Annotated in this window: 38 protein-coding genes, 1 rRNA gene and 1 other annotated feature; of the genes, 4 read left to right on the forward strand and 35 right to left on the reverse strand. The window is 40.8% G+C overall.

Going from position 1 to position 48,050, the window contains the following annotated elements; genetic code table 11:
* Nucleotides 1-223 precede the first annotated feature (223 nt).
* From EFT72_RS17035 to EFT72_RS17095, 13 genes are all read right to left on the reverse strand, one after another.
* Nucleotides 224-1,861: a redoxin domain-containing protein gene (locus EFT72_RS17035; protein ID WP_124068116.1), complete on the reverse strand. Its 1,638-nt coding sequence runs from the start codon at nucleotides 1,859-1,861 to the stop codon at nucleotides 224-226.
* Nucleotides 1,833-3,665, reverse strand: a complete 1,833-nt coding sequence (locus EFT72_RS17040) for a glycosyltransferase family 39 protein (protein ID WP_164473205.1) — start codon at nucleotides 3,663-3,665, stop codon at nucleotides 1,833-1,835. Before EFT72_RS17040 ends, EFT72_RS17035 begins: the two co-directional genes overlap by 29 nt.
* A 29-nt stretch (nucleotides 3,666-3,694) precedes the next feature.
* Nucleotides 3,695-5,989 (reverse strand): cellulose biosynthesis cyclic di-GMP-binding regulatory protein BcsB, encoded by a 2,295-nt coding sequence (locus EFT72_RS17045; protein ID WP_124068118.1) that lies wholly within the window; start codon nucleotides 5,987-5,989, stop codon nucleotides 3,695-3,697.
* Nucleotides 5,986-7,269, reverse strand: a complete 1,284-nt coding sequence (locus EFT72_RS17050; protein ID WP_124068119.1) for a glycosyltransferase — start codon at nucleotides 7,267-7,269, stop codon at nucleotides 5,986-5,988. The genes EFT72_RS17045 and EFT72_RS17050 overlap by 4 nt, the downstream gene beginning before the upstream one ends.
* Nucleotides 7,270-7,319: 50 nt before the next feature.
* Nucleotides 7,320-8,918 carry a DUF2334 domain-containing protein gene (locus EFT72_RS17055; protein ID WP_164473206.1) on the reverse strand — a complete coding sequence of 533 codons (1,599 nt, stop codon included), beginning with the start codon at nucleotides 8,916-8,918 and terminating at the stop codon, nucleotides 7,320-7,322.
* A complete protein-coding gene (locus tag EFT72_RS17060; RefSeq protein ID WP_124068121.1) occupies nucleotides 8,908-9,771 on the reverse strand; it encodes a GGDEF domain-containing protein in 864 nt (287 codons plus the stop codon). Before EFT72_RS17060 ends, EFT72_RS17055 begins: the two co-directional genes overlap by 11 nt.
* A gap of 63 nt (nucleotides 9,772-9,834) precedes the next feature.
* The gene (locus tag EFT72_RS17065; protein WP_124068122.1) at nucleotides 9,835-11,373 is read right to left on the reverse strand and encodes a hypothetical protein; all 1,539 of its coding nucleotides are present in this window, start codon (nucleotides 11,371-11,373) and stop codon (nucleotides 9,835-9,837) included.
* Nucleotides 11,357-12,325 carry a glycosyltransferase family 2 protein gene (locus EFT72_RS17070; protein ID WP_124068123.1) on the reverse strand — a complete coding sequence of 323 codons (969 nt, stop codon included), beginning with the start codon at nucleotides 12,323-12,325 and terminating at the stop codon, nucleotides 11,357-11,359. Before EFT72_RS17070 ends, EFT72_RS17065 begins: the two co-directional genes overlap by 17 nt.
* Before the next feature lie 173 nt (nucleotides 12,326-12,498).
* Nucleotides 12,499-12,990 (reverse strand): GNAT family N-acetyltransferase, encoded by a 492-nt coding sequence (locus EFT72_RS17075; RefSeq protein ID WP_124068124.1) that lies wholly within the window; start codon nucleotides 12,988-12,990, stop codon nucleotides 12,499-12,501.
* Between the two features lie 49 nt (nucleotides 12,991-13,039).
* The gene (locus tag EFT72_RS17080) at nucleotides 13,040-13,750 is read right to left on the reverse strand and encodes a ComF family protein (protein ID WP_206426675.1); all 711 of its coding nucleotides are present in this window, start codon (nucleotides 13,748-13,750) and stop codon (nucleotides 13,040-13,042) included.
* Nucleotides 13,751-13,815: 65 nt separating this feature from the next.
* Nucleotides 13,816-16,041 (reverse strand): ATP-dependent RecD-like DNA helicase, encoded by a 2,226-nt coding sequence (locus EFT72_RS17085; RefSeq protein ID WP_124068126.1) that lies wholly within the window; start codon nucleotides 16,039-16,041, stop codon nucleotides 13,816-13,818.
* Between the two features lie 105 nt (nucleotides 16,042-16,146).
* Nucleotides 16,147-17,148, reverse strand: a complete 1,002-nt coding sequence (locus EFT72_RS17090) for a rod shape-determining protein (RefSeq protein ID WP_124068127.1) — start codon at nucleotides 17,146-17,148, stop codon at nucleotides 16,147-16,149.
* A 411-nt stretch (nucleotides 17,149-17,559) separates the two neighbouring features.
* Nucleotides 17,560-19,116 (reverse strand): ABC-F family ATP-binding cassette domain-containing protein, encoded by a 1,557-nt coding sequence (locus tag EFT72_RS17095; RefSeq protein WP_124068128.1) that lies wholly within the window; start codon nucleotides 19,114-19,116, stop codon nucleotides 17,560-17,562.
* A 137-nt stretch (nucleotides 19,117-19,253) separates the two neighbouring features.
* On the opposite strand from EFT72_RS17095, the gene EFT72_RS17100 reads away from it, so the two are divergent.
* On the forward strand, nucleotides 19,254-20,117 hold the full coding sequence (locus tag EFT72_RS17100) for a putative ABC transporter permease (protein ID WP_347561899.1): 864 nt from the start codon (nucleotides 19,254-19,256) through the stop codon (nucleotides 20,115-20,117).
* Between the two features lie 181 nt (nucleotides 20,118-20,298).
* A complete protein-coding gene (tnpA, locus tag EFT72_RS17105) occupies nucleotides 20,299-20,772 on the forward strand; it encodes an IS200/IS605 family transposase (protein ID WP_124068129.1) in 474 nt (157 codons plus the stop codon).
* 133 nt (nucleotides 20,773-20,905) lie between these two features.
* Here tnpA (EFT72_RS17105) and tnpA (EFT72_RS17110) read toward each other — a convergent pair whose 3' ends face one another.
* The 8 genes from tnpA (EFT72_RS17110) to EFT72_RS17145 all read right to left on the reverse strand — a co-directional run bounded on the left by tnpA (EFT72_RS17110) (nucleotide 20,906) and on the right by EFT72_RS17145 (nucleotide 30,216).
* A complete protein-coding gene (gene tnpA, locus EFT72_RS17110) occupies nucleotides 20,906-21,367 on the reverse strand; it encodes an IS200/IS605 family transposase (protein ID WP_124065458.1) in 462 nt (153 codons plus the stop codon).
* A 282-nt stretch (nucleotides 21,368-21,649) separates the two neighbouring features.
* Nucleotides 21,650-23,395, reverse strand: coding sequence for a phospho-sugar mutase (locus tag EFT72_RS17115; RefSeq protein ID WP_124068130.1), 1,746 nt, complete (start codon nucleotides 23,393-23,395; stop codon nucleotides 21,650-21,652).
* A 78-nt stretch (nucleotides 23,396-23,473) separates the two neighbouring features.
* Nucleotides 23,474-24,451 carry a spore coat protein CotS gene (locus EFT72_RS17120; RefSeq protein WP_124068131.1) on the reverse strand — a complete coding sequence of 326 codons (978 nt, stop codon included), beginning with the start codon at nucleotides 24,449-24,451 and terminating at the stop codon, nucleotides 23,474-23,476.
* Nucleotides 24,452-24,548: 97 nt separating this feature from the next.
* Nucleotides 24,549-25,754, reverse strand: a complete 1,206-nt coding sequence (locus EFT72_RS17125) for a CCA tRNA nucleotidyltransferase (protein ID WP_347561900.1) — start codon at nucleotides 25,752-25,754, stop codon at nucleotides 24,549-24,551.
* A 29-nt stretch (nucleotides 25,755-25,783) separates the two neighbouring features.
* A complete protein-coding gene (proS, locus tag EFT72_RS17130) occupies nucleotides 25,784-27,217 on the reverse strand; it encodes a proline--tRNA ligase (protein ID WP_124068132.1) in 1,434 nt (477 codons plus the stop codon).
* 48 nt (nucleotides 27,218-27,265) lie between these two features.
* Nucleotides 27,266-27,470: a binding site (T-box leader), on the reverse strand.
* 68 nt (nucleotides 27,471-27,538) lie between these two features.
* On the reverse strand, nucleotides 27,539-28,699 hold the full coding sequence (locus EFT72_RS17135) for an AI-2E family transporter (protein ID WP_243110052.1): 1,161 nt from the start codon (nucleotides 28,697-28,699) through the stop codon (nucleotides 27,539-27,541).
* Nucleotides 28,700-28,775: 76 nt separating this feature from the next.
* A complete protein-coding gene (locus tag EFT72_RS17140) occupies nucleotides 28,776-29,471 on the reverse strand; it encodes an RluA family pseudouridine synthase (RefSeq protein WP_124068133.1) in 696 nt (231 codons plus the stop codon).
* Complete coding sequence (locus EFT72_RS17145; protein WP_124068134.1) at nucleotides 29,461-30,216, reverse strand: nitroreductase family protein; 756 nt, start codon at nucleotides 30,214-30,216, stop codon at nucleotides 29,461-29,463. The genes EFT72_RS17140 and EFT72_RS17145 overlap by 11 nt, the downstream gene beginning before the upstream one ends.
* A gap of 199 nt (nucleotides 30,217-30,415) precedes the next feature.
* Between EFT72_RS17145 and EFT72_RS17150 the strand changes: the two genes are divergently transcribed.
* Entirely contained in the window at nucleotides 30,416-31,063 is a 648-nt protein-coding gene (locus EFT72_RS17150) for a hemolysin III family protein (RefSeq protein ID WP_124068135.1), read from the forward strand.
* Nucleotides 31,064-31,108: 45 nt separating this feature from the next.
* Here the strand turns inward: EFT72_RS17150 and EFT72_RS17155 are convergent, their stop codons facing one another.
* From EFT72_RS17155 to EFT72_RS17215, 13 genes are all read right to left on the reverse strand, one after another.
* The gene (locus EFT72_RS17155; RefSeq protein WP_124068136.1) at nucleotides 31,109-31,372 is read right to left on the reverse strand and encodes a GIY-YIG nuclease family protein; all 264 of its coding nucleotides are present in this window, start codon (nucleotides 31,370-31,372) and stop codon (nucleotides 31,109-31,111) included.
* 275 nt (nucleotides 31,373-31,647) lie between these two features.
* Complete coding sequence (locus EFT72_RS17160; RefSeq protein WP_124068137.1) at nucleotides 31,648-33,219, reverse strand: SPOCS domain-containing protein; 1,572 nt, start codon at nucleotides 33,217-33,219, stop codon at nucleotides 31,648-31,650.
* Nucleotides 33,220-33,298: 79 nt separating this feature from the next.
* Entirely contained in the window at nucleotides 33,299-33,964 is a 666-nt protein-coding gene (gene cysE / locus EFT72_RS17165) for a serine O-acetyltransferase (protein WP_124068138.1), read from the reverse strand.
* Between the two features lie 125 nt (nucleotides 33,965-34,089).
* Nucleotides 34,090-34,494 carry a protease complex subunit PrcB family protein gene (locus EFT72_RS17170; protein ID WP_124068152.1) on the reverse strand — a complete coding sequence of 135 codons (405 nt, stop codon included), beginning with the start codon at nucleotides 34,492-34,494 and terminating at the stop codon, nucleotides 34,090-34,092.
* A gap of 81 nt (nucleotides 34,495-34,575) precedes the next feature.
* Nucleotides 34,576-35,478: an N-carbamoylputrescine amidase gene (gene aguB, locus EFT72_RS17175; RefSeq protein ID WP_124068139.1), complete on the reverse strand. Its 903-nt coding sequence runs from the start codon at nucleotides 35,476-35,478 to the stop codon at nucleotides 34,576-34,578.
* Nucleotides 35,423-36,580 (reverse strand): agmatine deiminase, encoded by a 1,158-nt coding sequence (gene aguA, locus EFT72_RS17180; RefSeq protein WP_124068140.1) that lies wholly within the window; start codon nucleotides 36,578-36,580, stop codon nucleotides 35,423-35,425. Before aguA ends, aguB begins: the two co-directional genes overlap by 56 nt.
* 21 nt (nucleotides 36,581-36,601) lie before the next feature.
* Nucleotides 36,602-37,723, reverse strand: coding sequence for a carboxynorspermidine decarboxylase (nspC, locus tag EFT72_RS17185; RefSeq protein WP_124068141.1), 1,122 nt, complete (start codon nucleotides 37,721-37,723; stop codon nucleotides 36,602-36,604).
* Nucleotides 37,720-39,000: a saccharopine dehydrogenase family protein gene (locus EFT72_RS17190; RefSeq protein WP_124068142.1), complete on the reverse strand. Its 1,281-nt coding sequence runs from the start codon at nucleotides 38,998-39,000 to the stop codon at nucleotides 37,720-37,722. Before EFT72_RS17190 ends, nspC begins: the two co-directional genes overlap by 4 nt.
* Nucleotides 38,997-39,854, reverse strand: coding sequence for a polyamine aminopropyltransferase (gene speE, locus EFT72_RS17195; RefSeq protein WP_124068143.1), 858 nt, complete (start codon nucleotides 39,852-39,854; stop codon nucleotides 38,997-38,999). The genes EFT72_RS17190 and speE overlap by 4 nt, the downstream gene beginning before the upstream one ends.
* A 30-nt stretch (nucleotides 39,855-39,884) precedes the next feature.
* The gene (locus EFT72_RS17200; RefSeq protein WP_124068144.1) at nucleotides 39,885-41,336 is read right to left on the reverse strand and encodes an aminotransferase class I/II-fold pyridoxal phosphate-dependent enzyme; all 1,452 of its coding nucleotides are present in this window, start codon (nucleotides 41,334-41,336) and stop codon (nucleotides 39,885-39,887) included.
* A 546-nt stretch (nucleotides 41,337-41,882) separates the two neighbouring features.
* A complete protein-coding gene (gene spoIIID / locus EFT72_RS17205; protein ID WP_124068145.1) occupies nucleotides 41,883-42,155 on the reverse strand; it encodes a sporulation transcriptional regulator SpoIIID in 273 nt (90 codons plus the stop codon).
* An 85-nt stretch (nucleotides 42,156-42,240) separates the two neighbouring features.
* Complete coding sequence (locus EFT72_RS17210) at nucleotides 42,241-44,145, reverse strand: sialate O-acetylesterase (RefSeq protein WP_124068146.1); 1,905 nt, start codon at nucleotides 44,143-44,145, stop codon at nucleotides 42,241-42,243.
* A 24-nt stretch (nucleotides 44,146-44,169) separates the two neighbouring features.
* The gene (locus EFT72_RS17215) at nucleotides 44,170-46,332 is read right to left on the reverse strand and encodes a glycoside hydrolase family 3 C-terminal domain-containing protein (RefSeq protein ID WP_124068147.1); all 2,163 of its coding nucleotides are present in this window, start codon (nucleotides 46,330-46,332) and stop codon (nucleotides 44,170-44,172) included.
* A gap of 316 nt (nucleotides 46,333-46,648) precedes the next feature.
* Here EFT72_RS17215 and EFT72_RS17220 point away from each other — a divergent pair, with 316 nt between their 5' ends.
* The gene (locus EFT72_RS17220; RefSeq protein ID WP_124068148.1) at nucleotides 46,649-47,719 is read left to right on the forward strand and encodes an HD-GYP domain-containing protein; all 1,071 of its coding nucleotides are present in this window, start codon (nucleotides 46,649-46,651) and stop codon (nucleotides 47,717-47,719) included.
* A 222-nt stretch (nucleotides 47,720-47,941) separates the two neighbouring features.
* On the opposite strand, the gene EFT72_RS17225 is transcribed toward EFT72_RS17220, so the two are convergent.
* Nucleotides 47,942-48,050 (reverse strand): 23S ribosomal RNA (locus EFT72_RS17225); the annotation flags it as partial.

Genomic DNA, 48,050 nt, shown 5'->3' on the forward strand with positions numbered 1-48,050 from the left:
GCTTACATCTCGTAAATTCGTACGACTCGTTTTTGGTTTGCTGGTCAAAAACCAACTGTACACCGGCGAAAAATTGGACGCCGAATTTAATATTGAATCGAACTAGTATTCGAGAATACATGTTTTTCTTGTATGCTTTATTAAGTGAACCCTTTTTGGCTAAAACATATCAAAATCTTTTCTAGTTTTTTCTTGACATATCACCAGAATGCTCTATTCTTTTTTAATTGGTATATTCATAAGCCAGCATTGCCATCACCTGATCAAAAGAAGTAATACCACTTCCGTCTTCCATTCCAAAGGCTCCATAATAAGGGTAAGATTTATTTACAATTCTCATTTTCTCCATTTTTCTAAGGGCTAGTCCCTGCAGCTCCCGATCTCCTGTCGTATGGGCAATCATTGCTACCAGAGCATAAACAGCTGTTGAATCATAATTATACCCATCCACAACGTTTCCTTCTACGGTATAACGGGCTTTTATCCCCTCCTTATTCATCTGCTCCTTTAGCCAATCCAGGGTATCCGTTGGCAGCAAACCAACTTCTGCCAGATGAAGAATTGTAATCATTGCTTCTGCTGTATTTAAATCATCGGTTTCATAAGCATTGGTTTTATAGTTATACCAGCTGTAATACAGAGGAAATTTTTTGCTAATCTTTCCTTCAACAACCAATTTCTTTGCATTTTCATACGGTTTTTTGAGCCTTGCATCCATGATTGCCAAATCTGACATCGTGCATAAGTCTCCATAGCAAAGAGTAAAGCGCTTTGCAAACTGCTTGTACTCACTGTCATAAAAGTCCACATATTGTTCATTCCTTACTCCATATTTACACAGCGAATTGGTGTAACTGTGGATGGCCTCAGCATATCCCCCCCACAAAGAATCTGCCTGCATAAGGGAACTGACAATCCGGAAATCATCTAAAATAGAGTTAACATGAGACGGGTCATCCCCGGTGACCTTCCAGGCTGTCAAACCATCCGACCACATAACCGAGGTAATGTAATGAAACACTTTCTCAAATAACTCTCGATCATTTCTTAAAACCGCGTACTCTAACATGCCCCCCTGGGTTTCACTAAGGATATCACTTTTATTCGTTTTCGCTTTTGAGGTATCATAAACGGTATGTACCCCACCTCTTTCATCCATCATGCTGCTCGTAACAAATTCACAAGTCACTGTTTGGCTTCCCTCCATCGTATCCTTTAAATATCCTTCAAATACAGAAGTCTCCGTTATCTGCCTGGGACTTAAGGCTCTGAGCACCCCCTGCTTATCCAAAAACAATGTGGTGGGTATATTATGAAGACCTAATTTTTTATAGGCATTGAGACCAATGTCATAATAAGTTCCGGTGAGGATTTTTTGCTGCGTCAGATATTGTTGCGCCTTATCCTTTGTTTCTTTTTGATTATCCAGTTTATTGATCAGAATATAGTTGATATCACCATATTCCTTTGCAATGTCCATAAAATCATTCATTAAAGATAGCTCTTCCTTACAATCCGGGCACCAACTGGCCCAGAATGTAATAATTGTCACGTTCCCCACAAAGTCATGAATTGATACCGTTTCCCCGGCCTCATTCTGAAAAGAGATATCCGGTATGGGTTCATTCAGATTACAATTATCGGGAAAAATGCTGGTGATATCATCAAGAGAAGCCACCTCTGCTCCCTGCTCACTGAGTGCACCTGATTCAGTATTTTCTCTGCTTTGTCTCAATAGTTCTTTTTCCATACGAGAATACCTGACCAGCGAAAATACTCCGATAAAAGTGAATACAGCTAATACAAACACTATTGTAATCAATGTCTTCTCTTTATTTGTTTGGGACAGAACTGGTCTCATTCTCTTTCTCCCCTCCCTTCTCCTCCCTATCCGTTTCCACGGAAGAAGGGTTCCTATATTTTTCGGATACCGTCACAATAACATTGCCATTTTTAATGGCAGATTGCATATCAAACGCATTGGTCATACTCTTATAACGATTCTCGATCGCCTTAAGCTCTTCCTCCTCAAATCGCTTCAGTGCTTCTATTTTCTGGCCCTGTATTTTCTCCTTCTCCTGTCTGCTATGATCGGAGGCTTTGACATATACTATGGAATTTTCAAAGATATAACCAATTCCAACCGCTGTCATAATCATGATCACCGGCAGTACATGAAAATGATACCGATTTTGACTTTCCACAAAGATATGCATGCCCGCTGTACCGAGGTACATCAGAATCAATACATATACGTAGGAAGCCTTTCTCTGAAGCAGATAAATAAGCGTCATAAACGAAAACAGAACAAACACCATATAGACAATATGGTTTGCATTCTGGGATCGATATAAAATATCTGCTCTTTGGGGAGACAGTGTATTCTGTTCCTTTAAAAACGCCAGATTCCAGGTTGCGCCGTAATCATCATTTCCCCAAAGCAATTCGTATTTGTTAATGAATAGATTAAAAATAGCCTCTGGATCAGAATTCAGGCGTAACAATGCCTGATTACGACAGGCTATCTGCGCCTGAATCGGCGATCCGGTACGATCTAAATTATCGTATAAAAACTTGGAATCCTCTTCATTCCACCCCCCATTTGCTTCTGTATTCAAACCTACCAGTAAATTATAGCCAAACGATTCACTGAAAGAGGGCACTGTTTGGTTAATGACAAGTTCTATATTCGTCGTAAGGATTCCAGAAAGAATCATGTAAGAAACCAGAATCAGGGCTCCTCTTAACCAGCCCTTTCCCAGAAACCGCACCCAAATGGATAAACTGTTCCTTGGAATCCCCGGTAATTTCATTTTCAGCGGAAGCATACACAGCAAAATGGCTATTAGAAGAATCAAAGCCATTGGCCGGATTGCCGCCGAAATTGCAATCAAAAATCCCAACAGGATATGGAGTAGAATTCCAATGACCGCATGTTTCGTTGTGCTATCGTAGTCCATTGCTAGATGAAGGAACAGAAGAACTGATAAATAAAGGAAGAAAGAGAATGCATACTCAGCTGCCAGCATGTTAATGTACATGATCTGGGAGGGCCAGAACGCAGCCGCGGTTAATGCAATCACCCCAGCCAATCTTCCCCCCAGCCTCCTTCCGATCCTGTATATCAAAAAAACCGTACCCACAGAAAAAAGAATGTTCGCAATTTGTCCATGAAATACGCTGGTACCGAAAAGGACAAAGACTTGTTTTAAAATATAGCAATACCCTATAATATGAGGAAACATTGCGATATAATTGCAATAGCCTTCTCCCTTATCCTGAAGTGTACCATTTTTAAGCATTTCAGCGATCTCATAATAGGTTTTATAATCAGATGCCGGCTCCATAGGGAATTTTAAGATAACCGCATATCGTAGAATGAAAGCAGCGGCCAGCACAAGTATGACATAACAAGCTTCAATCCCTGCCATTAATTTTTCCCGCTCCGACAGCTTACGGGCAATTCCCAACCTGGCTGAAAGCAGCGCCAGAAAATGTACTCCAACCCAGACCAGAAAAAAAACAGAGAGAAGCATTCCTTTCATGGCATAAGGATATTCCTGCTCCCCGCCAACCCAGGATACACCACAGATTAAAATATATCCAATACCAACAACAGATAATGCAACACAAAAACGATAAAACAAGTTTTTTTCTAATTTCATATGTCCCCTCATTCCCTCCCTGTCGCTGTTTACTCATCCACCTTTTTTCGGTACATACGTATCCGCAATAATATTATAATCATTGCGAGAAGCATCAGAAACATTGCTGATGTTGCAATGACAGTAAATATCAGAGATTTTTTATTTTGTACCAGCTTTTCTGCAAGGGTGGGGCCACCTTGAACTACTTTATTCTGTATAAACTGAAAAGCAGTAAGGCCAGTATCTGGATTAAGAATCACACAGTCCTTGGTCAGCTTATCTCGTATCTTGCTGTCTCTTAAGCATTCCTGTACATAAATCAGAGACGGATCATTGCTACCGGTAACAGCCAACAACCCGCGATTTAATGAAAAAGGAGATTTTAACAACTGCATAGCTGCTATATTTCCTGCATATTCCTTAGACAAGATTAACTGTTCATTACTTTCAAACCCATTCCCATCTGAGGTATATTTAAAATCAAGCTTGTCATTGATTTGTGAAATAAGGGGATTTTCTCCAAACGTACCTGTGGTTATTATATTGTAGTCAGCATCATCTTTACTGAATTCACTGACTCGCTTCACCGTAAGACCTCCATAAGGCTTTGTTTCATTCCCGTACATGGCAACAATCTGCCCTAGCAAATTGAGTTCATGGGTCGTTGGCACATCTGTGATCACAAGCATGACATCGTTAAATTTACCATCCTTTCGAAATGGAGATGCTTTTAAGTCGAAAGACAGGGTAATGCCAGAGGAAGGCGGTAAAAATATAGTGGACTCTTTCGAAACATAGGCCCAGGGCATATCACTCTGTCTGGGAGTGCAGATCATATCGGCAATTTCTAAGTCAAATGATAGTTTTATACTAGTAGCCGCTGTTCCAATCATATCGGCTGGAATTTCAAAATTAAGCTCATCTCCAGAAGCATTTTCCTTCCTCAGCCGCTTACTGGCAACTGGAACATCTCCCCAATATACAGTCACCAGGGAACGGGTGAAGTCCAGGTTTTCACTGTATCTAAATTTTAATGCAATCTTTCCACTTTCTGACAGTACAAAATCTTTGGAAACCGGAAGATAAATATAGTTTTCCTGATGAAAAGGACCTACAAAGGAAACTCCACTGCCCATAATATCATTAAGAGTATAATTTCCTGCCATCATAGCATTCTGTGCAGCAGCATTCACGGCAATCTGAGAGCTTCCTTTCTCTACCGAGGCAACGGCTCCGTTCTCCTGCTGACAGCGACTCTCATCCATAAGCATATAAGCAGCTTCTACCAGACTGGAATCCTCTGATGAGGTTATAATTAACAGGGGATTTCCGTGGGAATCATCCGTATAACTTACCGTTGCATTCTGATTGGAATCAGGAGCCTTTAACACCAGCTGTTTGTATTCCTGTGGCAGGTTATCATAACCAGAAATAAGGATCGTCCGAGTGGGATCCGTCTGTTCCAAATCAGAAAGAAGGCACACCTGGATCTCGTTTTTATCTTTTGTGGCAGTGCTTAAATCAGCCATCAAATTCATCGCTGCTGTAACTTCTCCTGTGGCTGCCTTGTCTGAAACAGCAATAGTCAGTCCTTTTCCTGTCGGAGAATAGGTAGACATAAAAGGATATGGAAATTGGGAAATCTTATGTTCCGGGTATTTGCTCTCGTAACCGCAACGGATATAGGAAGTTTCATCAATTCTTAACCAGTTTGCGTCAGAATAATCATCCACGCAGCCCTCTTCATTATAAAGCCTAGCATAGGCTGACATGGTAAACGAATTATATCCAGTTCGTACCTCACTCATGGGGATTTTTACATAAAGAATCTGGGAACTGCCAGTCTTATACTCCAGCTTATAAGACTGAAGAGGAATATTATTAACCGCAAACGTAACGGAGGATGACGTCCCTTCAATCAGTTCACTCACATCATACTGAATCTGAGCATATACATACTTGGTATCCCAGTAATCCTGAACATAAAAATAAAGATCCACAGAAGAATAAATCCCCTTTAAGGTCTTCTGAGGAAAGAATATGTCCTGGGTATGACTCGTCTGTTCATATTCCGGCGCATTCCCCTCTGGTGTTGCCGCTTGTTCCGGATCCACGACAGGCAAAAAATTTATGGAATCCTCCTCAGGGGATTGATTCACGATTGACTCTATATCCGCATGTTCTGTATTTTCCTCTGGAATACTGGCGGATTCACCATCTGTGGCTTCTGTATTCACAGCAGGTCCAAGATTGGCTCCATATATCTTTATATTCAGCCCAGCAATGAGCAGCAAGGTAAGTACCAGACATCTGGCAGCTTTTATCCGTATTTTCATCTTCATCGTCCATCTCCCCTTTTTCCTGATCCTTCCTCAAAACGCTCTGTTTTATCCCATATAACTTCTTTGTGATAAACAAAATCCTGTATGCCCTGAACGACTCCGTTAATCACAACCAGCACCCAAAGCTTGGAATAAGTAAACAGCATAAAGAATGTAAGTACTACATTACTGAGATTAAACTCATTTTTCTCTACGGATAAGGTAATCGTCACATTGAGCACGAAAAGTAAAATCGCCATTTCCCACAGCAACGAGGAAAATCCACCCAGAGTGACATAACAAAATCCCAAAACACCCAGAATAAAAATCAGATCCGAAAAAACAAGAGAGGTAAACATCAATAAGTATACCAGCGCATAATAAATGACATCCAGTCTCATCCTTCCTGCTGCCGGATCAAATGCATATTTAAAATTACTTTTGAGTACATAGAGATTTCCCTTTACCCAGCGCGTCCTTTGTTTAAACCACTGTTTTAACATCTGGGGTTCCTGCTCCCAAGTGACGGCATGGGGTATGAATTTGATATAATACCCCATTCTATATAGGCGAAAGCTGATTTCCGTATCTTCTGCAAGAGCATTTACATCCCAGCCTCCCATCCGGTCGATCAACTCCCGGCGTATTACATAATTGGTCCCGGGTATTGTACACAGCTTGAAAAAGAAGAATCTCCCAGCCTGGCTCATGCACTGGTAAGCCAGTGTTTCGATATTGACAAACCGGGTAAGCAGGGACGCATACTTATTTCTTGTCCGAAATTTTCCAATTACTGCACCTAATTTATCATCAGACATGAGATTTTCCACAAGGATTTTCAGCGCCTGCTGCTCCGGCGTGTTATCCGCATCATATATAGCGATTACAGTCCCTGATGCAACAGACAGGGCTATGTTTAGAGCATTTGATTTCCCTTTTCCCCCCACAACATGATCGGTATTGATAATTATGATTTTTGCGATTGGATTATTATACTGGATATCCTTAAGCACGTTTGCAGAATCATCCGTAGAATTATCATTAATTACAATAATTTCATATTTATCCTTGGGGTAGTCCAACTTAAGCAAAGCGTTCATAGTTTTTTTGATTACAATGCTTTCGTTATGAGCGGGAACCATAATGGTTACCATGGGATATTCAGAAATCGCTATATGTCCGTCTGTACGGTTCATACGCATAATATAGATAAAACCTCCGATGGAAAGCACTATATTAATAAACAATAGGCCCCATATGGCAAAAATAGAATACAATGCAAGAACATCAACAAATGACATATTCCCCTCCCTTTCCTGGGATTTTCCGAAATAAAGAATTTCGTTCCGTCTTACCGTCTGTTTTCTTCGTTGTGAAAGAAATAATTTCTTCTATTATTATATCGAGCCAGGCAGATAAAAATCAAAAAAAGAACAGAGGTTATTCCGACTAATATAATCAGCTTCCTGTTCTGAGATGTCAAGTCCTTTGAAAACCGCTGCAGCATATTACGGTGGTAATCATATTTCTCGTTATAAGTGCTGGGAACAAAGCTTAAATCCATCTTTTTGCCGTTCAGCAGCAGATCGTGATTTTTATACGTCATCAAACGCTTCTCCAGCCAATAACTGTGTTCCATATCCCAAAGACTTTTTAAAGAGACAGAAGAGCAGCGGCAGGCTTCAATCTTTTCCCTGATATCCTTCCTATGATCTTCCATAGAAATCATAACAGCGGTAGAATACGTTGATAAATAACTGGTTTTAAAATCATCAAGAGCTACTGCTGTTCCTACCCATTGATGCCCATCCTCATAAACCAGATTGGTCCGCATATTTGACGGTTTCATATAAGAATCCTCTTCTTCCGATGTAAATATGGTTTTAAAATGTCTCATAATCTCTATGGTATCTTCCTGAACCATCCAATTACGGGGAACCTGAAGAGCCAGTGGATACACTCCGTTTTTATTATATAGTTCCAAAGACTGTCGAAGATATTCCAATACAATATCCTTATCAAAAGAAATCATCTGATTGATCGGTGCGTTTATAATGACTGCACCGCCATTTGCCTGGGCATACCTTAGAACTTCACAAAAATGAGCCATAGCCGGATAATCACCATGTACATACACAGGCATCACGGAAATTACAAAGGGTGTTTTCTTATGAGCCAACAACTTCACCACCTCAAGCAGTTTATCCGGATCCTCATAGGGATAGACCTTATCAATTACAATATACTGAGCAAATTCACTAGGGCTTCCATTAAAAGGCCACTTCCATTGAGCCACCTCTTTTATGAAAGCAGCTCTGATCAGATTGTCAAAAAGATTCGTCACTGGTATATGAGTTATCACTCCATTTGTTGCACAAAAATATCTCGTTTTGCCATTAACTGTCAGGCTTCCATTCTGATAACTGAATGATTTCAAAAATACAAAACACTCTTCTTTAACCAAACCGGTCCGTTCATTTAAACCATCAAAGGTATAACGGATCTCACCAGTGGAACTAGCGGCAGTCTCATAATCACCAGACCTACCAGTATCCTTTAAGTAGGCTTTTAAATATTCATTGCCAACAAATAATATATGTGGAGACCTCTCCTTGTTTCTCTTAATCGGGTCCTCGTACTGCTTTAGGTTCTTAGAAAAATCCTCGGGGTATTTCGTCAAATCATAGCAGATTACGTAGGAAAAACGATTTATGGAAGCCATGCATCTGCCAGCTGGTCCATAGGTCACTTTAAACCCTTGATAGGTTAGTAGTTCCACCATATCATTTACAGCTTCCAACGTATTTTTTTCTGCTCCATCATTATAGATAATCAAGATGTCCCCTTCCGGTATCTGTTCCTGTTCCGATGCCCAGGCAGTTCTTCCCAGCCATATGCCAGATAATAATGCTACTACAGCAGTACCAATCAGAATTCTTTTATACATCATATTGAAGTTCATTTTCTACCCTTTGCTTAAACAAAATCATATTGTCTCCATGCTCAGCCTTGTCATATTCCAAACTAGCTATCTTCACTTCAATCTTAATTGCAGCATTCGTTATTCCTTTAAATGCATCTTTTTCTGAAATACGGCTGTGAAGCCGTCTCATGGCAATTTCACTCCCACTCTTATCACTGGTCAGTATAACTGCCAGACTGCCTTTGTTATCAATTGAATAGGTCTTATCTTCCACCCTGACTGTATCCACTACAATTTGGGACAGTATCTGTATCACCCGTTCGTAATTGCTCCTCGTCAAGATACTTGCCAGTTCTGCTTCATATTTCAGTACAATCACCATAAGGGACAGGGGTACCTTATTTCTCTCTGCATAGGAAACCTGAATATTTAAATCGTGATACAGACTTCGCAGGTTATATAATTTCGTCAGCGGATTTACCATGACCAGTTCTTCTACCTGTTCTCTCAAAATATTATTTTCTAACTCCAGCCTGTAATTTTCAGAAATAAACAGATACATGGCTACAGCTGATAATATGGGAAGAAAAATCCAGACAAAACTCAATAATGGAATCTCTATATCATAAGAGAGAAACAGATAGAGCCGGAACGATGTATAAATCGAAACCTCTACCCCCGCCAGTACAAAGGATAAGCTAAATAGCTTAAAACCTGCAAGCAAAAGTACCACAAAGATGCCAATCAGCATGATCACAGATTCAAAAACCGCGGACTTTGTAGTGTAGCTTACTGTAATTGCTCCTACAAACAAACATATAAACAGTAAAACCAGACCGAAATCCTGAATCAGATAACCAAAAGACTTTCTATTTGCCATGAATCATTTTCCTCTCTTATCACCCCATACAGCCATAAAATCTTTGCTGCATAAAACTATTTTCTAAACAATTTTTATTTTATGAAGCAATTCAGCAAAGATACAGTATGTCATAATATCGAAAGAAAGCCCCACCAAAAACATACGCTTTCCCATCTCTGCATCACCACTTCCAATAATCACCACAACGGATTGAGACAGTAAAACCCCCAGCACCATCAGCAGCATATCCAGGAATATAGTGTTTCTTCTGTCCTCCAAAGGGCGGATGGAATACCCTTTATAAAACAGAAAAAACATCGCCCCCGTCAGTAAAAACAGAAAGCCTATCGTTCGGGGTGCCGATGAAGCCTTAAACGTACTCCACCCTGACCATAACAGGATTTTGGCCTTCTTTGGCAATCCCACAGATTTCTCATAATTTCCACAATTGCTCCTTCGTATATCCATACCAGCCCCAATGGAAACATCGATCATACCTAACAGGCTTCCCGGGTGGCATAAATAGTAAACCGCAATATCCTGTGTCGTAAATTTATCCATAAACCCGTGATAAAGGGAAGCGTCTCCTGCCTTTACCAGAGGCAGATAATCATAAGAGGAAGCATCTGCTAACAACTCATAGGAAGAATCAATTCCAAATTCTCTCAGAGTATCAGCCGGATTGGAAGACTCAAACAAGACCCCTCTCGTCATTGCGTGGAACTTGCTTGTTTCACTAAAATCAGATGGATATGCGTATATACAAAAAATAGCGGACAGACTAAGAAGAAATGCGGTTGCTATACAGCCAATACTCCAAAACCAGTTTCTGCGCACATAGATAAGCCGGATCGCATATCCTGCAAATAGAAAGCCGATCACTGTGCACTGGGACCTGGAACTGATCAGAACAGCTCCTGACAGTAAAAACAAAATCAAACTCCATGCATCCAGATAACCAGAACGTTTTTTTTGGAAGGACATGGAGGCCCCCACACAATATAACATGGTAATGAACCACAATGCCTCCGGATAAAAGGAATTAAAATAAGTTACATATCCTACATCTGAAAAAATAATCAAACCCACTGCGGAGATAAAAAAACCTTCAGAAAACCGTTTGACTCGCTGGCAGACCTGCTTTATGATCAAATACACTGCCGGAAGATACATAATCATATAAATAAAGCCTAAAAATCGGATATCGAAGTAGCTGTCACTGGTAAAAATATGATCCAGATTCTTTGCCAGTTTAATAAAAAATATCTGACTATTAAATGTTTTACCAGGCATATCACCCCTTGATGCAGTGTTTGAATAGGTTCTAATAAAATAATTGTTATATTGATCTTCCGGTTCCTGTTCTATATAATAAATCCCAGCAGATTTCATAATGTCATCGGTGGATCCGTCAGCTGCAACTCCCTGATAATTAGGTATAAAAAGGATTGTACCACCAACCAGAGCCGTTATGATGGTAACTGCCAGAGCCAAAAAATGGGGAGAATATTTCCCTTCCATTTTAACATTCACTTTTCTTAGAAAATCCTTTGCCTTGTTAAAAAAAGTCTTTAATAGAATAATAAGCTTAGATGCCTTCTGCTCATCCTTGTTTTTCATACTCTGTCTCCATAAGATCATTAATCTCAATATTATATCTAGGGCGGTGCTTTACTTCAATATATATCTTTCCGATATATGTCCCAATAAGACCAATAGATAAGAGTTGAACCCCACCAATAAACCAGATGGATAAAATGATGGATGTCCAGCCTGCCACCACTTTTCCTGTTACATAAGAGTACAAAGCATAGATGGCTGCAAAAACACTGCAAAGAACAATCGTCAGTCCAAGGCTGGTAATCATGCGGATTGGCTGTATACTAAAAGAGGTGATTCCCTCAAAAGCCATGGAAAACATCTTGCTTAAGGGATATTTCGATTCTCCTGCAATCCGTGAATTCCTGTCATACGTAACGACAGTGGACCGGTATCCAATCAAAGGAATAATTCCTCTTAGAAACAAGTTTCGTTCCGTATAACCGGAAAATTGTTCCACTGCCCTCTTTGACATGAGCCGGTAATCTGCATGGTTATAAATGATATTAATTTTCATCGCCTGCATCAGTTTGTAAAAGCCAAGAGCTGAAGTCCTCTTAAAAAAGGTATCCGTATCCCGCCTATTCCTTACTCCATATACAATATCATATCCACGTTTATACTTAGCAACCATATCTTCTATTACAGATATGTCGTCTTGTAAATCCGCATCAATGGTTATGATCATATCTGCAGAATCCTTTGCAGTAATAAGCCCTGCCGTTAAAGCATTCTGATGTCCCGTATTTCTGGTAAGCTTTAAGCCGAAGACACAGTCAAACTGTACTCGGAAATCATGGATCACACTCCAGGTCTTATCTGTGCTGCCATCATCCACATAAAGAATGAAACTATTGCTACTTAACTTTCCCGCTTCTGTCAGCCTGTGTAGAATCCGGGTTAGTTCTATATTTGTATATCTCAATGCCTCTTCTTCATTATAACAAGGAACCACAATACAAAGTCTGCTCATCTGCTTCTCCTCTTTATTATGTTTTAGCATCTCCATTATCTGGTGTTCATATTCTAATTACTGCTTAAAACTAACATAATAGTACAATTGCAAAAAGACAAAGTCAATATTATTAGTGGAATTGTTTATAGTTCCCTACTAGAATCAACCTAAGAATCAGAAAAGATGAAATACTACACCATGATCTGATAGTTCTCAATGTCAAGCAGCTTCCCAAACTTTAATCCGACTTCCTTTATGGTACCACAATGCACAAACCCTAGTTGTTCATGAAGGTGGAGGCTGGCCTGATTCCCCCCTGTGATAACAGAAATCACCGTATGGATATCACTTCGGGTCCTTGCTAGTTTAAGAATAGAAGCCCCCAGCTGCCCTGCTATCCCCCTTTGACGATAATGCTGATCAACGTATAAGGATAACTCTGTTGTGCCCGCATAGGCCTCTTTCGGTCGATAAGAAGACAGGCTGGCATATCCAACCGCTTTTCCATCTATTTCTGCTACAAGCAAAGGGTGATTCCCTGTATTATGCTCCTGATACCATCCCATCCTTTCCTCCATACTTTTGGGTTTTAAGTCAAAGGTAGATATACCGTATTCCACTTCATAGTTATAGATCGCAAGGAGCTGCGGCATGTCCTTTTCCTCTGCAGTTCTGATTCTCATCTTGTTCCCTCCTAGAATGTGACATTTTATTTCTGTATCATACAACAATCTATTGTCCTAGTCCAATACAAATTGTTAAGAAGTAAATCTTTTTTATTCCTGCCCGTTTCAAAGCTCTGGTGCAAGCTTCTATGGTACTACCCGTAGTATAAATATCGTCGATTAAAAGTACTGTTTCTACTCCAGTTGTCACGTTTCCCAGAACAAACGCCTCTTCCAGATTTTTCAACCGCTGCGCAGGATTTAAACCTTTTTGTGGTACTGTTTTTTTATTTCTTAAAAGCATACCACTCTCAACCGGAATCGCCACGCTTTCCCCAATCCGACACGCCAAAATATGAGCCTGATTAAATCCCCTTTCTCTTTGCCTTGTGGGATGCACGGGAACCGGAATCAAAACATCTGGTTTTATACGTGAGATCCATTTTTCATAACGAACCGCTATGGCTTCCCCATAAAAATCAAGATATTCTCGTTTATTCTTATATTTTATCTTTGCCATAGACATTTTGGCCGTTTCATCATAATGAATCAATGCTCTGCCAGATTCAAAGGACCGTTTATGCCTCGTACAGTCAAAGCAGTATTCTACGTCAGTGCTTATCACCTTCTTGCCACATTTTTTACAAACCGGGTTTGTTACAAACGATAACTGCTTCAAACAATCTGGGCATATTTTTCTGCCCTTTGGTATGACAATATCATCACAGACTGGACAACGTCTGGGAAATAAAAGATCAATCAGTTGAGAGGATTTCATTTGGATTTAAACTCCTTTGATATTATAGAAAGAACAAGGGCAGACAGAATGCCTGCCCGAAGATTTTAAGACAATTCATTTATTTCACAGATCCGTTCCTTTAAGCCAGAATATCTGCGCTGTTCCATTGCATTATTGACCATTCCCTGGAAGATATCTGGCATTCCCACCAGACAGACACAGGTTTTGGCACGGGTTACTGCCGTATAGATCAAATTTCTTGTCATCAGCATTCTTGGACCAGAGAACACAGGGATTACCACAGCTGGATATTCACTTCCCTGAGACTTGTGTATGGTGATTGCATAAGCAAGCTCCAGCTCCTCCAATTGCTTATAACTGTATTCCACCATGCGTCCTTCATCAAACTCCACGATTACTAGTTCTGCAAAATCATTAATCTCACGGATAACACCCATATCCCCATTATAAATTCCGGTGCCTTTTTCTAACGGGATCCCGTAGCGGTTTTTCACTTCCCACTCGATGTTATAATTGTTTTTGATCTGCATAACCTTATCCCCAGTACGATATACAACCCCTCCCGATTCCTTTTCGATCTTTTTCCCAGAGGGAGGATTTAGGTATTCCTGCAATATAGTATTAAGTCGGTCCACACCGATTGCACCTTTACGCATGGGAGTCATAATCTGAATCTCGTTCGTATCTGCATTCACATAACCTGGCAGCTTGTCCTTCACCAGTGTAATCAAAGCACTAATGATTGAATTGGGGTCATTTCGCTTAATGAAAAGAAAATCATTGCTCTTCTTCCCAAGTGGAACTGTTTCCCCTGCATTAATTTTATGGGCATTGACTACAATGTCACTTTGAGAAGCCTGACGGAAAATCTTTGTCAGCATTACAACATTAAAACATTGAGAATCAATCATATCCCTTAATACATTCCCAGGTCCCACACTTGGCAACTGATTGACGTCACCGACTAATATGAGCCTGGTTCCCGGATTTACCGCTTTTAATAACGACTGCATTAGATGGATGTCAACCATAGACGTCTCATCAATAATCACCGCATCCGCATCCAAAGGGTTCTCTTCATTTCTTTCAAAATGCATGGAGGTAGCTCGATCATCCCCTGGACCTCCAAACAGTTCGAGCAGTCTGTGAATGGTCCTTGCTTCATAACCTGTAGCCTCTGTCATCCGCTTCGCTGCTCTGCCTGTGGGGGCAGCCAGAAGAATTTCCATCTCTTCGCTTTCAAAAAAACGGATAATCGTATTGATGGTGGTGGTTTTCCCCGTTCCTGGTCCTCCAGTAATAATAAGAAGTCCGCTATTTACCGCTTCCACCACAGCCTTAACCTGTTTTTCGTCCAGTTCAATCTGTTCCTCCTTCTGTAACTTCAGCAGCTTTTTCCGGATTTCTTCTTCCGGCATCTGACCCCGGATGTTAAGATCATGGAGCATCTTTGCTGTATTCAATTCCATATAATAATACAGGGAAGAATAAATCGTCCGCTTTTTGTCTGTTTCCCGTATCACCAGACGCTTATCAAGCTGCATATCCATCAAATGTTTTTCTATGTCCAGTCGTTCCACCTTTAAAAGTTCAGAAGCCTGAGAAAGCAGCTCATCCTCTGGCAGGTAAGTATGTCCATTAGCCGTTGCCTGTAAAAGAGTATAGAGAACGCCACTCTTAATTCGAAAATCAGAATCCGTAAAAATACCTACTTTTCTGGCAATCTCATCCGCCATCTTAAACCCCACACCTGAGATGTCATCAGCCATCTGATACGGATTCTCCTTTATAATACTGTAAAGCCTTGGACCATATTCCTGATAGATTTTAACAGCCAGATTCATAGAAATTCCATATTCCTGAAGGAACATCATTGCCTGGCGCATCTCTTTTTTTTGCTCTACCTGGTTGGATATAGACATTGCCAGTTTCTCACTGATTCCCTTGACCTCAGAAAGGCGTTCCGGTTCTTCTTCCATAATACGGAAGGTATCTGCTTTAAAACGACGAACAACTCTGGCCGCTAGAGCAGCTCCCACACCTTTAATCGCTCCAGAGCCTAGGTAACGCTCCATGGCAATGGTATCTTCGGGAGCCTTGATCTCATAGGTTTCCACCGTCATCTGGTCTCCGTAAACTGGGTGCTCTGTCATGAATCCAACGACCTCGATCCGTTCTCCTTCGCTAATATAGTGGAAATTACCTACAAGGGTATACTCTTCTCCTTCTTCAACAAGACTTAAAACCGTATACCCATTCTCTTCGTTCCTGTATTTTATTTTTTCTACAAATCCGCAGACAGTTGCCATGTTACCTCCCGTAAATGCAAAGAGACCGCCGTATGAAAACCCTGCCGGAATCAGATGATTCCGCCAGGGCCCATACGAGCAGTCCTGCCACCAAAACTTGTTTGGTTAAAATTCTCTTTTATTCTCGCCCCCATGGCAAAACTCAATATATTTACCTGTACCAATGGCTACAGCAGTAAGGGGATCTTCTGCAATCATGGTTGTAATTCCTGTCTTCTCCTCAATCAAAGCATCCAAACCGCTTAGCAAGGATCCGCCTCCGGTTAATACAATTCCACGATCAAATATATCAGCTGCCAGTTCCGGTGGAGTTCTCTCCAGCACGCTATGAACTGCATCTACAATCTGCATAGCAGGTTCTTTTAACGCATCCAAAGTCTCATCGGAAGTTACTACAATGGTTTTTGGAAGACCTGTTACCAAGTTTCTCCCCCGCACTTCCATCGTTAGAACTTCTGGTCTTCGGTATGCTGCACCAATGTTAATTTTAATTTCTTCCGCCGTTCTTTCTCCGATCAGAAGATTGTGTTTTTTTCTCATATAACGAACCAGTGCCTCGTCAAAATCATCACCAGCTATCTTAATGGACGTGCTCACAACCGTTCCACCAAGAGAAATTACCGCAATATCAGAAGTACCACCACCGATATCTACGATCATATTTCCACATGCCTTTGAAATGTCGATTCCTGCACCAATGGCTGCAGCAACCGGTTCCTCAATGATCGAAACCTCTCTGGCTCCTGCCTGATAAGTCGCATCCTCAACTGCTTTTTTCTCTACTTCTGTTGCACCACTTGGAATGCAGACACTAATTCTAGGTTTTCTTAATGTCTTTTTCCCTACTGCTTTATTGATAAAATATTTAAGCATCTTTTCCGTAACGGTATAATCCGAGATTACACCCTGGCGGAGAGGTCTTACGGCAACGATGTTGCCAGGAGTTCGCCCAATCATCAATCTGGCTTCCTCGCCAATCGCCTTTATTTTATTGGTATCACGATCAATGGCTACAACGGAAGGTTCCTTTAGTACTACTCCCTTTCCTTTGATATATACCAGTATACTTGCCGTACCTAAATCAATCCCAATATCATTGGACATCATAATTATCTTTCCTCCTGATCGCTGTATCCTGTTCCCAGGGCTTTCTTTATCTTCAAAATTTTGCTAATTTGTAAATGAAGTCGAACTTTCCATCCTATTATATACAATAACCATGTGTTTTGAAAGGGTTTTTTTATTTTTAATGAACTTTATGATTTTTTAATTTGTGGTACACATTTTCTTCACATTTAACACGTATACTAAGAATACGTTATCCGAAAGGATGACGGGCCTTTTGTTTCAAGTAACTTACTTGAAATCACAAAGCTTTTTCATACTCATACCGGACGGCGCAAGTCGTCCGGCCCCCCTAAATAAGACTATTTTAGTGATAAACATACAATCGGGATTTGGTTTCTATTAATTAGAAAACCAAATCCCGATTTTTTGATGTTAATATTTGTTGTTGAATTAGGAAAGCCGGAGCGCCCAGTCCCTGCAGTCTAGCACTCTAGTTGCAAGCCCCTCATAAAACTCCGGTTCATGACAGATCAAAAGGATGCTGCCCCTATATTCCTTCAATGCTCTTTTTAATTCTTCCTTTGCTTCCACATCCAGATGATTGGTCGGCTCGTCCAACAATAAAACATTGGACTCACGATTTAATAATTTACACAAGCGGACCTTTGCCTGTTCTCCACCGCTTAACACCCGGACCTGACTCTCAATGTGATTGGTCGTAAGACCACACCTTGCCAGCGCAGACCGAACCTGATATTGGGTATAGGAAGGAAACTCTTTCCAGATTTCTTCGATACAGGTAGTCGTATTTCCAGGTGTCATCTCCTGTTCAAAATAACCGATGGACAGGTAATCCCCCAGTTCAGATTCACCACCCAAAGAAGGAACCAGACCCAAAATGCTTTTTAACAAAGTAGTCTTTCCAATTCCATTGGCACCTGCTAGTACAACCTTTTCCCCACGCTCCATCATAAAATTAAGAGGTTTTGATAGAGGCTCGTCATATCCAATCACCAAATCTCTGGTTTCAATAATAATCTTTCCAGCCGTTCTAGCCTCCATAAATTGAAACTCCGGTTTGGGCTTATCCTTGGCCAGTTCGATAACGTCCATCTTATCCAGCTTTTTTTGTCTTGACATCGCCATGTTTCGGGTGGATACCCTGGCTTTATTCCTTGCAACAAAATCTTCTAATTCAGCAATCTCCTGCTGCTGGCGTTTATATGCTGCTTCCAACTGTGCCCGTTTCACTGCATAAACTTCCTGGAATTTATCATAATCCCCTACATAGCGATCCAAACATTGATTTTCCATGTGATAGATGATATTGATTACACTATTTAAAAAAGGAATATCATGTGAAATCAGGATAAATGCATTTTCATATTCCTGAAGATAGCGTTTCAGCCATTCAATATGCTGAACATCTAAATAGTTGGTCGGCTCATCCAGTAAAAGGATGTCTGGTTTTTCCAACAACAATTTGCCTAAAAGTACCTTGGTTCTCTGTCCACCACTTAATTCCGTCACATCCTTTAACAGACCAATCTCTGTTAACCCCAAAGCTCTTGCCACCTCTTCCACTTTAGAATCAATGACATAAAAATCATGTGCCATCAAAAGATCTTGGATGGTGCCCAGTTCCTCTAGCATGGTATTCATGGTGTTTTCGTCTGCTTCCCCCATCTTATCGCAGATTTCATTCATCTGCTCTTCCATTTGAAATAAGAAAGAGAACGCACTTTTTAATACGTCCTGAATGGTTACTCCCTTTGTAAGGACGGTATGCTGATCCAAATATCCAACCCGGACCTTTTTTGCCCACTCAACCTTTCCCTCATCTGGCTGTAAATGACCGGTTATCATATTCATGAATGTGGATTTTCCTTCTCCATTCGCTCCAATTAAGCCAATGTGTTCTCCCTTTAATAAACGGAAAGAAACATCCTGGAATATAGCACGGTCTCCAAATCCATGAGTCAAATGTTCTACGTTTAATATACTCATCAAAAAACTCCTTTATCTTTGACTCTGATTCTTTTTATAAATTATAATCCTTCCTCATTTTACCCGACCGGATTGATTCACGCAAGTAAAATTCTTTAAACAGATGATTCCTGTTGCAAAACAGGACAAAACCGTATATGATAAATCCAACAAACCAGATTCCAGAAAGGGGCATTGTCATGTACGAATATACTTGGTATCAATGGCTTCTGTTTTTTTTCCTCTATTGCTTCATCGGCTGGATCATCGAATCTACCTATGTATCCATAAAAAGCCTTCGGATTGTGAATCGAGGCTTTCTCCGCCTTCCACTCCTTCCACTCTATGGAACGGGTGCCATACTCATGCTTATTTTGTCCCTTCCCATTAAAGGTCATGTTATTCTGGTGTTTTTATCCGGTATGATTGGTGCCACTGTACTAGAATATTTAACCGGCTATCTTATGGAGAGGCTTTTTAAAATAAAATACTGGGACTACAGCAACAATCCATGGAATCTAAACGGATATATCTGCCTTTCCACATCCATAGCCTGGGGTGCTCTTACCATTCTTTTAACCGAGGTGGTTCACCGACCACTGGAATATCTAGTTCTCCAGTTAAGCCTTCCGGCAAACGTAACAATTGTGGCAGTTACAGGGCTATTCTTTCTTCTGGATACCATTCACTGCACCAAAGAAGCTTTGGATCTTTCAAAAGTGCTGGAATCTATGACAAAGATAAAAGCAGAACTAGAAGAGCTACAGGTACAGATGAGTCTGTTAAAATCAGAGACCGCTTTAAAAGTAACGGAACTTAGAAATGAAACCATCCTAATGGCCACTTCTGTAAAAGAAGAACGGTTAAAGGCTCTGATGGATTCAAAAGAAAAACTGGTAAAACGGTTATTCTTTTACCGAAAAGGCATTCTTAAACGAAACCCGACCGCTTCCTCCCGTTTATTTGGAGATGCTCTGCGTGAAATAAAGGAATACTCAAAGAAATATAGAAAAAACAAATAGTTAAAAAAACAGAAGGCCAGATCAATGTCTGGTCTTCTGTTTTCTATTGTATGGCAGTCTTTTAATAAACCACCTGCTATGCAGGTGTGACCACAGCAGCTTTAGCTTCAGGTAAAAAACCTCCAGTGATATAATAGTGTTGGTTCGCAGCCACACAAGCACATCAAAGGAGGTTATCCAAATGGATATAAGTAGTTTATCACATTCAAAATGGAATTGTAAGTATCACATAGTTTTTGCGCCAAAATATCGCAGAAAGGTAGCGTACGGAGAATTAAAGCAGGATATAGCAAATGTTCTAAGCATGTTATGTAAACGAAAAGGTGTGGAAATAGTAGAAGCAGAAATATGTCCAGATCATGTTCATATGTTAGTGAGAATACCACCAAATATCAGCGTATCAAGTTTTATGGGATATTTAAAAGGGAAGAGTACGCTTATGATATTTGAGAGACATGCAAATTTGAAATACAAATATGGAAACAGACATTTTTGGTGTCGTGGATATTATGTAGATACAGTGGGAAAGAATGCAAAGAAGATACAAGAATATATTCTAAATCAATTAAAAGAAGATTTAGAATATGATCAAATGACGTTAAAAGAATACATAGACCCGTTCACGGGTGAGCCGGTAAAACAAAGCAAATCATGACCACCCGTCAAACGGGTGGTTTGTCCTGAGGCTATAAGCCTCTGTTACCGGCCAGCGCCTAAAGACGCTGGCTTTCACTTTGTTCAAGCCTTAACGCCCTTGACTCGTCGCAACCCTTAAAAGGGCTTTTGTATTACCGGCTACCCTTAAAAGGGTCCTCATACTCTTTGACGCTTAATTTATCCATTGCAATATCGTGACTTTCTTGTTCCTGGATATACTTTCTTATAGTTGCCTCGTTAAGACCGACTGTGCTCACATAATATCCCTCTGCCCAAAAATGTCGGTTTCCAAACTTATACTTTAAGTTTGCGTGCTGATCAAAGATCATAAGCGCACTTTTTCCTTTGAGATATCCCATAAATTGTGATACACTCAGTTTAGGTGGAATGCTTACAAGCATATGAATATGGTCGGGCATTATATGACCTTCCAATATTTCTACGCCTTTGTATCCACATAGTTGTTTCAGAATATCTCTAATACTTTCCTTGTACTGGTTGTAAATTATTTTTCTCCTGTACTTTGGTGTGAACACTATGTGATACTTGCACATCCATTTGGTATGTGCCAAACTGTTTGCCTTATTGGCCATTAAAATCACCTTTCCTTTCGTTATAAATTGGCTTGAACAACCTTATTATAACGGAAAGGTGATTTTTTTGTGTAACAAACACCGCGCACCCGCATAGCGGGTGGTTTATATTTCGCACGCTTCGCGTGCTCAACAGGGTCACGACCCATAATAAAATGAGCCCTGTTGGGCTCAGTAGATAAATGTTTGTGCGGCTGTGGATTTTTTTCAAAGAGCCTTTAGGCTCCAACGTCGGTAATAACCCCTTATAGGGGTAGAGCAAACCACCCGTTCAACGGGTGGTTATGATTCTTCGATCATATGATCAATTAATGCCATAACTCCTTCGCCTAAGATCCGTGATTTTTCTTCCCCATCGAATCGAGAAGTTCCTTTTACACCGTAGTAGAACTTAATCTTAGGTTCCGTACCCGATGGTCTGATGCAAAGCCAGGCATCGTCATTTAATTCATAATAGAGCACATCTGATACTGGAAGCCCAGTGGGTTTGACTTCCCCTGACTTTATATCTACAATGGTATCCTGTTTATAATCTCTAACTGCAAGAATCTGATAACCACCAATCTCTTTGGGCGTCTTACTGCGCATGGTCTCCATAATCTCTTTTATTTTCGCCTGACCTTCCATGCCTTTTAAACTGATCGCTTTGACTGCATCTTTGTAAAACCCATAGGTTTCATACAAAGCCATCATGGCATCCCATAAAGTCATACCTTTGGTTTTGTAATAAGCGGCAGCTTCACAAAGCGCGGCCGTCGCAGAGATGGCATCTTTATCGCGAGCATACGTTCCAATTAAACAGCCATAGCTTTCTTCCAGCCCAAACAAATATGTTCCATATCCAGTGGTTTCTTCCTTTAAAATCTGTTGTCCAATATATTTAAATCCGGTTAAAACCTCAATCAGTTCCGAACCATAAGATTTAGCAATCGCATCCACTAAATTCGTTGTTACAATGGATTTTACCACCTGACCATCCGCAGGGATCTGGCCTTTTGCTTTCTTCTGATTTAATACATACTCACAAAGCAAAGAGCCCGACATATTGCCAGTTAGTGGGAGGTACTCCCCTGATTTCTTATCTTTTACATAAACGCCAAGACGATCTGCGTCTGGATCTGTCGCCAGTACCAGGTCTGCATCTTTTTCTTTGGCCAGGGCAAGCCCCAGTGAAAATGCCTCTTCTGCTTCCGGATTCGGGTAACTGACCGTTGGAAAATCTCCATCTGGCAATTCCTGCTCCGGAACCACATATACGTGGGTAAATCCGATCTCTTTCAATACTCTTCTAACCGGTCGATTACCGGTACCATGAAGTGGGCTATAGACAATTCTAATCTCATCTTGCATCTGATCAATGGCATCTTGATTGACTACTTGTGCCTTCACCTGCGAAATATATTTCTCATCCATCGCCGCCCCGATGATCTCATAATTTCCTGCTGCCGTCGCCTCTGTTACCGTAGTTGTTTTTACTGTGGATAAATCTGTGATCGCCAACACCTCAGCCGTCACCCCTTTATCATGAGGTGAGGTAAACTGGGCACCATCTTCCCAATATACCTTATACCCGTTATATTCCGGGGGATTGTGACTAGCCGTTACATTAATTCCTGCAATACAGCCCAGTTCCCTAACCGCAAATGAAAGCTCTGGAGTCGGACGCAGTGATTCAAATTGATAGGCTTTGATCCCATTGGCAGCTAAGGTAAGTGCAGCTTCCTTAGCGAACTCAGGAGACATGTGTCTAGAGTCATATGCAATGGCCACGCCTTTGTGAGCGCCGCCTTGTTTTATAATATAATTGGCAAGACCTTGAGTGGCTCTTCTTACCACATAAATATTCATACGATTGATACCAGCACCCATGATTCCTCTTAAACCAGCAGTACCAAATTCCAAATCCTGATAGAAACGTTCTTTTATCTCATTCTCATTGTCTTTCATCTTGCGAAGTTCGTCCTTTGTCGCTTCATCAAAGTATGGATTCGACATCCATTCCTCGTAGATGCTTCTATAGTCTTTCATCAGCATAATGCTCCCTTCTCTCCATTTCAGTTACGGCTATTATAAATCATAACCAAGGAAAAAGAAAGCAGTATTGCGCTATTTAATGCTTGTCAGGAAACGATTCCTCATCGGCTGCTGAATCTCTAAATCTCTCAATTTCTCAATATTCCGGGAAGGAATCCAAGCCTTATTGGCATTATAATAAAAATTAATCTGCTTCCAGTACTTCTCTGGATATAGGAACAGATAATACAAGCAGGTCCTGTCTGCATTTGAAAGTGGAACAACCTTTGAATAGGTCTCAAGCATTGTCATCCCGAGTTTTAAGTTCCAGTCATGTTTTTCCATGGCTTTCCTCATAAAATGATAAAGATCTCCCATCTGCATTCCTCGGTGCATACGGTTGAACTCCACAATTGCTCCTTCATAAACTCCCACGAGAATGTGATGCTGATTTAAGTCCCCATGGCACAAAAAGCCCTCTCCGATCCCCTTTTCTTCACAAAAGCCTGTCAACCCCCGACATGCTTCCATTGCCTGGTCAAAAAATACGTCATAGTTCCCCATGACACATAATTCAAACTCCGACTTTTTCCTTTTATTACGGATAAAGCCTCGGGCCCGGATCAGTTCTCTATTGTGACGTTCCATCTCCTGAGCTGGTTGTTGCACCAGAATGGACCCTAAATCCCACTCATCCTTAAATTCAATACTCTGGAATATTTTATGTAATAAAGCAATCCGTTCAATGGCGCACAGCACCTCTTTGCTATCTTTCAAATTACATTCTCGGTCAGAAAACCAGTCTTTTACAATCCATCTGGTCCCATCCTCAGCACTGGATAGTATTTCACCTTGTTGATTCCTGACATAACGATCTACATTTAAATGTCCAGATTCTTCTAACTGTGAAAATACTTGATCTTCAAATTCCAGGCGCTTAATCGTACCTTTATATTCCCGAAGCAGTTTCAGCCCCCGGTTCGTCTCACACAACCAGGCACCTCGGCCACGTTTCACATCTAGAATTTCAAGCTCATACTGCGAAAGCACCTCTGTGTATTTCTCGTTCACAAACACCCCTCCAACTCTTAGCTCATCAGCTACTTCTAGGGTATGAAGGGGTGGAAAAAAATATGCAAACTACTTATCCCGAACTTAAGACCGTTTCTTATTTTAAATTGATTATTTTCAATAAATATTCTCTATTGTTGTTATCTGGATTTTTTAACACTTCATCAAATAACACCTGCAACACTTCCCCCATCCTGGGTCCTGGTTTTATCCCTGCGGCAATCAAATCCCTTCCAGACACGGCCATATCCTTTAACCGAATGCAGTCCCCGGAACGAATAATTTCTTCTACATACAGCTCTACCTGCTTTAATTGCTTCTGATATCCATCGAACAGATATAGTTTCTGAATGCACAATAGATCATAAAAAAGATTCAGGGGTAGTCCACTCATCACTTTTCGAATGGCAGACTTATCCGCTGGAATTTCCGTTTTCCAGAGACGGACAAGAGTTCCAACTTGATCAATGGTATCATTATCAAGTCTTAACTCCCGAAGGATTGTAACCGCTTCCCGCTCGCTTAGAAAGCGTAAAAATCCACTCCAGCGCATATGTTTTTTATCCGGCAGCCTGTTTAACTTTTCTATCTGCAAAAGCCCTGTCTCCGTATGAAGAAAATGTTCCGTTAGATAAGTAGCAATCCCATTTTCAAATACAAGCCTCACCCGCGCCGGATGATCGGAAAGCAAAAGTTTTGTAAGTTCCACCTGAATTCGCTCTTTGCTAACATTTTTTAGATTTTTAGCAATGACAGCAATCGCGTTTTCTGTCTCTTCTTCGATTTGAAATCCTAATTGGGCGGAAAATCGGATGGCGCGAAGAATCCGTAAGGCATCCTCTGTAAATCGATCCAGAGGATTCCCTACGCACCGGATAATTCCGGATTCTAAATCCTTTATTCCACCAAATTCATCCACCAATTCATCTTTTCCGCTGTATGCCATAGCATTTATCGTAAAATCCCTGCGTTTTAAATCCTCCAAAAGACTTGCTGTAAATTCTACCGTTTTGGGGTGGCGTCCATCCTCATATTCCCCATCGATCCGATACGTGGTTACCTCATACCCTTCATGTCCCATGATAACAGTAACCGTACCATGTTGAATTCCCGTATCAACGGTTTTTGGGAAAATCTCCTTCATATGCTCCGGTTTTGCAGAAGTGGTGATATCCCAGTCCTTTGGCAGCCGTCCAAGAAAGCTGTCCCGAACGCAGCCGCCGACAGCATAGGCTTCAAATCCATGAATATTGAGCTGTTCGATTATCATTCTTACCGGCTCCGGTATCTGAATTTTTATCACGGCTGTTCCTCCTGATTTTAACTCTATTCTTAATAAGCTCTGCCCCAGTAAACCATTTTTTTCGCTGGTTTTCCGCAGCAAATGCAATGATCTGAAAGAGTTTCCTGCTCTAACGGCATACACCTTGAAGTCGCACCTGTTAACTCTTTTATCTTATCCTCGCACTCCTGACTACCACACCACATAGCCTTCACAAATCCTGGTTTTTCTTCCACCGTTTTCACAAATTCATTCCATTCCACTGCTTCATAGGTATGGGCATCTCGGTGGGTACGGGCACGTTCTAGCATATCTTTTTGAATGGTTAAAAGAAGCGCTCCTACCTTTTCATCTAATTCATCCAAAGAAACAACTATCTTTTCGTGAGTGTCTCTACGAACCAAAATGGCTTGGTTTTCTAAAATATCTCTAGGTCCAATCTCAACACGAACTGGGATACCACGCATCTCTGACTCGCTAAATTTCCATCCTGGACTCTTATCCGTATCATCAACCTTTACACTATAGTTAGAAAGAATTTCTTTTAACTCAAAAGCCTTTTCTAAAACCCCTTCCTTCTTCTGCTGAATTGGAACGATAATGACCTGAACCGGCGCGATTTTAGGTGGAAGTACCAATCCGTTATCATCACCGTGAACCATAATAATACCACCAATCAGACGTGTGCTGATTCCCCAGGATGTCTGATGAACGTACTGTAGTTTATTCTCTTTATCGGAGTACTGAATCTCAAATGCTTTTGCAAATCCATCTCCAAAATTATGGCTCGTTCCAGACTGAAGTGCCTTTCCATCATGCATCAACGCTTCGATTGTATACGTAGCTTCCGCTCCTGCAAACTTTTCCTTCTCTGTTTTTTGCCCACGAACAACAGGCATTGCAAGAACCTCTTCACAAAAATCTGCATAAAGGTTTAAAATCATCCGGGTTCGGTCGCTGGCTTCCTCAGCCGTTGCATGAGCTGTATGTCCTTCCTGCCACAAAAATTCTCTGGAACGAAGAAACGGCCTTGTGGTTTTCTCCCAACGGACTACGGAACACCATTGATTGTAATTCTTTGGAAGATCTCGATAGGATTGAATCTCTTTTGCATAAAAATCACAAAATAAAGTCTCAGAAGTAGGCCGGATGCAAAGTCTTTCCTGGAGTGGCTCTAAACCACCGTGGGTCACCCATGCAACTTCAGGAGCAAATCCTTCTACATGATCCTTTTCCTTCTCCAACAAACTTTCTGGTATAAACATTGGCATATAGACATTTTCTACGCCCTCTTTTTTTAATCTGCTGTCTAGTTCCTTTTGAATATTTTCCCAGATGGAATAACCGGTCGGCTTAATAACCATGCAGCCCTTAACACTGGAATAATCAATTAATTCTGCCTTTTTTACAACATCCGTGTACCACTGTGCGAAATCCACATCCATCGATGTGATCGCTTCTACTAATTTCTTTTCCTTAGCCATGACTATTCTCCTTTTATATATAATAAAAAAAGCGATTCAATCCCCGATAAAAGGGACCGAATCACTCGGTGGTGCCACCCAATTTAGTCACATAATACGTGACTCACTTTGCATTCCCGTAACGCAGGTTAACGCCGCAGTTTGCTGCGGGACTCCAAGGTAGGTTGGGTGATGAGCGGTATAAAGACCTTTCAGCCAAGGGTCTTCTCTCTAAAATACATCAAAACTTACTAATCCTCTTCCAAGTCTTCTCTCGATTTATGGTTAATAATTGTATGGTTGATTTTACGTTATTTACCTGTATTTGTCAAGAGACATAAATCAATCTATTCCCTGGGATTCGTTGTGATTTGCATCCTTTCTTTTGGTAGCTTTTCCACTGTTATTACAAGTTCCACCATAAAGCTCCACAATATCTTCAATGATCAAAAGCCCAATTGGACCTAAGATAAATCCTAATAGGCCGAATAATTGAAGTCCCACATACATAGAAACAAGTGTTTCCATGGGACTCAGTCCAACTTTCCCACCCATGATTTTTGCTTCCATAAATTCACGGATGAAATAGCAGATCACATAAACGAATATCAACCCAATCCCGTATATAAAATTATGATTAAGCAGACTTATGATTGCCCATGGAATCAGAACCGTGCCCGTACCAAATATAGGCATTGCATCCAAAAGCCCGATGCCGATCCCAATGAGAATGAAATAAGGACTCCCCATTAAAAACAAGCCGATGGAACAAATAATCATTGTAAAAAGCATAATCGTTCCCTGGGTCTTTAACCATGCACTTCCCACATTCATTAATCTGTTTCCAAGCATCGCGTATTCATAACAGAACATGGAATTATCTCTCCGATTCCTGATCTCATCCATTTCCTGCAAAGACAAAACTGTGGCAATTAATAAAATGACCATGATCACGGTAATCTGTATCAGCCACTTTATGATTGTCATAGAATTAGTCATAAGAAACGGCATGGCTCTGCTTTTAATAGCTTCCTCCCCACCGGTTAAAATCTCTCGAACAAAATCTACCATATACCCATCTGGCAATTTTAGCAAACGCTCTGCAAAGGAACAGTTATCCATCATCCAAAGATGGATGCCGTCTACAATATCTGGCAGATTTTTCAAAAAGAGTTGTGCCTCAATAATTAATTTTCTTCCCCCCACATACAAAATCACTCCAAATACAATCATAAAAAGAATGACCTCGATTCCTCCAATCAATGCGAGAGGAAGGGTTATCACTTTCTTTTTAAACTGAAATTTTGTTTTTCTCTCAATCCACAATGCGGACGGTCTCAATGTAAGGGCGAAGACATAAGCAATTAAAAAGGGAATTACAAGAGGCAGCAGATATTCAAAACATAAATAAACTGCTCCTGTAACTCCCAATATTAAAATTGTTTTCTTCAGTTTCCTACTCGGTTTCTCCATGGAATCACCTGTTTCTGTTTTGTACTTCATTTGTACACTCTCTAGTATGATTCAACCATGGAGAAAATATGCGAAACGACCACCTAGTAATAAATTCCTGTTTTACTCAATTTTCCCATGAAAATAAGTCAAACATTCCGCCACTTGGTTTGGAATAAAAATTCATTTTTTTCCCAGTTCTTGGATGCATAAAGGCAAAACTAGAAGCATGTAATGCCAGGTTTCCATTAAAAGTTACATTTTGAACTTTTTTATTATATTTTCTATCTCCCCAAATCGGTGTCCCATGTGCCGCCATCTGGACCCGTATTTGATGATGACGTCCCGTGATTAACTTTATTTTTAATAAACTATAAATTTCTTCTCCCTGTTTCACCTCTCCCATGACTTGAAACGCAAGTTCTGCTTGCTTGGCTCCATTTATCCCCTTATCCACAATTTTAGAACAGTTGTTTTTCCCGTCTCTCCACAAATAATCCACGTAGGTCCCAAAGTTTTCCACAGGTTTTCCACATACCACTGCATAATACGATTTCTCAGTTTTACGTGTAGAAACCTGCTTACTTAGGGCTTCTGCAGACTTTTTTGTTTTTGCATAAACCATAACTCCACCAACTGGTTTATCAAGTCTGTGGATAACTCCGACATAAGGTTCCCCTTTTACTGGGGATATATTGTTGATATGTTTTTTAATTTCACTGACCATGTCCGGTTCAAAAGATCTCGCTGACTGGGACTCGATCCCAATGGGTTTTTCCACCACCAAAATCTCCTGATCTTCAAATAATAGATTAAACTTCATCTGTCTCCTGCTCCTCTTTTTCCCACTGGTTCATCATAGCCTTTACAGAGCGACTCATTTCTCGACTAAAATCGGAGTTCCATTTGCGGTTGCAGAATGCCTTTATCCATCGTTTAAAATCCTCTCCCCTGTCTGTAACTTTGTTTAATTCATTCTGAAACGCTTCCGGATTAAGCCGGCGATAGGAATTTTCAAAAACTACCGCTTCCGGCCGAAGTCTTCTAGGCTTCTCCCTTTCCTTTTGCTGTTTCGTCGGATAGCCGAAAACCACCATCGCAGCAGGCACCGCATACCGGGGAAGAGATAACAATTCTCTGTGCGTTTCATACTGTTCTAAAATATCTCCAATATAGCAGGATCCAATCCCCATGGATTCTGCTGCGACCACGGCATTTTGAGCCGCTATTAACGCATCCTCTGCTGCCAGCATCAAATCTCCCATTCCAGGTGCTCTGACCGCATCTTCATACTTACAAAACAGGTCGTACCATTTCTGGTAATCCGCCACAAACACCAGTACCATAGGTGCCTGCGCTATAAACGGCTGATTATCACAGCTGACAGACAATTTCTTTTTTAATTCTTGATCCGTTATATCTATAATGGAGTATAAGGTCATGTTCCCTGCAGTCGGTGCCTGCAGAGCCGCTTCAATGATAGCCGCCTTTTTATCCAGTCCGATCTGCTGTTCTTCGTAAACACGAACTGACTTTCTATCCATCAATTCCTTCACCGTTTGATTCATTGGATGGTATCCTCTCTTTTTAAAACGTTTGTTTCATTGATTATATTTCATACTTTCGATAATATCAATGGTGTTTTACTTTGAATATCAAAAAATACTTGCATTATGTTTTGCAAACGTGTATAGTATATAAAAAGATATAACATAGTTTTCAATACTACATAGCGCATTTTTATTTTTAATACAAGGAGGTTTTATAATGAACATAAAGATTAAAGATCCGGTTAGTGCAGGCACTCATTTCATTGCCATGATTCTGGCTTTGGCTGCAGCCGCTCCCCTGCTTATAAAAGCATCTGCAGACGGAGAACTCCATCTGGTATCCCTTACAATATTTAGTATCAGTATGGTTCTTCTCTACGCTGCAAGCACCATCTATCATACCCTTGATATTTCTCCAAAGATCAATAAGTTGTTAAAGAAATTCGATCATATGATGATATTTATCCTGATTGCAGGTACTTATACTCCGGTCTGCTTGATTGTTTTAGGTGACAAAACCGGTATAAGCCTACTTGCCCTCGTCTGGGGGATCGCCCTATCTGGAATGATTATAAAAGGCTTCTTCGTAATGTGTCCAAGGTGGTTTTCCTCTGTATTATACATTGCTATGGGCTGGGTTTGTGTCCTGGCTTTAAAAAAAATCATATTAGCGCTGCCTCCTGCTGCATTTATCTGGCTTTTAGCCGGTGGGCTGATATATACCATCGGGGGCATCATCTATGCGTTAAAGATTCCTTTGTTTCATTTCCCACAAAAACACTTTGGCAATCATGAGCTTTTCCATTTATTTGTCATGGGAGGCAGTTTTTGCCACTACATTCTTATGTATCAATTTGTTGCTTAAAAGCATATGAAAAAGACTGACCGGGACCGTTTCCTTTGCTCCTAGTCAGTCTTTTTCATTCTTACCATCAGATTCCTTAATCAGAAACAGCTTGTCCTTCCTTGATAACTTCTTGATTGCAAATTCACGGCGCATTGCTTCTTCTTTTGTAGGATAAATTTCATAATAAACGAGAGTGACTGGTCTTCTTGCTTTCGTATATTTGGCTCCTTTTCCCTCATTATGAGCCTGTACTCGTCTTTCAAGATGATTTGTCCAGCCACAGTATAAGGTATTATCTGCACATTTTAATAAATAAGTATAATTCATATGTTGACTCCAATTTTTATCCAATATGTAAACGGTAATAACGCCTTGCAATCGCGTCACTACCGCCCAGGGTAACCTGTCATCTATCTAAAGCACCAGCTGGATGCGTTTATGGCGCCGTCGATGGTTGATACTTAGCAAGCTATAATATATTATATATCAAGTCAAGCTAATATGTGAATAGCAATCTTTATATTACCCTTTTTTTTGAAAATAATTCAATTTCTCACTTCGAAAATGCCAGGCAAAAGTATTATCTTCTACCTGGCTTTAAATTAGGCAAGTTCCTTTACCAAAATCAACCGGGTTCCAGGAATTACAGATTTATCTGTCAATCCATTGGTATCCATAATTGTGTTAATGGTCGTATGGAATTTTTTGGCAATATTCCATAAGGAATCATCGGGCTGCACAATATAACCAACAATCCCTGGAAGTTTCTGTAACTGGTTTAAATCCAAAGGATTATCCACCGCGCTGATAATGATCTGTTCCTGTATGGGTTGTAATGCCAGCAAATCAAGAGAGATGGTTGATTTTATTTCAATATTTCCGCCCCCCATCATAACTGCACTTAATTGTTCCAAACTAGGATTCAACTGACAGATCGTCTCATTATTAATTCCTGGTGCCTCAATTAGATAATGGAAGGGGATATCCTCAACGGAGGATTGAATTGGCTGAGCGTCCTCAGAGGTAAGATAAAGAATCTTAACTTCCAACACACCCTCTACAAGCAGGCCATCTTCTTTCACTTCTGTTTCATCAATCTTAACAGTCCCTTCGCTATGACAAATTTGAAGAATCCGGTCCGCATTCGAAAGTCCTATCTTTTCCACGATCTTACAGCGGCTCATATTCTTCGTTAAAATCTTATCAAAACACGCCATTCCCGTCTGCAGCGTAAGATCCCGGTTGGTAGAATACAAATCACTTAACAGTTCCATATTCTCTTCTCTGTAGAGCTTCATTTCCAACTCTAAAACCGCATCCACTTCTAATTCCCGCATTTCTCCGTCTTCATCCGGTTTTGCTTCCACATCTCTATGTATCAAACGCACCGTAACGGATGGTACCATGTCTTCCGTTAAGTCAGGAACGTTTAATTCACCGGCAAATGGAATGCTCTCTTCCAGCCATTGAATTGGCGCGCCCTCTCCCTCTCCCTGATAGATAACAAACACCAAAAGTTCTCCATCAAGCATCATCTTCCCATCGACCGGCCTCGTATTTACACCACGCAGCTTCATCTCGCTCCATAAAACGTGATCCACATTTGGCTTATTTCCGGACATACTAATGGTATCCTTGATCCGGAACGTGTCCTTATGGCGCAGCGCAATTGCCGCCACATCCACATTCCGTCTTAATGTTTCGATTAGAGGCGCATCTGCTGTTCTTCCCCTTGTGTCCACTTCTACCGCAGCGTCAATGTCATACAAAGTCTCCACCTTAACCTTAAGGGTTACAATGGCTTTCACACTTAGCTTTCTGGAATTGATAATGCCTGCATTTAAATCCTCTAACTCACAGGTCAATTGTACAATATCACACTCTTCCAATCCTGGTACATTAATTGGCTCTTCAAAATTAATATTACCTGTAAGTGTCCAAAGTTTTCCTTCCGTTCCACGATATAGAATGGTAAAATCCAGCTTTCCACGTACCGCAACCCGTTCGGTCTGATTTTTTACAGATTCTATGGTAATCTCTCCGGAACTTAAAATGATTTGCTCCACATCATCCATGCTGTCTGGGACAATAAAGTCATCGTCAAGCGTGATTTGGGATGTGGCATTTCCTTTCCAACGGTTCATATGTATGTTTTTCTTCACCAGCTCCAACATCAAAAAGCACCTGCCTTATCTTCTATATTCCTTTAAGAAAGTTTATGCAGGTGCATGTTCCAATATACTTTTTTTCAAATTATTCCGGGGAATTCTCTTCTTTTACGATTAAATCAAACTGTCTGTTAAGCTGTGAAAGCCTCTCTTCCAATTCCCTCACCCTAATCTCCATCTTGCAGTAATGATCCATGGACACCAGTTTGCTCTCTTCTTTTGGAAGCGGAACTCCGTCAATTTTAACTGCACGAGCTGGAATTCCCACTGCAGTCACATTGTTTTCCAGCTGTTTTAATAAAACGGCATTGGCAGCTATTGTACAGTTGTCTCCCACCTCAAAAGATCCCAATATTTTGGCCCCTGATCCTACAATTACATTATTCCCAAGAGTTGGGTGTCTCTTCCCTTTGTTTAATCCCACACCACCTAAAGTGACCCCCTGGTAAATCGTACAGTTATCCCCCACCACAGCCGTCTCTCCAATTACTACACCACAACCATGGTCAATTAGGATTCCGTGTCCCATCTGTGCCCCTGGATGGATTTCAATCAATGTGAAAAATCTTGACATCTGAGAAAGCATTCTTGCAATAAAAAACATTTTGTGCTCATAAAACCAGTGTGCAAACCGATGCCAGATCAGTGCATGGACTCCCTGATACAAAAACAGCACTTCCAGTACATTTCTAGCTGCCGGATCTCGCTTCTTCACTGCCTTTACATCGAGCCAGATATCCTTTAATATCATACGATCCTTCCCTTTCTCCTACCGTTATCTCCTGTTTTGAGTAGTATATCACATGAAGCCAGAAGAAAAAAGTGAAATTTAAAAACAGCCGTTTGCAATTGATTACAAAACGGCTGCTTTTCCTCTTATTGGAATACGATCGGAAGTTCTGACATCTCCGTTTTTATAACAATAAACGGATACGATGGCTCTGTTCCTGCATTTTCTCCTTTTTCCGGCCCGATCAATTCTGTATCCAAGACGATGGAATTATCCGTCAAATACAACTCATTGACCGCTATGCTGTATCCACCGCTGGCCTGCTCCCCATAGCCTACAACTATGTAAAGATTCTGATCATCACTGTATGTTAGTTTAAACGGCGACTTTTGTTTCTCCGCGATGATCTGTTTTAACTCCTGTGGGATATCGGTATCTGCTACGACCGTAAATTCTAAATCCCGCACTTTATCTTTGTTATCCTCGCTCACTTTGCATCCGCTTAACGTACAGGCTCCCAATATCCACATAGAAAGGCCAAAAAAAACCATCCATTTTTTAAATATCCGTGTCTTCATAGAACACTCCCCGATTAATTAATTATTACTAATTATATGGAGTGTATAAATTGTTTATGAAAAATTGTGAATGTTTCTTTCTCCACCCGAAATCATTTTATACTGGTCTGGTCTTCGATCCCGGAATAACCCCCAATTTGTCCGCTCCGCTTTTATCTCATCCAAATCAAACGATGCACATACCACCCCTTCCTCAACTCGTCCCAAGGAACCAAGCAAAGCACCGGTACAATCCGTAAGGAACGAGGAACCATAAAACCGGAGAGAGGAACTTTGATTCCCATTTTCTTTGCAGGGAACCACCAACTCCTCACCCACACGGTTGGAAGCGATTATCGGAACAATATTAGACGCAGAGTGTCCCATCATGCAGCGTCTCCAGTGTTCCATACTATCACAGTTAAGAATGGGTTCACTTCCAATCGCAGTTGGATAAAGAATCAGCTCTGCCCCTGATAAAGTCAGGCATCTTGCTGTTTCTGGAAACCACTGATCCCAACAGATTCCAATCCCAATGGTCCCATACTGCGTTTTAAAGACCCGAAATCCGGTATCCCCTGGAGTAAAATAAAACTTTTCCTGATAATAATGATCATCGGGAATATGCGTTTTCCTATAAACCCCAAGATTGGTTCCATCTGCATCCAAAACTGCAACCGAATTAAACAGAACCTCCCCCGACTTTTCATAAAAACTAATGGGCAAAACAACCGATAATTCTTTTGCAATTTTCATAAAATGGACAATTGCGTCATTTTCCTCCACTGTTTTTGCATAATCATAGAATTCATATCGCCGTTCCTGACAAAAGTACGACCGCTCAAACAGTTCGGGAAGCAGAATTACATGGGCCCCCTCCGCCGCGGCCTGTCTGACCAGTCGTTCGGCGTTCTCAATATTTTTATCGATCTCCTTGCAGCACTTCATCTGAACCGCCGCCGCTGTTACCATTCTCATCATTCTCTCCTTTTGGTATCTGCTGCGTGATACAATGTATGTTTCCACCACCCACGATAATATCTCTGGCATAAACTGGATATATATGCCGGTCTGGAAAACACTTTTTAAGTATTTCAACTGCTGTTTTATCGTTCTCATCCCCAAATTGAGGAACAATAACTCCCCCGGTTGAAATATAAAAATTTACATAACTAGCAGCAAGCCGTTCCCCTGCTTCTCGTTTGGTCTCCCCTGGTTCATAGGTAAATCCAGGGATTTCTTCCGGGGTAATACAAACCGGTTTCTTAGGGATCGGTAGTTTGTGGATAATAAAATGCCTGCCTTTGGCATCGGTTTCCTTCTCTAGCTGGGAGAAATCAAACTTTGACCTCTCATACTGAGGATCTTCTTCGTCGTCCGTCCATGCAAGCACCACTTCCCCCGGCTTTACAAATGCACAAATATTGTCCACATGCTCATTGGTTTCATCTTGATAAATCCCATATTTCAGCCATATGATTTTCTCCACTCCCAGATAATGCATAAGCTTCTGCTCAATCTCTTCTTTAGACAACAATGGATTTCTCCCCTTGCTAAGGAGGCAAGGTTCGGTTACAAGAAGGGTTCCTTCCCCATCGGAGTGAATGGAACCACCTTCCAGAACAAAATCTCCGGCTTCGATAATCGGATAGCCAAACTGACGGCAAAAATGGCTGGCAACCAGATCATCCTGTTCCCAGTTAGGGTACAATCCGTCATACGTTCCTCCCCAAGCATTAAACCGCCAGTTAATTCCCGACACAGACCCTTTTTCATTCCTCACAAACGTTGGTCCCACATCTCTTGCCCAGGCATCATTGGATTCCATTGCCGTCACAAGGATGCGACGAGACAACATGGATCTGGCATTCTCATAAACATCTTCTTCTGCAAGCATGACTACCGGTTCGCTGTCTGCAATGGCTTCCGCGATCTGTACAAAGGCTCTCCTAGCAGCCCCTGCACTATACGGCCAGGAACCAGGGCGTTTGGGCCAAATCATAATGCAGCCTTGATGCGGTTCAAATTCTCCCGGCATTCCATATCTTACCTCTGCCATACTCGCTGTTCGTTTCTTCATGACAATCCCTCTTATCTATTTTTAAGACAATCTATTTTTAAAATCTTCATAGCCAAATTCTTTGATAATCTTGCAATCTCCCTTTGCATCCATTGCTGCAATGGAAGGAAGCGACATTCCATTAAAAGTGTTGTTTTTCACCATAGTGTAGATCGCCATATCCATAAAATACAGCTTATCTCCGGGTACAATCTCCCTGTCAAAGGAATAATCACCGATCACATCTCCCGCCAGACAAGTACAGGAAGAGAGCCGGTAGGTAAATGACTTTTCCCCAGGTTGTCCACTGTCTTTTAAAGGCGGTCGGTAAGGCATCTCTAGCACATCCGGCATATGACAGGCAGCCGAGGTGTCAAGAATAAGCGTTTTGATTCCATTTTCTACCACATCAAGTACTTGAGTCACCAGATAACCCGCATTGAGTGCCACCGCTTCCCCAGGTTCTAAATATACGGTAAGACCATAGCGCTTTTGCAATCTTAAAATACTAGACTCCAACAACTCAAGATCGTAATCACTTTTCGTGATATGATGACCCCCACCTAGATTGATCCAGGAAAGCTGAGGTAAATACGAACCAAATTTTTCTTCCACTGCATCTAGGGTCTTTTTTAAATCATCAGAATTCTGCTCACATAATGTATGGAAATGAAAGCCAGATATAAAAGGAAGAAATTCCTCTTCAAATTGATCTATAGTTACTCCAAGCCTAGATCCAGGAGCACAAGGATCATAAATGGCATGTTCTTTTTGAGTCGAACACTCCGGATTGATCCGAATTCCCGCTTTTACTCCTTGTAATTTGTCCTTGTATTTCTTCAACTGTGAGAACGAATTAAACACGATATGATCGCAGATCTTAACCAGTTCTTCAAACTCTTCTTCTTTATAAGCTGGGGAGAAAACGTGATTATTTTTTCCCATCCTCTCTTTTCCCAGTCTGGCCTCAAAAAGCCCGCTTGACGTGGTTCCATCTAAATACCTGCCGATCAGAGGATATTCCGCAAAACAGGAAAAGGCTTTCTGAGCAAGTAAGATCTTACAACCAGTATGGTCTTTTACCTGCATTAAAATCTCTAAATTTTTTACCAGCCTGCCTTCGTCTATGACATAGCAGGGTGTCTTTAATTTATCTATTTTCATTCTGACTCTGTTCTCCACATCGTAACCGTTTCCGGATCCTCACAGACTACCCAAGGAAGTCCCCACTGGTTCAACGCATCCATATATGGATCCGGATCGAATTCTTCCACATTGAATACTCCTGGTTTTTTCCACTGTCCAGTTACCACCATCATAGCACCAATCATAGCTGGAACTCCTGTGGTATAAGAAATCGCCTGTGATCCTACTTCCTTATAACATGCTTGATGGTCACATACATTATAAATATATATGGTCTTTTCCTTCCCATCTTTTAGCCCTGTAAAAATACAACCAATGTTGGTCTTTCCCACAGTTCTCTCCCCTAAGGAGGCCGGGTCTGGAAGAAGTTCTTTCAGAAACTGAATGGGTACGATCTCTTGACCCTGATAATGAATAGGAGAGGTGGATAGCATTCCAACATTTTCTAAGCACTTCATATGGGTTAAATAACTTTGTCCAAATGTCATAAAAAACCGGATTCTTTTGATTCCAGGAATGTTTTTGGCAAGAGACTCAATCTCCTCATGGTGAAGAAGATACATATCCTTTTCCCCTACTTCTGGGAACTTATATTTTGACTGATATTCCATGGGTTTTGTTTCCACCCAGTGTCCATCTTCCCAGTAGGAACCATTGGAGGAAACCTCCCTTAGGTTAATCTCTGGATTAAAGTTCGTTGCAAAGGGATAGCCATGATCTCCCCCATTGCAGTCTAAGATATCAATGGTATGGATTTCATCAAAATAATGCTTTAAGGCATACGCAGAGAATACGCTTGTTACTCCGGGATCAAAACCTGTCCCTAAAAGTCCTGTAATATTTGCCTTTTCAAAACGTTCTTTATAATCCCATTGCCAGGAATAGTCAAAATATGCAGAAAACCCAGCTTCCTTACAACGTTTCTCATAGGTCGCTCTCCACTGAGGATCATCGATATCTTCTGGTTCATAATTGGCTGTATCAATGTAATCCACTCCAGTCTCAAGACAGGCATCCATAATCGTAAGATCCTGATAAGGAAGTGCTACGTTTAATACGGCATCTGGTTGGTACTCTTTTATCAGTGCAATCAATTCTTCCGTATGATCTGCATCTACCTTTGCCGTAACAATCCTTGTTTTTGTAATCCCTGAAAGTTTTTCTTTTAAAGCATCACACTTTTCTTTCGTTCTGCTTGCAATGCAGATTTCTGAAAATACATCGCTGTTTTGGCAGCATTTTTGAATTGCCACTCCAGCGACACCGCCACAGCCAATCACCAATAATCTACTCATTCTTTTTCCTCCTCTTCCAATAAATCTTCTACATATTTTGGCAGCATAAACGCTCCTGTATGAAGATTGGTGGTATAATACCAGGTTTCTATGTTTAATTTTTTCCACTTATCTGGTTTGAAATCATGAATCGGATGATATTTCTTTGAAGCAAACCCAAAGAGCCAGTATCCAGATGGGCACGTTGGGATGTGTGCCTGATAAACTCTGCTAATCGGAAACGACCGAAATACTTTTCGATGCATGCTTCTGCAGGCCAATTCATCCTCATCATAAAAAGGACTTCCATGCTGGTAAACCATAATCCCATCACTTTTTAAAGCCTTGTAGCAGCTTCCATAAAACTCCTTGGTAAACAGTCCTTCTGTATGCCCAAACGGATCTGTAGAATCATTGATAATCAAATCATAATTTTCTTTCTTATTACGCAAAAAACGAAGTCCGTCATCAAAATATACAGTTACCCTTGGATCAGAAAGACCACATGCCACATCTGGGAAAATATCTCTGCATACGTCTACAAACAACTGATCCGTTTCTACTACATCAATGGATTCAATGGTTGGATACTGGAGAAGTTCTTTTGCAACTCCACCGTCTCCTCCTCCAATTATAAGTACGTTTTTTACCTCTGGGTGTACCGCCATGGGAACATGCGTCACCATCTCATCATAGATAAATTCATCTTTCTCTGAGAAAACAATTTCTCCATCTAGTGCAACAAATTTACCAAACTCCTGGGATTCAAATACATCAATTCTTTGATATTCACTTTCCCCGGAGAAAAGCTGCTTGTCGATCCGAACAGATAGTTTCACATTTGAAGTATGCAATTCTGAAAACCATATTTCCATCTTTTTTATCATCTCTCCTTTCTTATACAATTATAAGGTCAGTACCTTTAAAAATTCTACATTGGGATCTTCCGTCCCCTGCATGGAGCATCCCTTTTCTCTAGTATAGATAATGTATTCAACAATTTCTTCCGTGATCATCTCCCCTGGCGCCAGAATGGGAATCCCTGGTGGATAACACATAATAAATTCTCCGCTTATCTTACCAGCAGATTCTGCTACTGGTACCGATACTTTATCCGAATAGAATGCTTTCTGGGGAGATATCACTACAGTGGGAGCTATGTATCCTCCCGTATGCATGCCAGTCCGGTCTTTTTTATAGAGCCGTTCTACATCAGCCAATGCTCCCACCAGACGTTCAATATCCTGTATTCTATCGCCAATTGAAATATAGGCAAGTATGTTTGCAACATCACCAAATTCAATCTGAATATCATATTCGTCTCTTAAAAGATCATATACTTCGATTCCCGCCAATCCATTTCCAAGGGTATAAACAGAAAGTTTTGTCACATCATAATCAAAAATACTGGTTCCATTAATTAAGTCTCTCCCATAAGCATAATATCCACCAATGGAGTTGATCTCAGCTCTGGCATATTCTGCCATCTCTACAACTTTTACAAAGGATTCTTCTCCTCTCAGTGCCAGATTCCTTCTTGATATATCAAGGCTGGATAGAAGCAGATACGAAGCACTGGTTGTCTGGGTTAAGTTAATAATCTGGCGCACATAATCCCCATTCACTCCCTTATTAATAAGCAGCAGTGAGCTTTGAGTTAGGCTTCCTCCTGACTTATGCATGGATACTGCTGCCATATCAGCCCCTGCTTCCATGGCAGATACGGGTAAGTTTTTACCAAAATACAGATGAGTTCCATGTGCCTCATCTGCCAGCACCTTTATCCCATGGGCATGAGCCAGCCGCACGATGGAGCGTAGATCCGAACAGATTCCATAATAGGTGGGATTGTTCACAAATATAGCCGCTGCATCTGGATTTTCTAGTACTGCCTTCTCTACGTGGCTGTATTCCATGCCAAGTGAGATTCCAAGCATATTATTTACTTCCGGATTGACATAAACCGGGATCGCTCCACACAAAATCAAAGCATTAATCACACTTCTGTGCACATTTCGAGGTAAAATGATTTTATCTCCTGCCTTACAGACAGAAAGAATCATACTTTGGACGGCAGATGTCGTCCCTCCAACCATCAAAAAAGCATCGGAAGCATGAAACGCATGTGCTGCCAATTGCTCCGCCTCCCGGATTACAGAAACTGGGTGGCATAGATTATCCAGAGGCTTCATGGAGTTTACATCAAGTCCCACACATTTTTCACCTAGAAGATTAACCAATTCAGGATTTCCTCTTCCCCGCTTATGCCCTGGTACATCGAAAGGAACGACTCTCTTTTTTTTGAATGCCTCAAGTGCCTCATAGATCGGCGCTCTCTTTTGATCTTCCTGATTCATTTGGTATCCTCCCTCTCTTTATCATGAGATATGTGCCTCCTGCCCGGATGGCTTTTTATCTCGTAGGACGTTCCTATAAAATAAAAAAAGACAGGTGTCACTCCATCACCTGCCTGCAATTACATGAAACTTATAACCAGCATACATAAAACGCCTGCCATTTCCATGATAATTATCGTTTTCGAGTCTACATAGCAAATATGTTGTCCCTGCTATTATTGATCGTTTCACAAGATGATGTGCGGATAGCACTGATTATAAAGTAATCAACTTATAAAATTTGAGCTTCTAACTCAATCAATAATGTGGTTTAAATCCCACGTTCGGCAACTGACCGCCTGTCCGTATGGGCTTAACTTCTTGCGAAGTGGTCAATATTTGCATGAAAACGATAATGTCTCTTCATACTGGGGTAAAGAATAACATATTTACCTATTTCATGTCAATAAAATTCCGTAAAAAAATATTCCATTTATGATAACAGCCGTCATCTGAGAATGAAATTTTTTCTCCAGATAACGGCTGTTTCTACACCCATTTGTTTCATCAATCCTTTTTGCTGCACATCTGTAAACGGTGCTGGTATTTCTCTTTGGTAGCCAGACCGCCCCTGATATGGCGCTCGGATTTGTTAATGTCTAGGATCACCCTGGCCCGGGCTGCCAGGGAAGGATTGATGTGTTCTAAGCGGTCCGTTACATCTTTATGTACCGTTGATTTGGATATTCCAAATTTCTTTGCTGTCTGCCTCACGGTTGCATGATAGTCTATGATGTAGTTGGCAATTGCAACCGCGCGTTCCTCAATATATTCCTTCAAGAAAATCCCCCTGCTAGGACGTTTTTACATACTTATGCAGGAAGAGTGGCAAGTATGTATGCAGATCGTTGTTCTATCTAATAATTTAATTCTTATTCAGACAGATCCGAAAAGGCGAAGCCAAAAGCCCCGATTGATTGCACAAAAGACCTGCCTCTGGGGCATTCTGATAGGCATAACGAAGAAACTCTGGCTTTTCAATTGTTTGGCACCATACCGTTATCTGATTTTCTTTCCGTGTTCCTTCTACCCGGTAAAAGATTCCATCCGCTCCTGCCAGTTCAAACGCCTCGAAACCAGTTCCATATTTCACTAAGAGTGGTTTTTCGTCATAGGTATGAAAGTTTAAAGTGACACAATTTTTTTCAACCACCCACGAAATCAACTCTGGTCCCTGATAGACCAAATCCTCCTCATGAATCATCCCTCTGACAGCCAGAGACATACGTCTGGCTACTTCTTTTTTATTTAGTGGATGCAAATCATTGCTTTCTCCAAGATCCAGATTCACAGTTACCGCTACATTTGATAGTCTTTCTGCATCTTTTTGCGCTTCCCGAATCATGGGCCATGCATCTTTTTTTTCTTTTAAATCAATTGAAAAATTAGGGAGCTGTGCCACCACAAAAGGAAGATCCGGCTGTTTTCTCTCTTTTCTCCAAAACTGAATCATCCTTTTTAAAAGTTCTTTATAAGTCTCAGGTTCCTCGTCATTTGATTCCCCCTGATACCATAGAATTCCTGCTACGCTATAGTTTTTACTAGGAGCCGCCATCCCATTATAAAGTCCAGTGGGTTTTCTGATAATAAAATCAGTTTCCGGTTCCGGTCCAACTTGACATCCTATTTTATACTCCCAGTTACCATTCAAAGAAATCTGTTCTTCCTTATCAAATAAGGAATACGTTTTTCCAGGGGTTATTCTCCCCTCTCCCTGACTGACAATCAGACGAATGGTAATTATATTATCTCCAGCTTTTAACACCTCTGACGGAACCTTGTATTTTCTTGGGGGATACTGATATGTCGTCTCTCCTACCAATACACCATTTACATATGTCTGGTCATGATCGACCATTGTTCCAAGCCATAAATCCGCCCCTTTTTTTGCCATCGTCTCTGATACATTTATACGTTTTCTAAACCAGATGGAACCACAAAACCCTTGAAATCCTTCCTCACTTAGTAATGCAGGCAGATTTATTTCTTTCCAATTGGAATCCTCTCCTGACATTCCACAGTCTTCCCGATTAATCCAGTCATACCATTCTTTTTGCTTTCTTTCATTTTCTGTTAATTGAAAGCGAACAAAATCGTTGCTCTGATATCTTTTTAAAGTCTCCATATCTTTGGGAAACGATAGAAGAGATTCTTTCCCCATCCACGCTTGAATGGGAGAACCACCAAGACTAATATTTAAAATTCCTATAGGCACCTCTCTCGCTTCGAAAAGAAATCTTCCTAAAAAATAGGAAACAGCAGAAAATTCTCCGATGGATTCCGGCGCACATATGGTCCATTTACCTTCCTTGTAATCCTCCTCCGGCTTATGAAAATTGTAATGTTCTTTCACCTTAAAGAGGCGGATCAGAGGTTCTTTTTCTCGGTTTAATTCCTCCGGATATTTATCTTTCACTCGATTCATCGGAAGTTCCATATTCGACTGACCTGCGCATAGATATACCTCTCCCACGTACACATCCATTCGTTTGATTATTTCTCCCCTTGCAGTAACGACGGTAAGTACAAAAGGACCGCCTGCTTTTAGTTCAGGAAAAACCATCTCCCAGTTCCCATGCTCACCCGCCTGACCGCTTACCTTCTGATCCTGGATTTCCGCCGTTACTGTCTCTCCAGGTGCCGCTGTTCCCCATATCTTGGTATTTTTTCCCTGTAAAAGGACACACCCATTGCCAAATAATTTGGGAAGACTAAGTTGGTTGGTGAAAGCCTTTGTTTTTTCTGCGTCTGTTCTTGATGTTTTCTGCATTGCTTTACCTCCACAATCTTTTCGTTAGTCTATACAACATGGTTCTAATATCGTCCGTTCCTTTACAATAACAGTAGAACACGTGCAAACTTTACCCGTCAATTCGCTGCTTCTCTTATCCGGCTGCTGTGTTCCAGTATAAACATAATAGGTGCCAGGATCTAAAACGAGGTCACCATTATTATCTCTTAATGCAAATGAACGGTCCTCTAAAACAACTTGAAGTTCTTTTTCTTCTCCTGGTTCTAACTCCACCTTTTGGAAAGCCTTTAATTGAGCATTGGGCGCATCTTCTCTCTCTGATTTTACATAAACCTGCAGTGTCTGCGCTCCTTTTCTTGTTCCTTCATTTTTAAGAACTGCCTTTATGGTAATGGTATTTCCATTTAATATTTCATTTTTACTTAAGGAGACTTGACTACAAGAAAAATCGGTATAAGATAAACCATAACCAAATGGATAAAGTGCATCTTGTTTCATATAGCGGTAAGTTCTATCCTTCATGGAATAATCCGTAAAAGCAGGAAGTTCCTCCGTACTGCGATAGAAGGTAACTGGAAGTTTTCCTTCGGGTGAATTTTCCCCAAATAAGACCGAAGCCAGAGCTCTGCCCCCTTCTGCACCAGGATACCAGCCTTGTAAAATTGCAGGAATATGTTCGTCTGCCCAGGTAACCGCCAATGCACTGCCTGATAGTAGAACCAAAACGACTGGCTTTCCACTCTTTTCCAGCTCTTTCAACACATCCTCTTGTAACCCAGGAAGTTTAAGATTTGGTTTATCCCCACTGGCAAATTCATTGCCTTCATCTCCTTCTTCCCCTTCCAGACCAGAATCCAGACCCATACAGGCAATAATTACATCACTGGATTCACATACTCCACGAACTTCAGAAATTCTGTCATTAACCTGGCCAAGCCCGCTAACCTTTTCTTTACACAGATGACAGCCCTCGGAAACCAAAACCCGTACGTCATCGCCCAGATAATCCTGAATTCCTTCGGTAACGGTAATATACCTCGATGCCGTTCCTTCATAATTCCCAACAAGTGCTCTTCGATTGTTGCTATTAGGTCCTATGATGCCGATTGTTTTAATCTTTTTCTTATCCAAAGGAAGCAAATCATTCTCATTTTTTAATAATACAAATGATTTTATAGATGCCTTAAGGTTTAAGTCTCTATGTTGTTTGGTATCATTATTTTCGTATGTAATTCCTGAATAGACTACGTCTTTTGGATCATCAAATAGACCTAGTTTTAATCTTGCAACCATAAGATTTTCTACTGCTTCATTGAGACGCTCCTCTGAAACCATACCTTTTTTTACTGCTTCCACTAGATAAAGAAATATACTACCACAGTTTAAATCACACCCATTCTCCATTGCCATAGCTACCGATTCAAGCGCTGAAGATGTAACTCCATGATGCTCATGAAAGTCTTTAATCGCCCAACAATCTGACGTCACATGCCCCTCAAATCCCCAACTTTTGCGAAGAATATCTTCTAATAAAGTTTTGCTTCCGCAGCAAGGTTCTCCATTGGTTCGGTTATAAGCCCCCATAACAGCTTCAACTTTTCCTTCTTTTACGCAGGCTTCAAAAGCCGGAAGGTAAGTTTCAAACATATCCTTCTTAGAAACTTCTGCATCAAAAGAATGCCTCACATCTTCCGGTCCGGAATGTACTGCAAAATGCTTTGCACAGGCTGCTACCTTCATATGTGACTCATCATCGCCCTGCAAGCCTTCGATAAAGCAGACACCAAGACGAGAGGTTAAATATGGGTCCTCTCCAAACGTTTCATGCCCTCTTCCCCATCTAGGATCCCTAAATATATTCACATTAGGTGCCCAAAACGTAAGACCCTTATAGATATCTGTATCTCCATATTTTTGCTGCATATGAAATTTTGCTCTGGCTTCTGTGGAGATAACATCTGCCACCTCGTGAATTAATTCTTCATCAAATGTCGCCGCCAAACCAATTGCCTGCGGAAACACCGTGGCTACTCCAGCTCTGGCAACACCATGAAGTCCTTCATTCCACCAGTTATAAGCCTTAATTCCCAGTCTGGGTATTGCGGCCGCACTATGTGTTGTCTGAGATACCTTTTCTTCTAATGTCATAGCCTCCACTAGCTCTTTTGCTTTTTTGCGATATTCCAACTGCTTTTCTCTGTTCATTTCTGTCCTCCTGCTCTATTCTTTTCCATGAAACAGCCAACGGTTAAACCCGCAGACTTATGCTAACATCATAACATTCTTCCCCCATACAGGCATCACACTTATTGCTTCAATAGGTGCAAATATTGCTAACCGTACTAAAATGTACCCAATTCTTTTCCTATATGTTACAAATAGAGAACATAATTTCTCATTGACGCTTTCTAAAATTCCATCTATAATTTAAAGAGATGTACTTATTTAAATAAAAGAGACAAATAAGAAAATTACTATAGAGAAAGAAGAGACTGTTTTTCAGTCTGTTGAGGTGAAAGAATTGATTTATCTTCCTATTGAAAAATTGACTGAGGGTATGGAATTGGCCCGTAACATCCCAGCAGTAAACCCAATGCTCCCTTTTGCAGTAACTGGTTACATTCTTAATCAACAAACCATTAATCGAATGAAAACAATAGGAATCCAGGGTGCGTACATTCGTTCTGAACTTGCGGAAGGGATCGAACCAGATGATTTTGTTGAACCTGAATTAAAAAACAGAATGCTTGGAAATATTCGAGATATCTTTGATCAAAGTATGAAGAAGGTTTCTTTCCAATCCAGCAGACAAATTTACGAGAATGTTGCAACTTCAGCAGAATCCGTTGTCATGAATATCTTAAACAATGACAAGTATCTTTTTCAGATGATTGATATCAGAGATTATGACAGTTATACCTACTCCCATAGTCTTTATGTAGGTATTCTAAGCGTACTTCTAGGACGTTTTATGGGACTATCTGTCTCAAATCTTAATGATCTTGCAATATGTGGACTTCTTCATGATATAGGTAAAACTGATATCCCTATCGAAATCACCAACAAACAAGGCCCTCTTACCAACGATGAGTTTGAAATTATGAAGAAGCATCCCACATTCTCTTATCAAAAAATACAGTCATATAACATTCAATCACAAGTCATTTTACAGGGAATTCAATCCCATCATGAAAAGTATGACGGGAGTGGTTATCCCTTTGGACTGATTGGGGAAAACATTCCTCTTTACGGAAGAATTTTAGCCATTGCAGATGTATATGATGCACTAAATTCTACCAGACCCTATCGAAAAGCCTGGGCTCCCAGAAAGATTTTTGATTTCTTAACCAGTTGTTGCAATTCTCATTTTGATCCCCAACTTTTGTCTGCTTTTTTACAATGTGTTTGTGCATATCCCGTAGGTTCTATTGTTCGTCTCAGTGATGGAAGCAGTGGAATCGTAAAAGACAATAAACCTGGGTTCGCACTTCGTCCTATCATCCGCCTGATCTCACCCGTCGAGAAAGCAGGGCTAGAAATTGATTTGACTCAAGAGTTGTTTAACGTTATCATTCTTGATGATGAAGATTAACCGTTCTAAAACATGAAAAGCAAGAGGTCTCTTACTACACCAGTGAGATTCTCTTGCTTTTTATCTAGTCTTAATTCTTACAATAAAAACTTCTTACCATTAAAAAAACGCAGATCCATCTCTGAATTTGCGTTAATATATTTAAACCTTAATTTTCACACATACCCTCAAAACCACACATTGTTATATATCTATTCATCCATTATCTCTACCTAAACCAACTTGGTTAAGCCCTCGACCTATTAGTGACAGTCAGCTACACATGTTGCCATGCTTCCACCTCTGCCCTATCTACCTCGTCGTCTTCAAGGGGTCTTACTCTTGCGATGGG

This window comes from Clostridium sp. E02 (assembly GCF_003833015.1).
Taxonomy (GTDB): domain Bacteria; phylum Bacillota; class Clostridia; order Lachnospirales; family Lachnospiraceae; genus Lacrimispora.

Bases quoted from the DNA above. Each gene is read 5' to 3' on its own strand.
- EFT72_RS17035 (WP_124068116.1), bottom strand. From the start codon at position 1,861: ATGAGACCAGTTCTGTCCCAAACAAATAAAGAGAAGACATTGATTACA.
- EFT72_RS17040 (WP_164473205.1), bottom strand. From the start codon at position 3,665: ATGAAATTAGAAAAAAACTTGTTTTATCGTTTTTGTGTTGCATTATCT.
- EFT72_RS17045 (WP_124068118.1), bottom strand. From the start codon at position 5,989: ATGAAGATGAAAATACGGATAAAAGCTGCCAGATGTCTGGTACTTACC.
- EFT72_RS17050 (WP_124068119.1), bottom strand. From the start codon at position 7,269: ATGTCATTTGTTGATGTTCTTGCATTGTATTCTATTTTTGCCATATGG.
- EFT72_RS17055 (WP_164473206.1), bottom strand. From the start codon at position 8,918: ATGATGTATAAAAGAATTCTGATTGGTACTGCTGTAGTAGCATTATTA.
- EFT72_RS17060 (WP_124068121.1), bottom strand. From the start codon at position 9,771: ATGGCAAATAGAAAGTCTTTTGGTTATCTGATTCAGGATTTCGGTCTG.
- EFT72_RS17065 (WP_124068122.1), bottom strand. From the start codon at position 11,373: ATGAAAAACAAGGATGAGCAGAAGGCATCTAAGCTTATTATTCTATTA.
- EFT72_RS17070 (WP_124068123.1), bottom strand. From the start codon at position 12,325: ATGAGCAGACTTTGTATTGTGGTTCCTTGTTATAATGAAGAAGAGGCA.
- EFT72_RS17075 (WP_124068124.1), bottom strand. From the start codon at position 12,990: ATGAGAATCAGAACTGCAGAGGAAAAGGACATGCCGCAGCTCCTTGCG.
- EFT72_RS17080 (WP_206426675.1), bottom strand. From the start codon at position 13,750: ATGAAATCCTCTCAACTGATTGATCTTTTATTTCCCAGACGTTGTCCA.
- EFT72_RS17085 (WP_124068126.1), bottom strand. From the start codon at position 16,041: ATGGCAACTGTCTGCGGATTTGTAGAAAAAATAAAATACAGGAACGAA.
- EFT72_RS17090 (WP_124068127.1), bottom strand. From the start codon at position 17,148: ATGATGTCCAATGATATTGGGATTGATTTAGGTACGGCAAGTATACTG.
- EFT72_RS17095 (WP_124068128.1), bottom strand. From the start codon at position 19,116: ATGAGTATATTAAACGTAGAACATTTGACTCATGGATTTGGAGACCGT.
- EFT72_RS17100 (WP_347561899.1), top strand. From the start codon at position 19,254: ATGATAAATCCAACAAACCAGATTCCAGAAAGGGGCATTGTCATGTAC.
- tnpA (WP_124068129.1), top strand. From the start codon at position 20,299: ATGGATATAAGTAGTTTATCACATTCAAAATGGAATTGTAAGTATCAC.
- tnpA (WP_124065458.1), bottom strand. From the start codon at position 21,367: ATGGCCAATAAGGCAAACAGTTTGGCACATACCAAATGGATGTGCAAG.
- EFT72_RS17115 (WP_124068130.1), bottom strand. From the start codon at position 23,395: ATGAAAGACTATAGAAGCATCTACGAGGAATGGATGTCGAATCCATAC.
- proS (WP_124068132.1), bottom strand. From the start codon at position 27,217: ATGGCTAAGGAAAAGAAATTAGTAGAAGCGATCACATCGATGGATGTG.
- EFT72_RS17135 (WP_243110052.1), bottom strand. From the start codon at position 28,699: ATGAAGTACAAAACAGAAACAGGTGATTCCATGGAGAAACCGAGTAGG.
- EFT72_RS17140 (WP_124068133.1), bottom strand. From the start codon at position 29,471: ATGAAGTTTAATCTATTATTTGAAGATCAGGAGATTTTGGTGGTGGAA.
- EFT72_RS17145 (WP_124068134.1), bottom strand. From the start codon at position 30,216: ATGAATCAAACGGTGAAGGAATTGATGGATAGAAAGTCAGTTCGTGTT.
- EFT72_RS17150 (WP_124068135.1), top strand. From the start codon at position 30,416: ATGAACATAAAGATTAAAGATCCGGTTAGTGCAGGCACTCATTTCATT.
- EFT72_RS17155 (WP_124068136.1), bottom strand. From the start codon at position 31,372: ATGAATTATACTTATTTATTAAAATGTGCAGATAATACCTTATACTGT.
- EFT72_RS17160 (WP_124068137.1), bottom strand. From the start codon at position 33,219: ATGTTGGAGCTGGTGAAGAAAAACATACATATGAACCGTTGGAAAGGA.
- cysE (WP_124068138.1), bottom strand. From the start codon at position 33,964: ATGATATTAAAGGATATCTGGCTCGATGTAAAGGCAGTGAAGAAGCGA.
- EFT72_RS17170 (WP_124068152.1), bottom strand. From the start codon at position 34,494: ATGGTTTTTTTTGGCCTTTCTATGTGGATATTGGGAGCCTGTACGTTA.
- aguB (WP_124068139.1), bottom strand. From the start codon at position 35,478: ATGAGAATGGTAACAGCGGCGGCGGTTCAGATGAAGTGCTGCAAGGAG.
- aguA (WP_124068140.1), bottom strand. From the start codon at position 36,580: ATGAAGAAACGAACAGCGAGTATGGCAGAGGTAAGATATGGAATGCCG.
- nspC (WP_124068141.1), bottom strand. From the start codon at position 37,723: ATGAAAATAGATAAATTAAAGACACCCTGCTATGTCATAGACGAAGGC.
- EFT72_RS17190 (WP_124068142.1), bottom strand. From the start codon at position 39,000: ATGAGTAGATTATTGGTGATTGGCTGTGGCGGTGTCGCTGGAGTGGCA.
- speE (WP_124068143.1), bottom strand. From the start codon at position 39,854: ATGGAAATATGGTTTTCAGAATTGCATACTTCAAATGTGAAACTATCT.
- EFT72_RS17200 (WP_124068144.1), bottom strand. From the start codon at position 41,336: ATGAATCAGGAAGATCAAAAGAGAGCGCCGATCTATGAGGCACTTGAG.
- EFT72_RS17210 (WP_124068146.1), bottom strand. From the start codon at position 44,145: ATGCAGAAAACATCAAGAACAGACGCAGAAAAAACAAAGGCTTTCACC.
- EFT72_RS17215 (WP_124068147.1), bottom strand. From the start codon at position 46,332: ATGAACAGAGAAAAGCAGTTGGAATATCGCAAAAAAGCAAAAGAGCTA.